Annotated in this window: 55 protein-coding genes (1 of these 55 only partly in view); 13 read left to right on the forward strand and 42 right to left on the reverse strand. The window is 68.2% G+C overall.

Going from position 1 to position 57,333, the window contains the following annotated elements; all coding sequences use genetic code 11:
* The first annotated feature begins 293 nt into the window (after positions 1-293).
* Entirely contained in the window at positions 294-635 is a 342-nt protein-coding gene (locus QK291_RS15185) for a YciI family protein (protein WP_282383390.1), read from the forward strand.
* A gap of 33 nt (positions 636-668) precedes the next feature.
* Here QK291_RS15185 and QK291_RS15190 read toward each other — a convergent pair whose 3' ends face one another.
* From QK291_RS15190 to pyrR, 13 genes are all read right to left on the reverse strand, one after another.
* Positions 669-2,834, reverse strand: coding sequence for a primosomal protein N' (locus QK291_RS15190; RefSeq protein ID WP_282383392.1), 2,166 nt, complete (start codon positions 2,832-2,834; stop codon positions 669-671).
* 187 nt (positions 2,835-3,021) lie between these two features.
* On the reverse strand, positions 3,022-4,257 hold the full coding sequence (metK, locus tag QK291_RS15195; protein WP_282383394.1) for a methionine adenosyltransferase: 1,236 nt from the start codon (positions 4,255-4,257) through the stop codon (positions 3,022-3,024).
* Between the two features lie 77 nt (positions 4,258-4,334).
* Positions 4,335-5,615, reverse strand: a complete 1,281-nt coding sequence (locus QK291_RS15200) for a bifunctional phosphopantothenoylcysteine decarboxylase/phosphopantothenate synthase (RefSeq protein WP_282383396.1) — start codon at positions 5,613-5,615, stop codon at positions 4,335-4,337.
* Positions 5,616-5,641: 26 nt separating this feature from the next.
* Positions 5,642-5,902: a DNA-directed RNA polymerase subunit omega gene (gene rpoZ / locus QK291_RS15205; protein WP_282383398.1), complete on the reverse strand. Its 261-nt coding sequence runs from the start codon at positions 5,900-5,902 to the stop codon at positions 5,642-5,644.
* A 39-nt stretch (positions 5,903-5,941) separates the two neighbouring features.
* Positions 5,942-6,514, reverse strand: a complete 573-nt coding sequence (gene gmk / locus QK291_RS15210; protein WP_282383401.1) for a guanylate kinase — start codon at positions 6,512-6,514, stop codon at positions 5,942-5,944.
* A gap of 23 nt (positions 6,515-6,537) precedes the next feature.
* Positions 6,538-6,873: an integration host factor, actinobacterial type gene (gene mihF, locus QK291_RS15215; RefSeq protein ID WP_282383404.1), complete on the reverse strand. Its 336-nt coding sequence runs from the start codon at positions 6,871-6,873 to the stop codon at positions 6,538-6,540.
* Positions 6,874-7,049: 176 nt separating this feature from the next.
* Positions 7,050-7,931, reverse strand: coding sequence for an orotidine-5'-phosphate decarboxylase (gene pyrF, locus QK291_RS15220; protein ID WP_282383407.1), 882 nt, complete (start codon positions 7,929-7,931; stop codon positions 7,050-7,052).
* A 4-nt stretch (positions 7,932-7,935) separates the two neighbouring features.
* A complete protein-coding gene (gene carB, locus QK291_RS15225; RefSeq protein ID WP_282383410.1) occupies positions 7,936-11,268 on the reverse strand; it encodes a carbamoyl-phosphate synthase large subunit in 3,333 nt (1,110 codons plus the stop codon).
* Positions 11,268-12,554: a glutamine-hydrolyzing carbamoyl-phosphate synthase small subunit gene (gene carA, locus QK291_RS15230; RefSeq protein ID WP_282383412.1), complete on the reverse strand. Its 1,287-nt coding sequence runs from the start codon at positions 12,552-12,554 to the stop codon at positions 11,268-11,270. The genes carB and carA overlap by 1 nt, the downstream gene beginning before the upstream one ends.
* Positions 12,535-13,053: a hypothetical protein gene (locus QK291_RS15235; RefSeq protein WP_282383416.1), complete on the reverse strand. Its 519-nt coding sequence runs from the start codon at positions 13,051-13,053 to the stop codon at positions 12,535-12,537. The genes carA and QK291_RS15235 overlap by 20 nt, the downstream gene beginning before the upstream one ends.
* Positions 13,053-14,429, reverse strand: coding sequence for a dihydroorotase (locus QK291_RS15240; protein WP_282383418.1), 1,377 nt, complete (start codon positions 14,427-14,429; stop codon positions 13,053-13,055). Before QK291_RS15240 ends, QK291_RS15235 begins: the two co-directional genes overlap by 1 nt.
* Positions 14,429-15,472 carry an aspartate carbamoyltransferase catalytic subunit gene (locus QK291_RS15245; RefSeq protein WP_282383420.1) on the reverse strand — a complete coding sequence of 348 codons (1,044 nt, stop codon included), beginning with the start codon at positions 15,470-15,472 and terminating at the stop codon, positions 14,429-14,431. The genes QK291_RS15240 and QK291_RS15245 overlap by 1 nt, the downstream gene beginning before the upstream one ends.
* Entirely contained in the window at positions 15,469-16,068 is a 600-nt protein-coding gene (gene pyrR / locus QK291_RS15250; RefSeq protein WP_282383422.1) for a bifunctional pyr operon transcriptional regulator/uracil phosphoribosyltransferase PyrR, read from the reverse strand. The genes QK291_RS15245 and pyrR overlap by 4 nt, the downstream gene beginning before the upstream one ends.
* 136 nt (positions 16,069-16,204) lie before the next feature.
* Here pyrR and QK291_RS15255 point away from each other — a divergent pair, with 136 nt between their 5' ends.
* Positions 16,205-17,473 carry a PrsW family intramembrane metalloprotease gene (locus QK291_RS15255; protein WP_282383424.1) on the forward strand — a complete coding sequence of 423 codons (1,269 nt, stop codon included), beginning with the start codon at positions 16,205-16,207 and terminating at the stop codon, positions 17,471-17,473.
* Between the two features lie 73 nt (positions 17,474-17,546).
* Here QK291_RS15255 and nusB read toward each other — a convergent pair whose 3' ends face one another.
* The 15 genes from nusB to QK291_RS15330 form a co-directional block, all read right to left on the reverse strand.
* Positions 17,547-17,957, reverse strand: a complete 411-nt coding sequence (nusB, locus tag QK291_RS15260) for a transcription antitermination factor NusB (RefSeq protein ID WP_282383426.1) — start codon at positions 17,955-17,957, stop codon at positions 17,547-17,549.
* A complete protein-coding gene (efp, locus tag QK291_RS15265) occupies positions 17,957-18,520 on the reverse strand; it encodes an elongation factor P (RefSeq protein ID WP_282383428.1) in 564 nt (187 codons plus the stop codon). The genes nusB and efp overlap by 1 nt, the downstream gene beginning before the upstream one ends.
* Positions 18,521-18,699: 179 nt before the next feature.
* On the reverse strand, positions 18,700-19,218 hold the full coding sequence (locus tag QK291_RS15270; protein WP_282383430.1) for a tetratricopeptide repeat protein: 519 nt from the start codon (positions 19,216-19,218) through the stop codon (positions 18,700-18,702).
* The gene (gene aroB, locus QK291_RS15275; protein ID WP_282383432.1) at positions 19,218-20,309 is read right to left on the reverse strand and encodes a 3-dehydroquinate synthase; all 1,092 of its coding nucleotides are present in this window, start codon (positions 20,307-20,309) and stop codon (positions 19,218-19,220) included. The genes QK291_RS15270 and aroB overlap by 1 nt, the downstream gene beginning before the upstream one ends.
* The gene (locus tag QK291_RS15280; RefSeq protein WP_282383435.1) at positions 20,306-20,911 is read right to left on the reverse strand and encodes a shikimate kinase; all 606 of its coding nucleotides are present in this window, start codon (positions 20,909-20,911) and stop codon (positions 20,306-20,308) included. Before QK291_RS15280 ends, aroB begins: the two co-directional genes overlap by 4 nt.
* Positions 20,911-22,110: a chorismate synthase gene (gene aroC, locus QK291_RS15285; protein WP_282383439.1), complete on the reverse strand. Its 1,200-nt coding sequence runs from the start codon at positions 22,108-22,110 to the stop codon at positions 20,911-20,913. Before aroC ends, QK291_RS15280 begins: the two co-directional genes overlap by 1 nt.
* A 26-nt stretch (positions 22,111-22,136) precedes the next feature.
* Entirely contained in the window at positions 22,137-23,060 is a 924-nt protein-coding gene (locus tag QK291_RS15290; RefSeq protein ID WP_282383442.1) for a shikimate dehydrogenase, read from the reverse strand.
* Positions 23,057-24,670: an endolytic transglycosylase MltG gene (gene mltG / locus QK291_RS15295; RefSeq protein ID WP_282383445.1), complete on the reverse strand. Its 1,614-nt coding sequence runs from the start codon at positions 24,668-24,670 to the stop codon at positions 23,057-23,059. Before mltG ends, QK291_RS15290 begins: the two co-directional genes overlap by 4 nt.
* Positions 24,651-25,265, reverse strand: a complete 615-nt coding sequence (gene ruvX / locus QK291_RS15300) for a Holliday junction resolvase RuvX (protein WP_282383447.1) — start codon at positions 25,263-25,265, stop codon at positions 24,651-24,653. The genes mltG and ruvX overlap by 20 nt, the downstream gene beginning before the upstream one ends.
* A 10-nt stretch (positions 25,266-25,275) precedes the next feature.
* The gene (alaS, locus tag QK291_RS15305; RefSeq protein ID WP_282383449.1) at positions 25,276-27,954 is read right to left on the reverse strand and encodes an alanine--tRNA ligase; all 2,679 of its coding nucleotides are present in this window, start codon (positions 27,952-27,954) and stop codon (positions 25,276-25,278) included.
* Positions 27,955-28,099: 145 nt separating this feature from the next.
* Positions 28,100-28,366, reverse strand: a complete 267-nt coding sequence (locus QK291_RS15310; RefSeq protein WP_282383452.1) for a DUF6167 family protein — start codon at positions 28,364-28,366, stop codon at positions 28,100-28,102.
* A 20-nt stretch (positions 28,367-28,386) separates the two neighbouring features.
* Positions 28,387-28,761, reverse strand: a complete 375-nt coding sequence (locus QK291_RS15315; protein ID WP_282383455.1) for a DUF948 domain-containing protein — start codon at positions 28,759-28,761, stop codon at positions 28,387-28,389.
* A 145-nt stretch (positions 28,762-28,906) separates the two neighbouring features.
* Entirely contained in the window at positions 28,907-29,533 is a 627-nt protein-coding gene (gene rpsD, locus QK291_RS15320; RefSeq protein ID WP_282383458.1) for a 30S ribosomal protein S4, read from the reverse strand.
* Positions 29,534-29,739: 206 nt separating this feature from the next.
* Positions 29,740-30,138, reverse strand: coding sequence for a cupin domain-containing protein (locus QK291_RS15325; RefSeq protein WP_282383461.1), 399 nt, complete (start codon positions 30,136-30,138; stop codon positions 29,740-29,742).
* Positions 30,139-30,350: 212 nt separating this feature from the next.
* Positions 30,351-31,835 (reverse strand): replication-associated recombination protein A, encoded by a 1,485-nt coding sequence (locus tag QK291_RS15330; RefSeq protein ID WP_282383464.1) that lies wholly within the window; start codon positions 31,833-31,835, stop codon positions 30,351-30,353.
* Positions 31,836-31,895: 60 nt separating this feature from the next.
* Between QK291_RS15330 and QK291_RS15335 the strand changes: the two genes are divergently transcribed.
* Complete coding sequence (locus QK291_RS15335) at positions 31,896-32,543, forward strand: acVLRF1 family peptidyl-tRNA hydrolase (RefSeq protein WP_282383467.1); 648 nt, start codon at positions 31,896-31,898, stop codon at positions 32,541-32,543.
* 76 nt (positions 32,544-32,619) lie between these two features.
* On the opposite strand, the gene QK291_RS15340 is transcribed toward QK291_RS15335, so the two are convergent.
* Positions 32,620-33,264 (reverse strand): hypothetical protein, encoded by a 645-nt coding sequence (locus QK291_RS15340; RefSeq protein WP_282383470.1) that lies wholly within the window; start codon positions 33,262-33,264, stop codon positions 32,620-32,622.
* Positions 33,265-33,837, reverse strand: a complete 573-nt coding sequence (locus tag QK291_RS15345; RefSeq protein ID WP_282383473.1) for a hypothetical protein — start codon at positions 33,835-33,837, stop codon at positions 33,265-33,267.
* Between the two features lie 217 nt (positions 33,838-34,054).
* On the opposite strand from QK291_RS15345, the gene QK291_RS15350 reads away from it, so the two are divergent.
* From QK291_RS15350 to QK291_RS15360, 4 genes are all read left to right on the forward strand, one after another.
* A complete protein-coding gene (locus QK291_RS15350; protein ID WP_282383475.1) occupies positions 34,055-34,798 on the forward strand; it encodes a phosphotransferase in 744 nt (247 codons plus the stop codon).
* 308 nt (positions 34,799-35,106) lie between these two features.
* Entirely contained in the window at positions 35,107-35,319 is a 213-nt protein-coding gene (locus QK291_RS19075; RefSeq protein ID WP_348994585.1) for a hypothetical protein, read from the forward strand.
* On the forward strand, positions 35,316-35,732 hold the full coding sequence (locus QK291_RS15355; protein WP_348994586.1) for a hypothetical protein: 417 nt from the start codon (positions 35,316-35,318) through the stop codon (positions 35,730-35,732). The genes QK291_RS19075 and QK291_RS15355 overlap by 4 nt, the downstream gene beginning before the upstream one ends.
* On the forward strand, positions 35,722-36,378 hold the full coding sequence (locus QK291_RS15360; protein ID WP_282383477.1) for a class I SAM-dependent methyltransferase: 657 nt from the start codon (positions 35,722-35,724) through the stop codon (positions 36,376-36,378). The genes QK291_RS15355 and QK291_RS15360 overlap by 11 nt, the downstream gene beginning before the upstream one ends.
* Before the next feature lie 81 nt (positions 36,379-36,459).
* Here the strand turns inward: QK291_RS15360 and QK291_RS15365 are convergent, their stop codons facing one another.
* Together QK291_RS15365 and aspS are read right to left on the reverse strand one after the other, a co-directional pair.
* Positions 36,460-37,239: a GNAT family N-acetyltransferase gene (locus QK291_RS15365; protein ID WP_282383479.1), complete on the reverse strand. Its 780-nt coding sequence runs from the start codon at positions 37,237-37,239 to the stop codon at positions 36,460-36,462.
* Between the two features lie 115 nt (positions 37,240-37,354).
* Entirely contained in the window at positions 37,355-39,136 is a 1,782-nt protein-coding gene (aspS, locus tag QK291_RS15370; RefSeq protein ID WP_282383481.1) for an aspartate--tRNA ligase, read from the reverse strand.
* Between the two features lie 107 nt (positions 39,137-39,243).
* Between aspS and QK291_RS15375 the strand changes: the two genes are divergently transcribed.
* The gene (locus QK291_RS15375; protein WP_282383483.1) at positions 39,244-40,542 is read left to right on the forward strand and encodes an APC family permease; all 1,299 of its coding nucleotides are present in this window, start codon (positions 39,244-39,246) and stop codon (positions 40,540-40,542) included.
* Here QK291_RS15375 and hisS read toward each other — a convergent pair.
* Positions 40,539-41,909, reverse strand: coding sequence for a histidine--tRNA ligase (hisS, locus tag QK291_RS15380; protein ID WP_282383484.1), 1,371 nt, complete (start codon positions 41,907-41,909; stop codon positions 40,539-40,541). The two genes, QK291_RS15375 and hisS, sit on opposite strands and share 4 nt — an antisense overlap.
* Positions 41,910-42,169: 260 nt before the next feature.
* Between hisS and QK291_RS15385 the strand changes: the two genes are divergently transcribed.
* From QK291_RS15385 to QK291_RS15395, 3 genes are all read left to right on the forward strand, one after another.
* Positions 42,170-42,970: a peptidylprolyl isomerase gene (locus tag QK291_RS15385; RefSeq protein ID WP_282383485.1), complete on the forward strand. Its 801-nt coding sequence runs from the start codon at positions 42,170-42,172 to the stop codon at positions 42,968-42,970.
* A 61-nt stretch (positions 42,971-43,031) separates the two neighbouring features.
* Positions 43,032-44,693 carry a DUF349 domain-containing protein gene (locus tag QK291_RS15390; protein WP_282383488.1) on the forward strand — a complete coding sequence of 554 codons (1,662 nt, stop codon included), beginning with the start codon at positions 43,032-43,034 and terminating at the stop codon, positions 44,691-44,693.
* A 117-nt stretch (positions 44,694-44,810) separates the two neighbouring features.
* Positions 44,811-45,461: a hypothetical protein gene (locus QK291_RS15395; RefSeq protein WP_282383493.1), complete on the forward strand. Its 651-nt coding sequence runs from the start codon at positions 44,811-44,813 to the stop codon at positions 45,459-45,461.
* A gap of 30 nt (positions 45,462-45,491) precedes the next feature.
* Here the strand turns inward: QK291_RS15395 and QK291_RS15400 are convergent, their stop codons facing one another.
* The 9 genes from QK291_RS15400 to pdxT form a co-directional block, all read right to left on the reverse strand.
* Positions 45,492-47,810: a bifunctional (p)ppGpp synthetase/guanosine-3',5'-bis(diphosphate) 3'-pyrophosphohydrolase gene (locus tag QK291_RS15400; RefSeq protein ID WP_282383496.1), complete on the reverse strand. Its 2,319-nt coding sequence runs from the start codon at positions 47,808-47,810 to the stop codon at positions 45,492-45,494.
* Positions 47,811-48,058: 248 nt separating this feature from the next.
* On the reverse strand, positions 48,059-49,081 hold the full coding sequence (secF, locus tag QK291_RS15405) for a protein translocase subunit SecF (RefSeq protein ID WP_282383499.1): 1,023 nt from the start codon (positions 49,079-49,081) through the stop codon (positions 48,059-48,061).
* Positions 49,082-50,848, reverse strand: coding sequence for a protein translocase subunit SecD (gene secD, locus QK291_RS15410; protein ID WP_282383502.1), 1,767 nt, complete (start codon positions 50,846-50,848; stop codon positions 49,082-49,084).
* 106 nt (positions 50,849-50,954) lie between these two features.
* Positions 50,955-51,362, reverse strand: a complete 408-nt coding sequence (gene yajC, locus QK291_RS15415; protein ID WP_282383583.1) for a preprotein translocase subunit YajC — start codon at positions 51,360-51,362, stop codon at positions 50,955-50,957.
* 236 nt (positions 51,363-51,598) lie between these two features.
* A complete protein-coding gene (ruvB, locus tag QK291_RS15420; protein WP_282383505.1) occupies positions 51,599-52,711 on the reverse strand; it encodes a Holliday junction branch migration DNA helicase RuvB in 1,113 nt (370 codons plus the stop codon).
* Complete coding sequence (ruvA, locus tag QK291_RS15425) at positions 52,704-53,351, reverse strand: Holliday junction branch migration protein RuvA (RefSeq protein ID WP_282383508.1); 648 nt, start codon at positions 53,349-53,351, stop codon at positions 52,704-52,706. Before ruvA ends, ruvB begins: the two co-directional genes overlap by 8 nt.
* A gap of 106 nt (positions 53,352-53,457) precedes the next feature.
* A complete protein-coding gene (gene ruvC / locus QK291_RS15430) occupies positions 53,458-54,045 on the reverse strand; it encodes a crossover junction endodeoxyribonuclease RuvC (RefSeq protein WP_282383511.1) in 588 nt (195 codons plus the stop codon).
* Entirely contained in the window at positions 54,042-54,797 is a 756-nt protein-coding gene (locus tag QK291_RS15435) for a YebC/PmpR family DNA-binding transcriptional regulator (protein WP_282383514.1), read from the reverse strand. The genes ruvC and QK291_RS15435 overlap by 4 nt, the downstream gene beginning before the upstream one ends.
* 3 nt (positions 54,798-54,800) lie before the next feature.
* Positions 54,801-55,502, reverse strand: a complete 702-nt coding sequence (gene pdxT, locus QK291_RS15440) for a pyridoxal 5'-phosphate synthase glutaminase subunit PdxT (protein WP_282383517.1) — start codon at positions 55,500-55,502, stop codon at positions 54,801-54,803.
* Between the two features lie 81 nt (positions 55,503-55,583).
* Here pdxT and QK291_RS15445 point away from each other — a divergent pair, with 81 nt between their 5' ends.
* Both QK291_RS15445 and QK291_RS15450 read left to right on the forward strand, forming a co-directional pair.
* Entirely contained in the window at positions 55,584-56,963 is a 1,380-nt protein-coding gene (locus tag QK291_RS15445) for a Mur ligase family protein (protein WP_282383519.1), read from the forward strand.
* Positions 56,960-57,333: the 5' end (the start) of a glutamine amidotransferase gene (locus QK291_RS15450; protein ID WP_282383521.1), read on the forward strand. Its footprint extends 442 nt past the window's final position; the window shows 374 of its 816 coding nt (coding positions 1-374); its start codon is at positions 56,960-56,962; its stop codon lies beyond the right edge, outside the window. The genes QK291_RS15445 and QK291_RS15450 overlap by 4 nt, the downstream gene beginning before the upstream one ends.

Below are 57,333 nucleotides of genomic sequence, written 5' to 3' on the forward strand. Positions count from 1 at the left end.
TTCCATACCCCCATGACATCACGAGCCACCGACATTAAATGATGAAGCCGAACGCAGTGCAGCGAGACGGCTTTAGGGACCAAGCCCGGATGAAACTCGTTCATGGAGTTCAGGCTCTGCGGACGCTTTGACCGTGCGCACAGACGGTACCGCTCTAGCAAGTTCTGCGGGTCGGGCGCGACGCTCTACCTTGACCACCCGTCGGGCTTCGGAGCCCTAATCGTTCCGGGCATCAGAGCGGTGCCGCAGAGACGAGCCGGCGGATGGTGCCCCCGGAGCAGAGGAGTCCTCGAATGACGAAGTACCTGATTTCGTTCCCCGGTGAGGCCATGGTTTTCCCCGAGGAGGACTTCGAGTCGGTGGTCGAAGCCTCGCATGCCGTCATCGACGAAGCCAAGGCGGCAGGCGTGTACGTCTTCGGCGGCGGCATCGATGAGCACGTGGGCCCGGTGCTTGTGGCCGGTGACGGCACCGTCACCGAGGGCACGTACCCGGGCCACCAGGTGCCCAACGGCGGCTACACCGTTCTCGAGCTGCCCTCCCGGGAGGCGGCAGTCGAATGGGCCGCCAAGATCGCCGCCGCCTGCCGCTGCTCGCAGGAGGTCCGGCAGTTCCAGTACGACCCGGCCAGCTGACGAGGGCAACCTCATTCAGAGTCGACCTAGAACCTAGAGCACGTCCACGCCGTCGAGCCGCAGCTGGACCGGGTCGTCGGTGCGTTTTGCGGCAGCGGCGACCTTGACCGCGCGAAGCACCCGGGTGACTTGTGCGGCCTGGGCGTAGGGGATGAACAGCAGCGTCCGCACGTCCTCGTCGGCGGCCACCCCGGCTTTTCCCTGGGATCCTGTCGGGCCGGGGGCGCCGGCCAGCACGAGGGGGGCCGGGCCGGCGGTCCGCAGCACGATCCCCTGCGGGCCCAGCTGCTGCTCGACGGCCTGCCCGAAGTGTCCGACGGCTGTCCTGCCGCCGGTGATGGACGCGACCCGGACAGCCGGCGGCAGCTGCAGTTCCTGGCGCAGGGACAGTTCCCGCTGGGCGTAGCCGGCAGGGTCCCAGCGCAGCAGGGCCCCGACGCCGGCTGCGTCGTCTGCGGTGATGACCACCAGGCCGCCGTCACCGGCAGGCCGGACCAGGGCCGCGGCGTTGAACCAGCGCCGGACGGCGTCCTCCCCGGCCCGCAGGTTCTCCCGCCGCAGCAGCGAGTCACCGTCCAGCAGCAACGCCGCCGCGTAACCGCCGGCCGCAACAGGCTCCGCGCCGACCGTGGCAACGACCAGGGCTTTCGAATCAGGAACCGTGGCCAGCACACGGTCCCCGGACGAGGTGATGACCGGCTTGCCCGGGAACGCACGGCCCAGTTCCTCGGCCGTGCGCAGCGCCCCGGTGGCGCCCCGCCGGAGCCGGACCCCGTTGCACGTCCCGCAGCGCCAGGCCGGTGCCGGCGTCGAACACCACCGGCACTGCGGCACGGCCGAGCTCCCGCTGGCCCCGGCGATGGCCAGCGGCCCGCTGCAGGCAGTGCAGCGCGCCGGTTCCCGGCAGTTGTCGCAGGCAAGCGACGGCGCGTAGCCCGCCCTGGCCACCTGGACCAGGACCGGGCCGCGTTCGAGCCCGTCCTTGGCGGCGCGCCAGGCGGCGCCGGGCAGCCGGGCAATCCTGGCCAGCGGATCGTGTTCGAGTTCGTAGCTGTCGGCGGTGTTCAGCACCCGCGGAACGGTCCGGCGGGCGACGGCGCGGTCCGCTTCCACCGGCCACGCCCACCCGGCTTCGACGAGGCGCTGCGTTTCGGTGCTCCGGGTGTGCCCGGCGAGCAGGCACGCGGCGCCCTCCTGCTCGGCGCGCAGCAGCAGGACCTCGCGGGAGTGGGCATAGGGTGAGCGCTGCTCGATGTGCAGGTCGTCGCCGTCATCCCAGCAGACCACAAGGCCAAGATTGTGGACCGGCGCGTAGGCGGCGGAACGGGTGCCGACGGCGACCCCGGCGGCGCCGCTGAGGATGCGCAGGAAACTGCGGTAGCGCGGGGTCTGGCCGTCGTCCGCGGTGAGCCGGGCGACGTCGCCGGCCGGCAGGAGCTGCAGGAGGGCAGCTTCCACCCGGTCCAGGTCCCGGTAGTCGGGCACAACAACGACGGCGCCGCGGCCGGACTGGCGGACGGCCGCCACGGCCTCGGCAATCAGGCGCGGCCAGCCCCCGGGACCGTAGCCCTGGAGCGCGCCGAGCACGGCCCGCGGCGACTCCCCGGCGTTGAGGTGCTGCAGGAAGGCCGGGCCGTTGCGGTACGGGGACCAGCTGGAGGCTTCCAGGCCGGCAGGGACGGCCGGCCCCGCCCCGTTGTCGGCCCCGTCCGCGAAGAGGGCCGGGTCCAGGACCCCCTCGGGGGCGAGGTCCTTCTCGAGTTTCGCCATCCGCGGCGGCACGGCGACACGGAGCACATCGCTGACGTTGCCGGCGTAACGCGCCGCGACCCGGTAAGCGAGATCCGCAACGGACGCCGTCAGCACCGGGACCGGAGAGGCGACTTTGTGCAGCGGGACGAGGGGGTGCCCGGCGTCGGATTCGCCCACCCGTTCGATCAGGTATCCGGCGAGTTCCTGGCCGTTGAACTTCACCTTCACCCGCACACCCGGCTGCGCCGCGGCGTCGAGCCCGGCGGGTACGCTGTAGTCGAAGGGCCGGTCAAGGTGCGGAAGGGACGACTCGAGCCGCACCCGGGCCACCGGGAGCAGGTCGGCGAGGGGCGGGCCGGGGGCCGCGGCCGCGGAGGCTGGAAAGCCCTGAAGCAGCGACTGCTGGAAGGGCTCGTCCGGCGCTGCAGCGCCATGGATCGGGCTCATCGCGGGTGTCCTCCCTTCAGCAATGGGTCGGTGCGGGCCCGCCCAGCGCCGGTTCAACAAAGAATAGCCAGGCCGCCGGGATCGGCGGCCTGGCTACAGCACATCACAGGGCAGTGACATTACGTCTGGATGGCCGTCCAAAGCAGCAGTCCGGGACAGCGACGCCAGACAGCGTCGGGGCGTCGTCTCAGGCGTTGAAGAAGGCCTTCAGCGCATCGACCCGGTCCAGCCGCTCCCAGGTGAAGTCGGGATCCTCGCGGCCGAAGTGGCCATGCGCGGCGGTCTTGGTGTAGATCGGGCGCTTAAGGTCCAGGGCATCGATGATGGCCCGGGGGCGCAGGTCGAAGATCTCGGCGATCGCGGCACTGATCCGGGCGGGATCCACGGTCTCGGTGCCGAAGGTCTCGACGTAGGTTCCCACCGGGCGGGCCTGCCCGATCGCGTAGGCGATCTGGATTTCGGCGCGCTTGGCGAGACCGGCAGCCACCACGTTCTTGGCCACCCAGCGCATCGCGTACGCCGCCGAGCGGTCCACCTTGGACGGGTCCTTGCCGGAGAACGCACCGCCGCCGTGGCGGGCCATGCCGCCGTAGGTGTCAACGATGATCTTGCGGCCGGTGAGGCCGGCGTCGCCGACCGGGCCGCCGATGACGAAGGCACCGGCCGGGTTCAGGATGTTCCTGGTGCGTGAGATGTCAAGGTTGGACAGCGCCATGACCGGGTCCACGACGTGGGCGGCGAGGTCGGCGCGGAGCTGGTCCAGGCTGGCGCCCTCTGCGTGCTGGCTGGAAATCACCACGGTCTCGACCGAGACGGGCCGGTCGCCTTCGTAGCCCACGGTGACCTGGGTCTTGCCGTCGGGGCGCAGGTAGGCGAGTTCGCCATTCTTGCGGACCTCGGTGAGCCGTTCGGAGAGGCGGTGCGCGAGCCAGATCGGAACCGGCATGTAGGAGGGGGTCTCGTCGCTGGCGTAGCCGAACATCAGGCCCTGGTCGCCGGCGCCCTGGAGGTCGTAGTCGTCCTCCTGGCGTCCCTCGCGGGCTTCGAGCGAATTGAAGACGCCGCCGGCGATGTCGTTGGACTGCTGCCCGATCGAGACGGACACGCCGCAGCGGGCGCCGTCGAACCCGTTGGCCGAGGAGTCGTAGCCGATGCCGAGAATGGTTTCCCGGACGATCTGCGGGATTTCGACGTAGGCGTCGGTGGTGACCTCGCCGGCGACGTGGACGAGCCCGGTGGTGGCCAGCGTCTCCACGGCTACCCGGGACTCGGGGTCCTTGGCCAGCAGGGCATCGAGGATCGCATCGCTGATCTGGTCGCAGATCTTGTCGGGATGGCCTTCGGTCACCGACTCGGACGTGAAGAGCCGGAGCGATGCGGGCGTGGACCCGTGAAAGTCAGGGATGTGCAGCGGTAAAGTCACTCAACTACCTTACTGGTTGGAAAACGGACGTCCGGCGTCGTGTGTCCCTGTGCTAAGGAGACGTTGCTTACGCCGGTTCAGGCAGGCGGGACCACCCGGCTCAGCTCGGCGCTGATGCGGTCGATCACGGCAGCCGCAACGTCGGACTTGGAACCCGACGCCTCTTGGGGTTCGGAGCCGGCACGGGAAAGGATGACTACGGAGTTGGTGTCCTCGCCGAAAACCTTGTCCTGTCCCACGTGGTTGACCACCAGCAGGTCGCAGGCCTTGCGGCGGAGCTTGGCGGCGGCGTAGTCCAGGACGTCGCCGTCCGCGTCGCCGGTCTCGGCCGCGAATCCGACGATCAGCTGGCGGCGGGAGGCAGCGTCCCGGGTCTCGACGAGCTCGCGCAGGATGTCCGGGTTCCGGACCAGCGAGATGACGGGGTCGGCGACGTCGTCGCGCTTCTTGATTTTCGTCCCGGAAACATCCGCCGGGCGGAAGTCCGCGACGGCGGCGGCCATAATAATGACGTCGGAGTCGGCGGCGGCGTGCAGGGCCGCCTTGCGGAGTTCCAGGGCCGTCTCGACGTTGACGACGTTCACGCCGGACGGCGGCGGGACGTCCATGTGGGCGGCCAGCAGCCGGACCTTGGCGCCGGCGTCGCGGGCGGCGGCGGCCAGCGCCACCCCCTGCTTTCCGGAGGAACGGTTGCCCAGGAACCGGACGGGGTCCAGGGGTTCGCGGGTGCCGCCGGCGCTGACCGTGACGGTGAGCCCGGCCAGCGGACCCGGCGCTGACGACAGGACGGCGTCCGACGCCGGCAGCGGCGCCGTCGCGGGCACCGGCGGCGCACCGGCGAGGGCCAGGGCAGCCTCGAAGATGGCCTCGGGCTCCGGGAGCCGGCCCGGTCCGGAGTCCGAACCGGTCAGCCGGCCGGAGGCGGGCTCCAGCACGGTGATACCCCGGCTGCGGAGCGTCTCGACATTGGCCTGGGTGGCGGGGTGCTGCCACATCTCGGTGTGCATGGCGGGGGCCATCAGCACCGGGCAGCCGCCGGCCATGAGGAGGGTGTTGCTCAGCAGGTCGTTGGCCTGGCCGGTGGCAGCACGTGCCAGCAGGTCGGCGGTGGCGGGGGCCACCACGATCAGTTCGGCTTCGTGGCCGAGGCGGACATGGTTGACCGTGTGCACCTCGTCGAAGACGCTGTTGCTGACCGGATGCCCGGACAGCGCCTCCCACGTGGCGACGCCGACAAAACGGGTCGCGGCCTCCGTGGGGATGACGGTGACGTCATGGCCGGCTTCAGTAAAAAGCCGGAGGAGTGACGCCACCTTGTAGGCGGCTATCCCTCCCCCGACTCCGAGGACTATGCGCACGTGAGACCCCGCCTGCGGCTGCGCAATTACTCTGAAGGTTCGATCGGCGTGGAAACGAGCTTGCCTTCGTTGATCTCGCGCAGCGCGATGGACAGCGACTTCTCGTTCAGCTTGGTGTCGACCAGCGGGCCGACGTACTCGAACAGGCCCTCGTGCAGCTGGGCGTAGTACGCGTTGATCTGGCGGGCGCGTTTGGCGCCGAAAATTACCAGTCCGTACTTCGAATCGGCGGCTTTCAGCAGCTCGTCGATCGGCGGGTTGATGATGCCTTCAAGGTTCGTGGACACGAATTCTCCAAATTCTAACGGGCCGATACGTCCCGGCGCCTAGCGTGGGTTCGGGGTCAGCCCCATGAGTGAAACAAGCTCGTCCGCTGCCCGTCGAACGTCATCATTGATGACGGTGTGGTCAAACTCCGGTTCAGCGGCAAGTTCTAGTTTAGCCGTTTCCAGCCTCTGCTGCTGCTCCTCCGCTGTTTCCGTGCCGCGGCCCACCAGGCGGCGGACCATTTCATCCCAGCTCGGGGGCGCCAGGAAGACAAACTGGGCCTTGGGCACCGCCTTCTTGACCTGCCGGGCGCCCTGCAGGTCGATTTCCAGGAGCACCGAACGGCCGTCGGCGATCGCGGCGTCCACCGTGCTGCGCAGGGTGCCGTAGCGGTTGCGTCCGTGGACCACGGCCCACTCCAGGAGTTCGCCGTCCTCGACAAGGGAATCGAATTCCTCGGCTGACTTGAAGAAGTAATGCACGCCGTCGACTTCGCCGGGCCGTGGGGGCCGTGTGGTCGCAGAGACGGAAAGCCAGACGCCAGGATAGTTGTCCCGGATGTAGGTGGACACGGTGCCTTTGCCAACAGCCGTCGGGCCGGCGAGGACTGTCAGTCCCGGTTTCTTGCTCACATATTCCTTCGGGCGGGGTTGGGTCAGCGCGGCGGACCGGGCTGTTTGTCGTCTATAAAATCTACCAGCGCCCGGCGCTGGTGGATTCCCAGGCCGCGGACCCGGCGCGACGCCGCGATGCCGAGCTGGTCCATGATGGCCGCTGCGCGCACCCTCCCGATGCCGGGAAGCGCCTCGAGCAGTTCCACGATCCTCATCCGCGCGATCGCGTCGTCGGTCTCCCCGGCGCTGAGCAGCTCCGCAATGGACAGCTCCCCGGTCTTGAGCCGGTCCTTGGCAGTGGCCCGGGTGGTCCTGGCCGCGGCGGCCTTGCCCAGGGCATCGGCACGCTCCTGCGGAGTGAGGGGTCGCAGACTCACTGAATGCCTCCCTGCATACTCGGCGGACCGCGCAAACGGCCCGGCCGGACGGGCCGAACAGCACCCGGGCCGGTGCCGCGGACTTGTCCTGAACCTACCGTCTTGGCGAGGCAGAAATCAATGGACAAGTTCAGCGTCGCCGCCTTGTGTCCGCCGGGTACTCTTCGCGACGCCCCCTACGCCGCCCGCAGCTCCTCAAGGGTCCGCTGGGCGGCATCGCGCAGGTCCTGGATCCGCGGACCGGCGCCGAGGATGTCACGGCTGGATGTTCCGAGCACCTGGCCATAGGCGCTCCCGAAGGTGCGGCGCAGATCCGCGGCCGTGGCGCCCTGCGCGCCGAGGCCCGGGGCGAGGATCGGGCCGCGCACCGCGGCGAGGTCCAGGTCCAGGTCCGTGAGCGCGGAGCCGACCGTCGCGCCGACGACGAGGCCGGTCGAGCCCAGCTGCGCGCTGTCTTGATCGACGCCGTACCGACGGTTCTCCGCGGCGGCGGCCCGCACGATCCGGCGGGCCACGGAGTCCGCCCCGCCGACGTGCTGCACGGACGCGCCCTCCGGGTTGGACGTCAGCGCCAGGACGAAGACGCCGCGGCCGGTCTGCGCCGCGAGGTCCAGGGCCGGGCGGAGCGATTCGAAGCCCAGGTAGGGGCTCAGCGTGACCGAGTCGGCGGCCAAGGCGGACCCGTCGCGCAGCCAGGCGTCGGCGTAGGCGGCCATGGTGGAGCCGATGTCGCCGCGCTTGGCGTCGGCAATGCTCAGGACCGAGGCGTCCGCTGCCGCGGCGAGGGTGCGTTCCAGCACGGCCATGCCCGCCGAACCATGCCGTTCGTACAGCGCCACCTGCGGCTTGACCGCGGCAGCGATAGACGCCACCGCCTCCAGGACGGTGAGCGAGAACCGCTCCAGCCCGGCGACGTCGTCGTTCAGTCCCCAGCCGCCCAGCAGCGCCGGGTGCGGGTCGATCCCGACACATAACGGACCGCGGTCCGCCATGGCCCGGCCCAGCCGGTAGCCGAAGGACTCCCGGCCGGCCGTGCCCGCGGTGGCGCCCCCAGCCATGCCGTCAGCCGGCATTCTGCGTAACCCGTTCCTGCGCGACCCGTTCGTGCGACGCGACGAGCGCAGCGGCGTGCTCCTGCAGGCTCGTGACCGACCACTCGTAGGTGCGCAGCGCCTCGATGGCCTGGACGGCAGCGTTGAACTCGGCGACCGTGGTGATGCACGGGATGCCGATCGAGGTAGCGGCGGCGCGCAGCTCGTAGCCGTCGCTGCGGGCCTCGCCGCCCGAGGGGGTGTTGAAGACCATGTCGATCTCCCCGGCGATGACCAGATCGGCGATGGTGCCCTCGCCCTCGGCGCTGGAGCCCTCGGCGACCTTCCGGACCGGGGTGGCCTGGATGCCGTTGCGGCGCAGCACGTCGGCGGTGCCGCCGGTTGAGACGATCTCGAAGCCGAGGTCGGAGAGCCGTTTGACCCCCATGATGACCGAGCGCTTGTCCCGGTTGGCCACGGACACGAAGATTTTGCCCTCGGTCGGCAGCGCGTTGTTGGCGGCGGCCTGGCTCTTGGCGAAGGCGGTGTCGAAGTGCTTGTCGATGCCCATGACCTCGCCCGTGGAGCGCATTTCCGGCCCGAGCAGCGAATCCACGACCTTGCCCTCCGGGGTGCGGAAGCGGCTGAACGGCAGCACGGCTTCCTTGACCGAGACCGGGGCGTCCAGCGGCAGCGTGGAGCCGTCGCCGGATTCCGGGAGCATCTTGTAGGCCGTGCGGAGCTGGTTGACGGTGACGCCGGTGCCGATCAGGGCAGCTGCCTTCGCCATCTGCACGCCGGTCGCCTTGGAGACGAACGGCACCGTGCGGGAGGCCCGCGGGTTGGCCTCCAGGACGTAGAGCACGTCGGAGGCCAGGGCGAACTGGATGTTGATCAGGCCGCGGACACCCACGCCCTCGGCGATCGCCAGCGTCGCGGCGCGGACCCGCTCCAGCACGTTGTTGCCCAGGGTGATGGGCGGCAGCACGCAGGCCGAGTCACCGGAGTGGATGCCGGCCTCCTCGATGTGCTCCATGATGCCGCCGAGGTACATCTCGGTGCCGTCGTAGAGGGCGTCCACGTCGATCTCGACGGCGTCCTCGAGGAACCGGTCGATCAGCACCGGGTGCTCGGTGGTGATCTCGGTGGCGTTGGCGATGTAGCGCGAGAGGTTGGGCTCGTCGTAGACGATCTCCATGCCGCGGCCGCCGAGCACGTAGGAGGGGCGGACCAGGACCGGGTAGCCGATCTCGTCGGCGATCTTCTTGGCGTCCTCGAAGGACACGGCGGTGCCGTTCTTCGGCGAGATGAGGCCTGCCTTGTCGAGCACCCGGGAGAAGGCGCCGCGGTGCTCGGCGAGGTCGATCGCTTCCGGGGAAGTGCCGAGGATCGGCACGCCGGCGTCGGCGAGCTGCTGGGCGAGCTTGAGTGGGGTCTGGCCGCCCAGCTGGACGAAGACGCCCATCACCCCGCCGGTGCGCTCCTCGGCCGCGATGACCTCGAGCACGTCCTCCAGGGTGAGCGGCTCGAAGTACAGCCGGGTGGAGACGTCGTAGTCCGTGGAGACGGTTTCCGGGTTGCAGTTAACCATCACGGTCTCGTAGCCTGCCTTGCGCAGCGCCATCGAGGCGTGCACGCAGGAGTAGTCGAACTCGATGCCCTGGCCGATCCGGTTCGGGCCGGACCCGAGGATGATGATGGACGGTTTGGCGTGCAGCGCGACCTCGTCCTCCTCGTCGTAGGAGGAGTAGTGGTACGGGGTGTACGCGGCGAACTCGGCGGCGCAGGTGTCCACGGTCTTGTAGACCGGGCGGATGCCGAGGGCCTGCCGGACGCCCCGGACGACGTCTTCGGAGTTGTGCGTCAGGGCGCCGATCTGTTCGTCCGAGAAGCCGTGGCGCTTGGCGCGTTTCAGCATCTTCGGGGTCAGCGCGGCGGCCTTGCGGATCTCGACGGAGATCTCGTTCAGCAGCTGGAGCTGGTCCAGGTACCAGGGGTCGATCTTGGTGGCCTCGAAGAGCTGCTCCACGGTGGCGCCGCCGAGCAGGGCCCGCTGGACCTGGTGCAGACGGTCCGTCGTGGGCCGCTTGGACTTCTCGATCAGCTCCGCGACCTCCCACTCCGGGACGTGGCTGAAGTCCAGCTGGGAGCCCTTCTGTTCCAGGGAGCGCAACGCCTTCTGCAGGGCCTCGGTGAAGTTCCGGCCCATGGCCATGGCCTCGCCCACCGACTTCATGGTGGTGGTCAGGGTGGGGTCCGCCGCCGGGAACTTCTCGAACGCGAAGCGCGGGACCTTCACGACGACGTAGTCCAGGGTCGGTTCGAAGGACGCCGGGGTCTTCTGGGTGATGTCGTTCGGGATCTCGTCGAGGGTGTAGCCGAGGGAGAGTTTGGTGGCGATCTTGGCGATCGCGAAGCCGGTGGCCTTGGAGGCCAGCGCGGAGGAGCGGGAGACGCGCGGGTTCATCTCGATCACGACGACGCGGCCGGTGTCGGGCTCGACGGCGAACTGGATGTTGCAGCCGCCGGTGTCGACGCCGACTTCGCGGATGACGGCGATGGAGATGTCGCGCAGGCGCTGGTACTCGCGGTCCGTCAGGGTCAGTGCCGGGGCCACGGTGATCGAGTCGCCGGTGTGCACGCCGACCGGGTCGAAGTTCTCGATGGAGCAGACGACCACGACGTTGTCGTTCTTGTCGCGCATCATCTCGAGCTCGTATTCCTTCCAGCCCAGGATGCTCTCCTCGAGCAGCACCTCGGACGTGGGGCTGTACTGCAGCCCCTGGCCGACGATCCGGCGGAGGTCGTTCTCGTCGTAGGCGAGGCCGGAGCCGAGGCCGCCCATGGTGAAGGAGGGCCGGACGACCATCGGGTAGCCGAGGTCCTCGGCGGCGACCAGGGCCTCGTCGATGGTGTGGATGATGTGGCTGCGGGCCGACTCGGCGCCGCATCGTGCCACGACGCCCTTGAACTTCTCGCGGTCCTCGCCAAGTTCGATCGCGGCGATGTTGGCGCCGATCAGCTCAACGTTGTACTTCTCCAGGACGCCGTTCTTGTCCAGGGCGATGGCGGTGTTCAGGGCGGTCTGGCCGCCCAGGGTGGGCAGGAGCGCGTCGGGGCGTTCCTTGGCGATGATCTTCTCGACCACCTCGGGGGTGATCGGCTCGATGTAGGTGGCGTCGGCGAACTCCGGGTCGGTCATGATGGTGGCCGGGTTGGAGTTTACGAGGATGACGCGGAGGCCTTCCTCCTTGAGGACGCGCAGTGCCTGGGTGCCGGAGTAGTCGAATTCGGCGGCCTGGCCGATCACGATCGGACCGGAACCGATGACCAGGACGCTCTTGAGGTCAGTTCTCTTGGGCATTACTTCGTATCCTCAGTCTTGGATTCGGGGGCAGTCTTTGTGTCTGTCTCTGTCTTTGAAGAAGCGTCCGCCATCAACTCGATGAAGCGGTCGAAGAGGTAGGCGGCGTCGTGCGGCCCGGAGGCGGCCTCGGGGTGGTACTGCACCGAGAACGCCGGGATGTCCAGGCAGGACAGGCCTTCGACGACGTCGTCGTTGAGGCTCACGTGGCTGACCTCGACGCGGCCGAAGCGTTCCTCGGGGGCCTGCGTCGCGCCGTCGAGCGGGGCGTCGACGGCGAAGCCGTGGTTCTGCGAGGTGATCTCGACCTTGCCGGTGCGGCGGTCCATCACCGGCTGGTTGATGCCCCGGTGGCCGTAGCGCAGTTTGTAGGTGCCGAAGCCCAGGGCCCGGCCCAGGATCTGGTTGCCGAAGCAGATGCCGAAGTAGGGGATCTTCTCGTCCAGGACCGAACGGAGCAGCTTGACCTGGTTGTCGGCGGTGGCGGGGTCGCCCGGGCCGTTGGACATAAAGAAGCCGTCCGGGTTGACCGCCTGGACGTCGGCCAGGGTGGCGGTGGCCGGCAGAACGTGCACCCGGACGCCGCGCTCGGCGAACCGGATGGGGGTCATCCGCTTGATGCCGAGGTCGATCGCGGCGATGCTGAAGCGCGGCTCGCCGTCCCAGCCCCAGTCCCTGGGCTCCACGGTGTAGGCCTGGTCCACACTGACTTCCTCGGCCAGGCGTGAGCCTTCCATCGGGGCACTCGCCAGGACGGTGTCCACGAGTTCCTGGTCCGTGGCGCGGACGGCGTCGCCGGAGAAGATCCCGGCGCGCATCGTCTTGTGTTCGCGCAGGTGGCGGGTGATCGCGCGGGTGTCCACGCCCTGGATCCCGACAATCCCCTGCTCGATGAGTTCATCGTCCAGGGATCGTTCGGAGCGCCAGTTGGAGGCCCGGCGGGCGGCGTCGCGGACGATGTAGCCGGCCACCCAGATCCGGCGGGACTCGGCGTCGTCCTTGTTCACCCCGGTGTTGCCGATGTGCGGGGCGGTCTGGACGACCAGCTGGCGGGCGTAGGAGGGGTCCGTGATGGTCTCCTGGTAGCCGGTCATGCCGGTCGCGAACACGGCCTCGCCGAGCGCGGTTCCGGTGGCGCCGTAGCTGGTGCCGCGGAAGATCCGGCCGTCCTCAAGGACGAGGGCCGCCGGGGTGGATGCTGCTGCTGTTGCTGCTGCTGTTGCTGAAACTTCTGTTGCTGAAACTTCGTAGGAGTCCGTCACGTCGTTACTTTCCACTATCGGCATCGGCCTGAGGGGCCGCGGGGATCAAATCTTGCAGGGCGTTGAGGAGGGTGGTCTTGTCTTCGGCGTGGCGGGTGCGGAAACCGGAATCCAGTTCACGACTGCCGAGCATCCAGCTGAGCACCAGCAGTCCGTCCTTTTCGACGAATTTGCCGGCCATGCCGCTTTCCTGCCGCACGCCGGTGAGGCTGGCGGCGGGGATGAAGACCGGGCCGGCGCCGGAGCGGTCAAAGAGCACTCCCTGCGGGTGGACGCTGAGTTCGGCGTTGGTGCGGATGCCCAGATTGTGCACCGCGATGCGGTCCAGCCAGTCGCCGGCGGTGGTGGAGGCCACGTACTGGCCGTCGGCGACCGCCAGGGCCGCGCCCAGTTCCGCCGGGATCTCCGGCAGCGGGTCGACGTCGGCCTGGCGGCGCAGCCGGTTCCGCCAGCCGACCGCCAGCAGGGCGAAGATGCCGGTCGCGAGGGCCAGCATGATCATGAAGAAGGGCAGCTTGTCCATCAGTTGCGGCCCGCCGCCGCGGCGCCGGGCAGCTCGGTGTTTTCCGGGAGCCACCGGTACGGGGTGTTGAGTTTGCCGTCGAGGACGGTGGGGTGGCCCTTGAAGAATGTCGCCACCACCTTGCCGGGAAGTTCCCGGCCGGCAAACGGAGAGTTACGGCCCATGGTTGCCATCTTAGAAGGGTCCACGGTCCAGCGCGCAGCCGGGTCCACGAGTGTGACGTTGGCGGGTTCGCCGGCGTCGAGCGGGCGGCCCTGGTCCTCCAGCCGGCCGATCGCGGCGGGCGCCGTGGAGGTGACCCGGGCGAAGTCCGCCCAGCCCATCAGCCCGGTTTCGATCATGGTGTGCTGCACCACGGACAGCGCGGTCTCCAGCCCGGTCATGCCCATGGCGGCCTGCGCCCACTCGCATTCCTTGTGCTCGCTCGGGTGCGGGGCGTGGTCGGTGCCCACGACGTCGATCGTGCCGTCGGCCAGCGCCGCGCGCAGGGCCTGGACGTCGGCGTCGGTGCGCAGCGGCGGGTTGACCTTGTAGACCGGGTCGTAGCTGCGGGCGAGCTCGTCCGTGAGCCAGAGGTGGTGCGGGGTGACCTCGGCCGTGACGTTGACGCCGCGGGACTTGGCCCAGCGGATGATCTCCACGGATCCGGCCGTGGAGACGTGGCAGACGTGCAGCCGGGAGCCCACGTGCTGGGCGAGCAGCACGTCGCGGGCGATGATGCTTTCCTCGGCGACGGCGGGCCAGCCGGTGAGGCCGAGGACGGCGGAGACCTCGCCCTCGTTCATCTGTGCGCCGGCGGTGAGCCGGGGTTCCTGCGCGTGCTGGGCCACGACGCCGTCGAAGGCCTTGACGTATTCCAGTGCGCGGCGCATCAGGACGGGATCGTGGACGCAGATCCCGTCGTCGGAGAAGACCCGGACGCGGGCCCTGGAGTCGGCCATCGCGCCGAGTTCGGCCAGCTGCTCCCCCGCGAGGCCGACGGTGACGGCGCCGACCGGGCGGACGTCCACCCAGCCGGCGGTGCGGCCAAGGGTGAGGACCTGCTCAACGACGCCGGCGGTGTCCGCCACCGGGGTGCTGTTCGCCATGGCATGCACGGCCGTGTAGCCGCCCAGTGCCGCGGCGCGGGTGCCGGTCTCGACCGTTTCGGCGTCTTCGCGGCCGGGTTCGCGCAGGTGGGTGTGGATGTCCACCATGCCGGGCAGGGCGACGAGCCCGGCGGCCTCGATGACGGTCGCGCCGTCGGCCGGCAGGTTCTGCCCTCGTTCGGCGATGATCCCGTCGCGGATGAGGAGATCTTCAGGGGCTCCGCCGAGGATGGCGGCGCCGCGGATCAGGTAGGCGCCGGTGCCTGCGTCCTGCTGCTGTGATGCCATTAGTGGCTCTCCTTGGTGACGAGGGCGGAGGTGTGCCCTGCGGGGGTGGAATGGGTGGAGTTCGCCTGGTGCGCCGGTTCGCGGGTGTCCCCGGAGAGAAGCAGGTACAGGGCGGCCATGCGGATGGACACGCCGTTGCGGACCTGGGCCAGAACCGTGGAGCGGGGCGAGTCGGCCGCGGCCGAGGAGATCTCCAGGCCGCGGTTCATCGGCCCGGGGTGCATGATGATGGTGTCCTTGAGGCCCAGGCTGTCCAGGGCCCGGAGCCGGGTGTCGTCGAAGCCCCAGCGGCGCGAGTATTCGCGGGTGGTCGGGAAGAAGGAGGCGTTCATCCGTTCCCCCTGCACGCGCAGCATCATCATCGCGTCGACGCCGCGGGCCAGAGTCTCGTCGAGGTCGTAGCTGACGCTGCACGGCCACTTGTCGACGCCGATCGGCAGCAGCGTCGGCGGGGCGACCAGGGTGACCTCGGCGCCGAGGGTGCGCAGCAGCCAGACGTTGGAGCGCGCCACCCGGGAGTGCAGCACGTCCCCGGCGATCGCGACCCGCATCCCGGAGAGGTCCGCGCCGGCGGACGGGGTGCCAGCCAGCCTGGACCAGTGCCGGCGCATGGTGAAGGCGTCCAGCAGCGCCTGGGTGGGGTGTTCATGGGTGCCGTCGCCGGCGTTGATGACGGCGGCGTCGATCCAGTCCGTGGCGGCGAGGCGGTGCGGCGCGCCGGAGGCCCAGTGCCGGATGACGACGGCGTCGGCCCCCATCGCTGAGAGCGTCTGGGCCGTGTCCTTGAGGGATTCGCCCTTGGAGACTGAGGAGCCCTTCGCCGCGAAGTTGATCACGTCGGCGGAGAGCCGTTTCGCGGCGGCCTCGAAGGAGATCCGGGTGCGCGTGGAGTCCTCGAAGAACAGGTTGACGACGGTGCGACCGCGCAGGGTGGGAAGTTTCTTGACCTCCCGCTCCCCCACGGCCGCCATTTCCTCGGCGGTGTCGAGGATGCGGATGGCGTTGGACCGGCTCAGGTCTTCGGTGGAGAGCAGGTGCCTCACGCGGTGGCCTCGATGACCACTTCGTTGACCGGAACGCCGTCGACCGTGTCCGTTTCCTCAAGCCGGACCCGGACCTTCTCGGAAGAGGACGTGGGGAGGTTCTTGCCGACGTGGTCCGCGCGGATGGGCAGTTCCCGGTGGCCGCGGTCGATCAGCACCGCGAGCCGGACGATGCGCGGGCGGCCGAGGTCGATGATCGCGTCGAGGGCGGCCCGGATGGTCCGGCCGGAGTACAGGACGTCGTCAATCAGCACCACGACCTTGTTGTCGATGCCGGTGCGGGGAAGCTGGGTGGGGTAGGGCGGGCGCATGCCCTGGTGCGAGAGATCGTCGCGGAACATGGTGACGTCCAGCTGGCCTACGATCGCGGCGGGGTCCACGGTGGGATCGGCGGCGGCAATCTTGGCGGCGAGCCGGACGGCGAGGGGGTAGCCGCGGCGCGGGATGCCCAGCAGGACCAGGTCCTGGGAGCCCTTGTTGGACTCAAGGATTTCATGGGCGATACGAGTGAGTGCACGGTCGATGTCCGCCTGGCTGAGTACCACTCGGGTGAGTACAACCTTGGCCGGAACCGGTGCTTCTGGAACAGAAGTCAACGCTCGTCTCCCCTTTCCCCGCCTCACGGGACGGAATTAAAAAAGGACTATTTGCGCTTCCAAATTACCACAGCGGGGTTGGCGCCCCGGCGCCGCCGGTCTGCGTTTAGGCTCACACGGACATAGGCTCGGGTGCATGACGACGAACGATCCGCGGCCGGGCCCTGACCACCCCGGCTACTCCCCCGGCGGCCGGCGGCCGCTTCCCCAGCAGGCCAACCCGACGTGGCTGGGGCACGTCCGGCCGCAGTACTACCAGCAGGCGCCGGCAAACGGCCGCGGGCGGGTCCAGCCGGTCCTCCCGCCTGCCCTGCCGCCGGTCCGGGGCGGGCGCCGCTCCGCCGGCGCGGTGGGGCTTGTGCTGGCCGGTGGGTTCCTGGCGTTCATCAGCCTGTTCCTGGTCCTGCCGTTCCTGCTGGGCAGCACCGGTATCTCCGGCTTCGTCATCGGCTTTATCGCCTCGCTGATTCCGCTGGGGACCGTGCTGCTGACAGTCCGCTTCATCGACCGCTGGGAGCCGGAGCCCAAGTCGCTGCTGCTGTTCGCCTTCGTCTGGGGGGCCGTGGTTTCGATTGCCGTGACGATGCTGATCCAGCCCTATTTCTCGCTTGTGGCGGGGCCGGCCTCGGGCCTGGACTACACGACCTTCGCCGTGACCGTCCAGGCGCCGGTGGTGGAGGAATTCGCCAAGTCTCTGGGACTGCTGTTGCTGCTGTTCTTTGCCCGGAAACATTTCGACGGCCCGGTCGACGGCGTGGTGTTCGCCTTCACGATCGCGGCCGGTTTCGCGTTCACCGAGAACATCCTCTACTTCGGCCGCGCGATCGCCGCATCCAGCGACCCCGGCACGGACCTCGCGGTGGTGTTTTTCCTCCGCGGCGTCATGTCACCGTTCGCGCACGCCATTTTCACCGGAACCACCGGCCTGATCATGGGCTTCGCGGCACGCCGCTGGCACAACGGGCTGTCCGTGCTCGCGTTCGCCGTCGGGCTCGTGCCCGCGATGCTGCTGCACGGCGCCTGGAACAGCATGGGCGAGAACTTCCTGGCCCAGTACCTGCTGGTGCAGGTCCCGATCTTCCTGCTGGCGGTCCTGGTCATCGTGCTGCTGCGGGTCGCGGAGCGCCGGCTCACCCGCCAGCGGCTCAAGGAATACGCGGCGGCGGGCTGGTTCACCGCTGCCGAGGTGGAGATGCTGGCCACCCCCGGCGGGCGGCGTTCCGCGCTGCGCTGGGCCAAATCCGTCGGCCGGGGCCCGCAGATGGCGGCGCTGCTCCGTGCCGGGACCCAGCTTGCCTTCACCCGGCAGCGGATCCTCAGCGGCCGGGACGTGCCGGCGCACCAGCTCGATGAGCGGCACCAGCTCGCCGAGATCACTGAGCTCCGGGCCGCCGTCGTCGGCTGAGGCGGACAGCAAGAACCCCGCCCGGGTGGCCCGGGCGGGGTTCTTGGTAGAGCGTGCCTAATTGCCTTACGACTCAGGCGAGCAGCGAAGGCTTCAGCTGCTGCAGCCGGCCCAGCAGGCCGTTGATGAACGACGGCGACTCGTCCGTGGAGAGGGTCTTGGCCAGTGCCACGGCCTCGCTCACGGCAACGCCGTCGGGAACGTCGTCGTTGTAGAGCAGCTCCCAGGTGCCGATCCGGAGGATTGTGCGGTCCACCGAGGGCATCCGCTCCAGGGTCCAGCCCTGCGAATAGGTTTCCAGGAATTCGTCGATCGCGCCCTGGTGGGAGACTACGCCTTCAACGATTTCAAGGGTGTACGGGTTGACGATCTGGTCCGTCTGCTCCCGGCGGGATTTCAGTACATCGAACGCAGAGACGGAACGCTGTTCCGCCTCGAAGAGAACATCCAGGGCCCGGTTACGGGCCTTACCGCGTGCACTCACTAGTCGTTGACCCGCCCGAGGTAGCTGCCGTCGCGGGTGTCAACCTTGACCCTGGTGTTGTTCTCAACGAACAGCGGCACCTGGATCTCATAGCCGGTTTCGAGCGTGGCGGGCTTGGTGCCGGCCGAGGAGCGGTCGCCCTGCAGGCCCGGCTCCGTGTAGGTGATCTCGAGTACCACGCTCGGGGGCAGCTCGATGTAAAGCGGGTTGCCCTCGTGGATGGCGATGTTCACCATCTGGTTCTCCAGCATGAAGTTGGTGGCGTCACCGACCGTTGCGCCGGAAACCGTGAGCTGGTCGAAGTCGGCCGTGTCCATGAACACGAAGTCCGCGCCGTCCTGGTACAGGTACTGGTAGTCGCGGCGGTCAACCGTGGCGGTCTCGATCTTGAGTCCGGCGTTGAAGGTCTTGTCGACGACCTTGCCGGACATCACGTTACGCATCTTGGTGCGCACGAACGCGCCACCCTTGCCGGGCTTGACGTGCTGGAACTCAATGATGTTCCAGAGCTGGCCCTCAAGCTTCAGGACGGTTCCGTTCTTGATGTCGTTAGTGGTTGCCACTGTATCCTCTGGTTTCTTATCTGACTGCTTCTAGCTGCCAGCCGGTTATGCCAGGCAAGCATGCCGATTGGCCCGCCAGCGCGTATTTATCAAAAATCCAAGAACCATTCTACCGGTTCTGCGGGTCCGCTGCCGGACGCCCCCTGCAGGACTTGCGCGGAGGTCCCGGCTGCGCCGTCTCAGGAATCGCGGTCCAGCACATCCCGGGCGCGCTGGACAGCCACGGTGGACGCGTAGATCAGGGCCGCGTCGGCGGACCCCGCAACACGAAGGTCCAGCGCCTCGGTGAAGGATTCGACGGCGGCGGCGATGTTGCCGCTGGCAAAGTAGGACCGTCCGAGGTGCTCGCGGATGACCGCCTCATCCGGCGTGCCGCGGGTCTCTGCAAGCAGCTGGCGGAACAGTTCCACGGCCCGGTCCAGCCGGTTGGAGACCCGCAGGACGTCGGCTTCGAAGATGCGCAGGCGCAGCGAGGAGGGGTCGCTGTACCGGGCCTCGGCGAGCAGTTCGGCGGCGTCGGCGGGGTGCCCTTTGACTAACAGCACGAAGATCCGGTCGCCGGGGTCCGTCGAGGCTGCCAGCTCTTCGGCGACCGCGTCCTCGTTGACGATCTGCGGCACCAGGCTGTCGGGATTGATCCTGATCCCGGGGAACCCGGCATCCGGCCAGTCGCTGGTGCCGCCGGGGAGGAATCCCATCAGGAGGCGATCTCCTGGTAGGCGGCGAACAGCAGGGAGGTGTCCGGGACGTCGAGGATGCCGGGGCGGGCCACGCCGTCGAGCACCACAAAGCGCAGCAGGTCGCCGCGGGACTTTTTGTCCCGCCGCATGCCGTCGAGCAGCGCCTGCCAGCGGTCGCGCCGGTAGGTGATGGGCAGCCCCAGGCTCTCCAGGATGCTGCGGTGCCGGTCGGCGTCGGCGTCGCTGAGGCGGCCGACGCTGCGGGCCAGCTCGGCGGCGAACATCATGCCGACGGAGACGGCGGCGCCGTGGCGCCAGGAGTAGCGCTCGACCAGTTCGATCGCGTGGCCCAGGGTGTGGCCGTAGTTGAGGATTTCTCGCTGGCCGGTTTCCTTGAGGTCGTCGGACACGACCCTGGCCTTCACCGTGATCGCGCGTTCGATGAGTTCCCGTACGGCGTCCGAGCGCGGGTCGGAGACGGCGGCCGGGTCCTTTTCGATCAGCTCGAGGATGGCCGGATCCGCGATGAAGCCGCACTTGATGACCTCGGCCATGCCGGAGATCATCTCGTTCTTGGGCAGGGTGTCCAGGGTGTCGAGGTCCGCGAGGACACCGGCCGGCGGGTGGAAGGCCCCGACGAGGTTTTTGCCTTCGGCGGTGTTGATGCCGGTCTTGCCGCCCACGGAGGCGTCCACCATGCCGAGCAGGCTGGTGGGCATGTGGATGACCTTGACCCCGCGCAGCCAGGTCGCGGCCACGAACCCGGCCAGGTCGGTTACGGCTCCGCCGCCGACGGCGACGACGGCGTCCGAGCGGGTGAAGTCATTCTGCCCCAGCACCTGCCAGCAGAAGGAGGCCACCTCGATGTGCTTGCCTTCTTCGGCGTCGGGGATCTCGGCGGTCAGCGCCGTGAAGCCGGCCGAAGCTAGTTCTTCCCTGACGGTGTCGCCGGTAAGGCGCAGCGCCCGCGGGTGGATGACCAGGACACGCTTGACCCGCTCCCCCAGCAGCCCGGGCAGACTGGCCAGCAGGCCGCGGCCCACCACGACGTCGTAGTTCTCCCCGGGCGTCTGCCCGGTGACCTTGATGACGGTTGATTCGGTGATCACTTTTCAACTTCCTTTGTCGCCGCTGGCGGGGGTACGGCCGCGGTTCCTGCGGCCTCATCCCCGTGCAGCGCATCTTCCAGCCGGTGTGCGATGTCCGGAACGGATCCGTTCCGGACATCGATGACCAGGTCGGCCAGCCGCTCGTAGACCGGCCGCCGGGTGGCGAACAGGCTCTTCCATCGTTCCATGGCGTCTCCGGCCAGCAGCGGCCGGCCGGAATTCCTGGCTATGCGTTCCGCCACGGTGTCCGCATCGCATTCGAGGTAGACCACGGTGCAGTGCTCCAGCAGCTGCTGCGTGCCGGAGTCCAGCACGGCGCCGCCGCCCAGTGAGATGACCGTACTGCCGCCCCGGGCGTCCTCGATGGCGCGGGCGACAGCCCTGGCTTCCAGCTCACGGAAGGCGTGCTCGCCGCGGCTGGCAAAGATTTCCGCGATGGATCCGTGGTTGGCCACCACCACGACGTCGGTGTCCACGAACCGGGCGCCCAGCTGCTGGGCAAGCTGCCGTCCGATGGCGGATTTTCCGACCGCCATCGGCCCGATCAACGCAATGGGCCGGGCCGCCGCCAGGGCCGGCACTGCCGGTGTTTCGGCGGGCACTAGTGGCCGATCGAGTCCAGGGACGCCGGAATGTTGTCCAGATAACCCTTGATGTTGCGGGCGGTTTCCTGCACGGAATCGCCGCCGAACTTTTCCGTAACCGCCTCGGCCAGCACCAGCGCCACCATGGCCTCGGCGACGACCCCGGCCGCGGGGACCGCGCAGACGTCGGAGCGCTGGTGGTGGGCCTTGGCGGCCTCACCGGTGCTGACATCGACGGTCTTGAGGGCGCGCGGCACGGTGGCGATGGGCTTCATCGCGGCGCGGACGCGGAGCACGTCGCCGATGCTCATGCCGCCTTCGATGCCGCCGGCGCGGTTGGACGTGCGGATGATCCGGCCGGCGGCGTCCTTGACGATCTCGTCGTGGGCGGCCGAGCCGCGGCGGGACGCGGTGAGGAAGCCGTCGCCGACCTCGACGCCCTTGATGGCCTGGATGCCCATCAGGGCAGCCGCCAGCCGTGAATCGAGGCGGCGGTCCCAGTGGACGTAGCTGCCCAGTCCCGGCGGGAGTCCGTAGGCGAGGACCTCAACGACGCCGCCGAGGGTCTCACCTTCCTTGTGCGCGATGTCGACCTCGGCGACCATGGCGTCGGAGGTCTCGCGGTCAAAGCAGCGCAGCGGGTCGGCGTCGAGGGCCAGGACGTTGTCCGGGACCGGCAGCGGCCGGCCTTCGGGGACTGAAGTAGTGGCGATCGCTACTGTGTGGGAGACGAGCTCGATGCCGAGCTGCCTGAGGAACGCTGAGGCGACGGTGCCGAGGGCGACGCGGGTGGCGGTTTCGCGGGCGCTGGCGCGCTCCAGCACCGGACGTGCCTCGTCGAAACCGTATTTCTGCATGCCGGTGAAGTCTGCGTGGCCGGGCCGGGGGCGGGTCAGCGGGGCGTTGCGGGCCTGGTCGGCGAGGATCTCGGGGTCCACGGGGTCGGCAGACATGATCTGCTCCCACTTGGGCCACTCGGTGTTGCCGACCTGGATGGCGACGGGGCCACCCTGGGTGATGCCGTGGCGGACGCCGCCGAGGATGGTGACCACATCCTGCTCGAACTTCATCCGCGCGCCGCGTCCGTAGCCGAGCCGGCGGCGGGCCAGCGAATCGGCGATCTGGGCGCTGGTGAGTTCAACACCGGCGGGCACGCCTTCAATAATTCCGACCAGAGCCGGGCCATGGGATTCACCGGCAGTCAACCAACGCAACATAAAATCCATCCTGCCATGTAAGGCGGTTAGAACACCCGTCGGGGCGCCCCGACTGCGTCACACATCACATCTATGACCTCAGCCGGCACGGCCTCCCCCAGGCCGGTGAAGTGGCGGACCTGCTCCACAGCCTGGTAGATGAGCATCTCGAGTCCGGGGACCACGGTGCCGCCGGCTTCCTGCCAGGCGGAGGCGATCCGGCTCGGCCAGGGATCGTAGGCGACGTCCAGCAGCACCCCGGGCCTGACCCCTGCAGCATCGCTCGACGGCCCGCCGGCGCGCTGCGCGAAGAGCTGCCCGAGTTCCTCCGCGAGCGGATCCGCGGCCCGGGGCGGCAACGTGGAGATGACGACGCCGGCCCCGGCGACGGCGGCAGCAGCCCCGGCCAGGGGAAGGACCCGGATGGGAAGGCCGATCGCGGCGGCGGCGGCCCGCGCCTCAGCGGCGCGGGTGACATCGCGGACGAAGATGTCCGCGTCCGGCGCGCCCAGTTCCTGCAGCGCCGCAATGGCAGCGGCAGAGGTGCCGCCACCGCCCAGCACGACGGCGGTCGGCGCGGACGCGGCCCCGGCATGGCGGAGCGCGTTGACGATTCCGGCGACGTCGGTGTTGTAGCCGACCAGGCGGGTGGCGCCGGCGCTGTCTCCCGGCGCCGGACGCTCGAAGACGACCGTGTTAACGACGCCGAGGTCGCGGGCCACGCCGCGGACCTCATCCACCTCGCGGACCATGCAGGACTTCAGCGGCATCGTGACCGACAGCCCCCGCCAGGCCTTCCCCTGCCGCACGTCTTCCCGGACACGGGCCATAAAGGCAGGCAGCGCGTCCTCGGTCACGTCAATGGCCGAATAGTCCAGCTCCACACCCAGACGGGCGTACGCAGCCCGGTGCAGCGCAGGGGACTTGGAATGGCTGATCGGGTGCCCGAGCACGGCGGCCCGGAGCGTCATACGCAACGTCCGGGGTTGTCCTCACACCAGGCGTTGTACTTGGCCACGTAGGTGTTGTGCTCCGCCAGCGTCTTGGAGAACAAGGTTTCCTTGGTGTCCAGGTTGATTGTCACCCAGTAGAGGTAGTCGTTTGTCTTGGGCTTGGCAGCCGCGTCAATCGCGGTCTTGCCCGGCGATCCAATCGGTCCAACGGGCAGGCCCTGGTTGGCGTAGGTGTTGTACGGGTTGGACTTGTCGGCCTTCTGGTCCTCGTCGATGTGGAAGCTCTTGATGCCGAGCCCGTAGGTCACCGTGGCGTCGGACTGGATGAGCCCGTTCGTCTCGAGGTTGCCCGGCTTAAGGCGGTTGTAGATCGCGCCCGCCACGTCGCCGTACTCCGCCTGGCCGCCTTCGGCCTGCACGATGCTCGCGACCGTGACGACGTCGTACTGCTTCGCCGGATCGGTGACGCCCTGGGAGGTCAGCTCGTCCAGGGTGGTGGTGACGAGCTTCTGCAGCACCTCCTTGGCCGGGGTGCCGAGCGGGAACCGGTATTCGCCGGGAGCGAGGAAGCCTTCGAGGTTCGTGGCCTTGGCGGGCACGCCGAACTGGGTGGGCGAGTCGCTGAGCTCCTTGAGCTGGGCGACCGGCACACCAGTGCCAGCGGAGATGGCCTCCAGCGATTCGCCGATTCTGAGCCCGGCGCTCAGCGCGAAGTACATGACTTTGCCCTGGTCCTTGTTCAGCAGCACGGCCACGGCGTCGGAGTTCTTCATTTCGTTGCGCATCGTGAAGTCCCCGGGGGCCAGTGCCCCTCCGGAGGCCACGAATTCCCGCAGGAACGTGTCGGCGTCCGCCACCACCTTCTTGGCCTCTAGCTCGGTCGCCACGGACCTCGGTCCGGCGCCCGGCGGCACGGAGATAAGGACCTCGCCGGTGCCGGGACCCGGGTAGTCGGCCGCCGTGTCCCCGCCGAGGAGGGGCTTGAGGAACTGCGCGCCGACGGCGACGGCCACAATGAAGACCGACAAAGACAGCAGCAGCGCCAGGAAACGCCGCCGGCGGCCGACCTTCTTGGACGGACCCTTGGACGTGGGGATGGCGGCACCTCCGGCCAACACAACATGGCCGCCTTCCTCGTGGTATTCAGCAGGACGGCCGTCGGCCTGGTAATGCACGGCATCCTCACCGGCAACACCACCGGCGTACTCGTGAACGGGTTCGTAGTATTCGGGCTCGTCGTGGACGGAGCCCTGGTGCGCGGCGTCTTCGTGCACGGGCGCTGCCAGGACAGGCTCGTCAAGCACCGCGTCGTCGTGCACGGGCGCTGCCGGGACAGGCTCTTCATGCACGGTGGGGGCTGCCGCGGGCCGGTCCGGCGCATCGGCGCCATGGATCGGCGGAGTCTGGACTGCGTCATCAGCGTGAACATCTGCGTCGTCGGCGCCGGGCCCGGCGCCGGGCGCGGCAGGCGTGATGTCCTCGCCGGTCTCGAAGGCCTGCGGCGGGATAACGTCCTGGCCCTCGGTCCCCTGGACCTTCTGTTGGGTCCTGAGCTCTTTACGGGTCAGCGGTCGGCCGGCGCCGCCGAGAACTTCGCCGGAGGAGTCGTCACTGTTGACCGGGCTCACTGTGGCCTTCCATTTTAGGCAGAATGCGTTGGGCAGAATGCGTGTCTACTGCCGGGCAGGCCTGAGCGCCATCCCCGGTCGGCCCCGGCGTGGACTCCGCGTAAACGCGGACTCCGACCTCCGTCCCCCTGGCCTTTTGCATATCAAGTGCATGTTGCAGGATACCTGCCGCCGCAACCTGATCAACTACTCTACGGTGATTTCGGCTGCTCATGCCAGCTTCGTGCAGGCTCCGGTGGGCCGACACTGTGCTCAGTCGCTCGTCAACCAGCCGGACCGGAACAGAAGACCCGCACTCCCCCAGTTTACCCGCCAGTAGTTTTGCATAGTCCGTGGCCATCCGGGCCGAGGCATGTTCCTCGCCCTTCATCGTCCGCGGCAGGCCGACAAAAATCTCCACGGCGCCAAGTTCCGCGGCCAGGGCCGCAAGGATCCGCACGTCGGTGTTCTTTTTCACATTCCGTTCCAGGGTGCGCAGGGGGGTGGCCAGGATGCCGTCACGGTCGCAGATGGCCACGCCGACCCTGACGGTGCCGACGTCTACCCCGAGCTTGACGCCCAGGGGGTAGTCGCCGGGCACGGCTGCTTCGTTCACGGATCGTCCGTTATCGCCGGGTAATGGCGTCCACGACGGCCGTGAGTGCGGCGCCGACCTTGCCGGCGTCCGTGCCGCCGCCCTGGGCGACGTCGTCCTTGCCGCCTCCGCCGCCGCCGAGGATGCCGGCGGCGAGGCGCACCAGCGCGCCTGCCTTGACGCCGGCTGCCCTGGCGGCTTCGTTGGTGGCGATAAGGATCACGGGGCGGTCATTGCTGACGCCGGCGACGGCGACGGCGGCCGGCTCGGAGCCGAGACGGGTCCGCAGGTCCAGCGCCAGGCCGCGGAGGTCATCCGCGCCGCTGACCTGGCCGGCGTCGTGCGCAATGACCTTGATGCCGGCGGCGTCCTTGGCAGTACCCACGAGCTGCGCGGCTGCTGCCGTGAGCTGTTCCTTGCGCAGGCGTTCGAGTTCCTTCTCGGCGGTTTTGAGTTTGGTCAGCGTGGTGGCGATCCGGTCCGCGAGCAACCCGGAGGGAACCTTGAGCAGTTCGGTCAGTTCGGTCACCAGGGCGCGTTCAGCGGCAAGGTGCCGGAAGGCGTCCATGCCGACAAAGGCCTCGACGCGGCGGTTTCCCGATCCGACGGACTGTTCCCCGAGCAGGGAGAGGCTGCCGATCAGCGAGGTGTTCTCAACGTGCGTGCCGCCGCAGAGCTCACGGGACCAGGCGCCGTCGATCTCCACGACGCGGACCTCGTTGCCGTAGTTCTCGCCGAAGAGCGCCATGGCGCCGAGGGCCTTGGCCTCGGCGAGGCCCATGATCCTGGTCTCCACCCGGTGGTTGTTGCGGATGGCGATGTTGGAGACTTCCTCGATTTCCGAGCGGGTGGCCGGGCTCAGGCCTTCACCCCAGGCGAAGTCGAAGCGCAGGTAGCCCGCCTTGTTGAAGGAGCCGCGCTGCAGCGCTTCCGGGCCGAGGATCTGGTGCAGGGCCGCGTGCACGATGTGCGTGCCGGTGTGGGCCTGTTCGCCGGCGTGCCGGCGTTCCCGGTCCACGGCCGCCTGGACGAGCGATTCGGCGCCGATTTCGCCCTCCCGGACGATGGCCTTGTGCACGCTCAGGCCCTTGATGGGGCGCTGGACGTCCAGGACCTCGACGACGAAGCCGTCGCCGGTGATCAGTCCGGTGTCCGCGGCCTGGCCGCCGGCCTCGGCGTAGAACGGGGTCTCGGCCAGGACGAGCTCGATTTCGTCGCCCGTAGAGGCCTGGGAGACCTTGCGTCCGGCGGCGAGGATGCCGCGGACCTTGGACTCGCCCGTGAGCTCGGTGTAGCCGGTGAAGACGGTCTCACCGGCGGACAGCAGCTCCTGGAAGGCGCTGAGGTCCGCGTGGGAGCCCTTCTTGCCCTTGGCGTCGGCCTGGGCGCGCTGGCGCTGTTCGAGCATGAGCTTGCGGAACTCCGGCTCGTCGACCTTCAGTCCGGCCTCATCGGCCATTTCGAGGGTGAGGTCGATCGGGAAGCCGTAGGTGTCGTGCAGAGCGAACGCGTCGGCGCCGGAGAGCGGCCGGCCGGCGGCCTGGGACTCCTTGACGGCGTCCTCGAGGCGGGCCGTGCCGGAGGCGATGGTGCGCAGGAACGCCTTCTCCTCGGCGTAGGCGATCCGGCTGATCCGGCTGAAGTCCGTCTCCACGATCGGGTAGACGCCCTTCATGGCATCACGGGAGGCGGGCAGCAGTTCAGGAAGGCAGGCCCTTTCGACGCCGAGCAGGCGCATGGAGCGCACTGCGCGCCGGATCAGGCGGCGCAGCACGTAGCCGCGGCCCTCGTTGGAGGGGGTCACGCCGTCGGCGATCAGCATGAGGGAGGAACGGATGTGGTCCGCGACGACGCGCATCCGGACGTCGTCGGTGTGGTGCGGGTCCTCCGGGGACTCGGCCGAGGTGTATTCCCGGCCCGAGAGCGCCGCGGCCCGGTCAATGACGGGGCGGAGCTGGTCGGTCTCGTACATGTTCTCGACGTCCTGGAGGATCATCGCGAGACGTTCCATGCCCAGGCCGGTGTCGATGTTCTTCTTGGGCAGTTCGCCCGTGATGTCGAAGTCGACCTTCGAGCGCACATTGTCGATCTGGTACTGCATGAACACGAGGTTCCAGATTTCCACGTAGCGGTTCTCGTCCGCGATCGGACCGCCCTCGACGCCGTAGGCGGGGCCGCGGTCATAGTAGATCTCCGAGCACGGGCCTGCCGGGCCGGGCTGGCCAGTGGACCAGTAATTGTCGGCCTTGCCCATCCGCTGGATCCGCTCGGCGGGCATTCCCGTGTTGTTCAGCCAGAGCTGCTCGGCCTCGTCGTCCTCTTCGTAGACGGTGACCCAGAGGCGCTCGGGCGGCAGGCCGTAGCCGCCGTCGTCAACGCCTGTGGTGAGCAGTTCCCAGGCGAACTTGATGGCGTCTTCCTTGAAGTAGTCGCCGAAGGAGAAGTTGCCGCACATCTGGAAGAAGGTGCCGTGGCGGGCGGTCTTGCCGACTTCCTCGATGTCGCCGGTGCGGATGCACTTCTGCACGCTGGTGGCACGCTTGTACGGGGCTTCCTCCCGGGCGGTCAGGTACGGGATGAACGGGACCATGCCGGCGACCGTGAACAGCAGGGAAGGGTCGCTGGAGACCAGGGACGCGGAGGGAACCGCCGTGTGGCCCTTGCTGACAAAAAAGTCGATCCAGCGCTTGGTGATCTCCTGCGACTTCATGAGCTGATTACTTACCCTTCAATATTCACTGCGTCTGTTGTTGCGTCTGCGGTTGCGCGTGCGGTCCGCGGGAACGGTCTGGTCCTGGCCTTAGGCCGTGCCGGCGGTCCTCGTGCGGGTGCCGCCCTTAATAATTCTCTCCCGGCTAGCGCCGGACTGCATCCCGGCTGGCTGTGCCGTGGCCGATGGCCTTCTCCAGGCCGGCATCGATGCCGAGGGCAGAGCGGAGTTCTGTCTCGCGCTCGTTCATGCCTTCGCGCACGGCGTCGGCGAAGTCGTAGATGCCGTCGGCGAGCCGGCCCACTGCCCGGTTGAGGCCCTCAGGGCCCAGGTTTGACTGCGCCTCGGTGATCTTGCGGAACGCGATGACGCCGATGGCGACGCCGATTCCCATCCAGATGATTCTGTTCATGTCAGGTTCTCCAGCGGGGATTAGCGGCTGCGGCGGCCGGTGGCGGGCTTTTTACGGGCAGAGAAGGCCGCCCGCACGCCGTAGCTGAAGGAGGCGACCTTGATCAGGGGCGAACCCACGGTGGCGGCCATGAGCGAGGACAGCGCCGAGATGTTCGCCGAGGCGTCGGAGACGTTGTTCGCGATCCCGTCGACCTTCTTCAGTTGCTCGTTGGTGGTGGAGACGGTTGCCGTGACTTCGTCCATGAGCGGGGTCGCGCCGTCGCTGATCGAACGGATCGAGGTCCGCACTTCGTCGAACACACCCCCGAGCTTCAGAATCGGCACGGCGAGCAGCAGGACCAGCAGTGCAAACACTCCGGCCGCGATCAGGCCGGCAATATCGCCACCAGTCATAGTCGTTCATCTCCTTGTTGCGTTGTGTCGCTGCGGGCGTCTCCGGCTGACACAGCCGGCAACCGCAGAAGTCCCCCAAGTACCTTACATACAAAGAAGCCCGCGGCGCTTGCCACGGGCTTCTTTGTAAGGTGTCGCGTTGGATCTAGCGTGCGTAGAATTCCACGACGAGCTGCTCTTCGCAGGTCACGGGGACCTCGGAGCGCTTGGGGCGACGGACCAGGCGGGCCTGCAGGGCGTCGAGCTTGACGTCCAGGTAGGCCGGGACGATCGGCAGGACGTCGCGGTGGGCGCCGGCTGCTGCGACCTGGAACGGAGGCATGGTTTCGCTGCGGCTGTGAACGTGGACCAGCTGGCCCTCAGAGACGCGGAACGACGGGCGGTCAACGCGGATGCCGTCGACCAGGATGTGGCGGTGGACAACCAGCTGGCGGGCCTGGGCGATGGTGCGGGCGAAGCCGGCACGCAGCACGAGGGCGTCGAGACGCATTTCGAGCAGTTCGATCAGGTTTTCACCGGTCAGGCCCTTGGTGCGGCGTGCCTCTTCGAAGGCACGGGTCATCTGGGCTTCGCGGATGCCGTACTGGGCGCGCAGACGCTGCTTTTCGCGCAGACGTACGGCGTAGTCGGAGTCCTGCTTCTTGCGGGCACGGCCATGCTCACCGGGGCCGTACGGGCGGCGCTCCATGTACTTGGCGGCCTTGGGGGTCAGAGCAATGCCGAGGGCACGCGAAAGGCGTGCGGTACGGCGAGCACGAGTGTTGTTAGCCACTTGTGTCCTTCCAATATCTGCGGTGTGAGTGTGTTACTGGCCTCCACGATGGAGAGCATCGGCCAACCGCTGCCTTTTGCTACTGGGCACAGGGCAAACCCCTCAGATGGGCATCGCAACAGCGTGCAATGCTGAAATCACGTGAATTGTGCGTCCGTGCCTTGCCAGACAACGAACAACCCTACCATGTCGGGGTCGGCGGACCGTCAGGTCCTGGCATGCACGCCCCGCCCGCTGCGACGCCCGAACGATGCCGCCCCCAGGAATTCGACCGCCACGAACGGGGCGGACCCGGCAACCCATTCGTCATGGCCGGGCGGAATTGCGTAGGTGTCGTTGGCGCGGATGGTGGAGCGCAGCCCGTCAGCGGATTCCACTTCCATCTCCCCCGAGATGCAGAACCCCAGATGGTGGTGTTCGCAGAGGTCGGTCTGTTCCAGGGGTCTGATGGACTGGGACCACCGCCAGCCCGGGCCGAGGATCAGCCGCGCCACCGAGTAGTCGTTGACGGTGACGAGGTCGAATTCGGCGTTGTCCGGGCACCGTTTCTTGTCCGGCAGATCAAAGGACTTAACGGCCAGGGCGGTGACGAAATTGACGGGCATGGGGGGCACGACCTTGTGATTTGGGCGACGGAGCCTTGCATGAAGGCAGGCTATTGAGGTGCCGGCGGCCAACCTGGGGTCCGGGAAGCGAAGAGCCGGCAATATGTGCTGCTGTCCCCACCAGGCACGCACGCTCAGCAGGTCCTTGCTGACTTAAGTCCACGTTAGACCTCGGCGCCGGGAAGTCAACGCCCACTTTCCCGGCCCGCGGGTCACTTGCCCCGGATGATCCTGCGCAGCCGCTCCAGCCGGGTGGAGATGTCCCGTTCGGCGCCGTTGGCGGTCGGCTCGTAGTAGTTGCGCCCCACGAGGTCATCCGGCGGGTACTGCTGCGTGGCCACCGAGTGGGGCGCGTCATGGGCGTACTTATAGCCCTGCCCGTGGCCCAGCTGTTTGGATCCCGGATAGTGGGCATCGCGCAGGTGGGCGGGGATGCCGTTGCCCAGCCCGGCGCGGACATCGGCGATGGCCTGGTTGATCCCCATGTAGGCGGCGTTGGATTTGGGTGCCGTGGCGAGGTGGACGACGGCCTCGGCCAGGATGATGCGGCCCTCGGGCATGCCGATCAGCTGGACGGCCTGGGCGGCGGCGACGGCGGTCTGCAGCGCCGTCGGGTCGGCCATGCCCACGTCCTCGGCCGCGGAGATGACGATGCGGCGGGCCACGAATTTCGGGTCCTCCCCCGCTTCGAGCATCCGGGCGAGGTAGTGCAGGGCGGCGTCGACGTCGGATCCCCGGATGGATTTGATGAAGGCGCTGGCGACGTCGTAGTGCTGGTCGCCGGCGCGGTCATAACGCACGGACGCGACGTCGAGGGCACGCTCCGTGTGCCTGAGTTCGATCTTCATCGGAGCTTCCCCGGCGGCTCCGGCGGCGGCCCCGGCCACGACGGTGCCTGATCCGACTGCGCCGGGTGTGCCTGCTTTGACTGGGTCGGTGTCGTCCGCGTCCCCGAAGGCGACCCCGGCCGCCGCTTCGAGCGCGGTCAGCGCCCGGCGGGCGTCCCCGCCGGAGAGCCGGACCAGGTGTGCCAGGGCCTCACCGCTGAGTTCCACCTTGCCGCCGAGCCCGCGGGCGTCGGCGGCGGCCCGCAGCAGCAGTGCCTCGACGTCGGCGTCGGTGAGCGGTTTGAGGGTCAGCAGCAGGGACCGCGAGAGCAGCGGCGAGACGACGGAGAACGAGGGGTTTTCGGTGGTCGCGGCGACCAGGACCACCCAGCGGTTCTCGACGCCGGGCAGCAGCGCGTCCTGCTGGGCCTTGTTGAAGCGGTGGATCTCGTCCAGGAACAGCACGGTCGTGGTCTTGAAGAGGTCGCGGGCGGTGAGGGCTTCGTCCATGACACGGCGGACGTCCTTGACGCCGGCGGTGATGGCGGAGAGCTCGACGAATTTCCGGCCGGGGCCCTTGGCAATGACGTGGGCTAGCGTGGTCTTGCCGGTGCCGGGAGGCCCCCAGAGAATCAGCGAGCTGGGACCCGCGGGGCCGGTGGCGTCCGTTCCGGCGGCGAGCTGGCGCAGCGGCGAGCCCTGTCCGAGGAGGTGCTGCTGGCCCACCACGTCATCGAGGGTCCGCGGCCGCATCCGGACGGCGAGCGGGCTGCGCGGCGAGGAGGCGCGGGCCGCCCCCGCTTCCTCGGCGTCGCCGTCATCCTCGATAGCGCCGCCGCTGTCCCGTCCTGCGCCAAAGAGATCATCCACATAGATAGGCTACTTCTAGTTCCCGCCCGCCCCGACACCCTCACAACGGAGACCCCCGTCATGACAAGCACCGAGACCCGTGTGGCGTTCGTCTCCGGCGCCCGGCTGCCGGGCTGGGTGGAGCGCTTCGCCGCGAGCCACGGCCCCCTCAGCGAGGCCGAGCTCGACGGCGGGCTGCAGTTGAGTGCCGCGGACGGGGCCGCGGCCCTCCTGCAGGCGCCGTGGCCGGTGGACGGCCGTCCGGGGCGAGGCAGCGACGCCGCCGCCCGCCTCGCCTCGCTGGCGTCCCAGCCGCGGAGCCTCGGCGCCGTGCTGGTCCGGCGCGGAGGTTACTCCGTGGCGGTGGTCAGCGGCGGGGCCGTGCTCGCGTCCAAGACCGGCACCCGGCACGTCCAGTCCCGGACCGCTGCCGGAGGCTGGTCCCAGCAGCGTTTTGCCCGGCGGCGGGCGAACCAGGCCGACGCCCTGGTGGAGGCCGTGGCGGACCATGCCGCCCGGATCTTCGCGGACCACCGGATCGAGTACCTGGCGCCCGGCGGCGACCGGACCCTGGCCGAACAGGTCCTCGCCGAACCGGTGCTGAAGCAGTACGCCGCCCGGCCGAGGCTCGCATTCCTGGACGTCCCGGACCCGCGCGCCGCGGTCCTGAAGCAGGCCGCGGCGGACCTGTGCGCGGTGCGCGTCCTGGTGACGGATCCGCCGTCGTAGCAGCGGCCGCCATGCCATCCGCGCAGTCAGCTGACGGGCGACGGCGACCGTTCTGCCTTGGCGTGCCGCCCGGTCCTCATCGGTGCCTTTCGTCGAGCTGGTTGGGAATTACGACGTCGGCCGGGTTGTCGCTCGATCCGCGCACAAACAGGCGCGGCGCCCCCAGGGCTGGAGCCTGCAGCCACATCGGCACCCGCGCGATCCAGCCGATGATCCAGAACCCTGCGCCGGCCAGGACCATCAGCGCGAGGCCGCCCCCGAACGCCCAGGGGGCCCACACCGGACCAAGCAACTCCCGGCCCTGGTCAGTGCCGCCGGCGACGAACGCGAAGAGACCCACGATGAGGAAGAAGCCGAGGAAACCTCCGCCGGCCGTTATCGCGTCGCCGCCAAGAATGCCTGACAGCAGCAGCGGGAGCACGGTTCCGATGCCGAGGAGCCAGACAGCCAGAATAACGAGAGTCTCTTCTGCGTCACCCCCGACATTGACGCCGATCGGTCCTATGATGAGCCCGGCGCCGATGAATACGAACATGAAAACAACGAGGGCGGTGCTGGTCCTGGTGATGAAGCGATCGCTGAAGCGGAATGTACCGTCCGGGCGGGGGGTCTGCGCGTGGGCGTGTCGCGTCGGGGCCCGGAACGTCGGCTGCGCCGATGCGTTCTTCTTTCGTGTTTTTCGCCGAGCCGTCTTCCTGTTGCCCACGATCAGCACCCCCAATTATCGATCAAATGGATAAATCGAGTCTACGGTGCCCACAGTGAGCAGGCCGCTATCCCGGAGGGCGCCGTCGTGGCTCGGGCGCCGTTGTGGCAGATATCTCACCGGCGCCCGTTCGTCCAGCTCGTTGGGACGCACGATGTCGGCGGGGTTCTCGCTCGATCCGCGCACGACCACGCGCGGCGAGCCCAGGACGGGGGCCTGTAACCACATCGGCACCCGCGCGATCCAGCCGACGATCCAGAAGCTCCCGACCGCGAGGGCCATCAGGGCTGTGCCGCCCCAGAACGCCCACGGAGTCCAGGTCCGACCGAGCATCTCCTGGCCCAGTTCAGTGCCGCCGGCGACCGCGGCCAGCATGCCCAGGATGAGGAAGAAGCCGATGAATCCGCCCCCGGCCCGGATTGCCTCGCCGCCGAGAACCGCCGCCAGCAGGCTGACGAGGACGGTGGTGGCCATTTTGATGAAGCGGTCGCTGAACCGGAACGTTCCGTCCGGCCGACAGGCCGGGGCGGGGGCCGCCTGTCGCGTCGGCGCCCACGGCTCCGGCTGTGTCGCTGTTTTCTTCTTCACAGTTCCTCTTACCCATGCAATCGACCCACCGAAAATTCGATCAAATGGATAAATCGAGTATCCGGCGTCAGCGGGCAGCCAGCCGCCGGACTAGCTTTTCGTCGGCGTCGAACGAAGGCGCGACGCCCAAAGGACGCAACGTAGTCGGATCCGGCCCGATATGCCGCCGCCCAGCATCGGCCGTACCTGACTGCGCGTTGCGTACTAGATTGGTCCGATGACGGATGAAGTGGTTCTCGCCGGCGGTAACTCGACCCTTGTAACGAGAGTCGGCCAGACCGTGCGGCGGACGACTGGGCCGTGGACGCCCGCCGTTCATGCGTTTCTCGATGCCGTCCGGTCCGCGGGCGTCAAGGAGGTCCCCGAACCCCTGGGCCTGGACGAACATGGCCGGGAGGTCCTCACCTTCGTTCCGGGAGACGCTGCGCACTACCCGCTGCCGCAGTGGGTCTGGTCCGCGTCGATCCTGCACGACGCGGGGGCTTTGCTGCGACGTATCCACGACGCCAGCATTGGCCTTGCCGGGGCGGACCTCCGGTGGCAATTGCCGACCCACCATCCGGCGGAAGTCGTGTGCCATAACGACACCGCGCCGTACAACATGGTCTTCCGGGACGGACAGCTGGCGGCCCTCATCGACTTTGATACCGCCTCGCCCGGACCTAGAGTCTGGGACTTCGCCTATCTGGCATACCGCCTGGTTCCCTTGGGCGAAAACGGCGGAGACACTGCCCCCGCCGCCAGCGAGAGACACTCCCGACTTGATGACTTGATCGGGGCCTATGGTCTCCCCTTTGAGCACCGTGACGTCTATGAAACCCTCCGGGCCAGGCTGGACGAACTAGCCGACTTCACGGACAGGCGCGCTGCCGTCACGGGTCGAACGGACTTCCTCGACCATTCCGCCATGTATCGTCGCGATCGCGACGCAATTTCCGCGTTTGTCATCCAGGCTGGCTAGCCAGGGTACCTGGCCGGAAGGCCCCTGTGGATGGAAGCGCGGCACCGTCACCGGTGCGGTGTCGGCAATGTGGGGGTACTGGCGTCTCAGTCCCCTGAGCAGAAATTCGAGTGATGAGGCCCCGTCAAGCTCTCCATAGTTGTCGCCGAACATGAAAAGTGCAGGTCCTATTGCTGCGGGGTCATGGTAACTAATGGTTGCTGTCTTCAGCCCGGATCGGATGGGCTCGAAGTAGGCCGTGTCCATCGCAGGCGCTCCCGCCCGAGTCGTGGAGCGCGGCGCGGGACCCGTCTGCCTAAGCTTTACCCATGCGTTCTTACCAGGACCGGCTTCCGCATCCCCCGAAGCGGGTGCTCGTGGCCGGGGTATCTGGAGTGGGCAAGACAACGCTTGGCGGGCGAATCGCCGCCCTCACGGGAGGTCCGCACACAGAGATTGACGCGCTCTTCCACGGGCCCGCCTGGACCCCGCGGCCGGAGTTTCTCGCAGACGTCCGCTCGCTGATCAGGACCGATGCGTGACCACCGAGTGGCAGTACGACACCGCGCGGCCGCTGCTCGCAGGGAGCGCAGATTTGCTGGTCTGGCTCGACTTTCCCTTTGTGCGCGTCACGCTCCCCCGGCTCGTCCGGCGCACCATCCGCCGCCGATGGAGCCGGGAAGAGTTGTGGAACGGCAACACCGAAGCCCCGCTGTGGACAGTTCTCACCGAGCGTGAGCACATCGTGCGCTGGGCCATCCGGTCCAGGCGGAACTACACAGCGGCAGTGCCCCTCCTCATCCATGAATACCCGGACCTCATCGTTGTGCGGCTGCGTTCGCAACAGGAAGCTGATGGATGGCTGTCCGGGCCGTTGGCCGCCGCGGTCGGCGCGTCCGGCGCGGTCGCACCCGACGAACAAAGGAAGCCGTTACCCTGTCCAGATGACTGCTGATATTCGCCTTGACAGCGTCCGGTCGACGTATGACGCGGTGGCGGAGAGCTACGCGGGCCAGCTGCCCGACGCCAGCTTCGAGGCGCCGACGGACCGCGGCATGATCGAAGCCTTCGTCAGACATGTCACCCAGACACCGGCCCGTCCGGTAGTCGACGCCGGCTGCGGAACGGGCCGCATGACCCGGTTGCTGGCGTCGCTGGGTGTGGCCATTTCAGGGATTGATCTGTCCGCCGGAATGATTGCCGTCGCCCGCAGAACCTCGCCGGAGCTCGCCTTTGAGGTGGCCGATCTGTCGGAACTTCCGTACACGGACAGGCAGCTGGGCGGCGTCTTTGCCTGGTACTCGATCATCCATACGCCGCCCGGGGATCTCCCCCGGATTCTCGCCGAGTTCTTCCGCGTTCTGGCGCCGGGGGGCCATGCACTGCTCGGTTTCCAGGTCGGTGGGGGCCACCGGCATCTCTCCCGGGCCTACGGGCACGACGTGTCGCTGGAGGCCCACTTCTTCACACCGGAGCTCGTCGCCGGCCACTTGACCGGCGCAGGCTTCACCGTGATCGCTCAGATGACACGCCAGGCACGTGCGCATGAAAAGACCCCGCAGGCGGTCCTTCTCGCCCGCCGGCCGGCCACGGAGGCATAGCCCCGCCGGCAATTCCGGGCGTCATCGCCATGCCGCCTTTGCCGGCCCGGCGTCGGCCCTGCTGTTCGTCGCCGCCTGTTGTCAGCAGCCGGTCAGGTGCCGCTTGGGCCGTTCCTGCCGGTAGAGGTACCGGCCAGCGGCCTGGAATCCGGCGCGGGCATAGAGTTCCCGGGCGCCGGCATTGGCGGCCATCACCAGCAGCCAGTAGCTGCCGAGGCCCCGGGCGTCCCCTTCGCGCAGCAGGGCCTGCAGGATCCGGGCGGCGTGGCCGTTCCGCCGGGCGTCCGGGCGGGTCGCCATGCAGTACAGCCCGCCGGTCCCGCCATGAGGAAGAGCAAGGCGCCCGACGGCGGCGGGACGGCCGTCGTCGTCCCGCACGAGGGCGTACAGCGAGGGGCAGCGTTCAAGGATCCCTCGGGCGGCGGCGAGGGCAGCGTCGTCGCCGCGGCCGTCCACGCTCCACCAGAGCCGCAGCCACTCCGGAGAGGGCCCGGCCGAAATTTCGACGCCGCTGTCGGTGCCCGGGGATTCAGTGCCGCCGACCCGGACCAGCACCAGGGTCTCGGACTGCCGGGTGAACCTCTCCTCATCCAGTACGGCGTTGAGCGGCGCGGAGCACGGGTCCTCGAAGACCTGGAAGATCAGCGGCAGCCGGCGGTTGCGGTACCAGAGGCGCGCCTCCCGGAGCGCGGCCAGCAGTCTGTGGGGGTCCGCCCCGGGCTCGCGGGGCCAGACGGAGTTGGCCCGCTGCGTCACGCCGGAGGCGGCGCGGAGCATCCAGCCGCCGGATTCCTCCCGCTCGGCGGCCGGCCACGCGGCGTCCATCAGCTCCTCGAGCCTGGTCATCGGTTCCTGCCCCATCGGGCCCCTTTCCGTCCAGCGCACATCGTCCGGTACGTCCCGGGAGGAGTTCCGGGACATCAACAGCAAAGGCTCCCCGGTTGCCCGGAGAGCCTCTGCTGCTGATCACATCAGGCTACTTGGTGCCGTCCGCCTTCTTGGCCTCCGGCTTGAAGTCCACGCCGGCTTCCTTGCGCTGCTGCGCGGTGATCGGCGCCGGCGCCTGGGTCAGCGGGTCGAAGCCGCCGCCGGACTTCGGGAACGCGATGACGTCGCGGATGGACTCCACGCCGGCCAGCAGTGCGACGACACGGTCCCAGCCGAACGCGATGCCGCCGTGGGGAGGCGCGCCGAACTTGAAGCCCTCGAGCAGGAACCCGAACTTGGTCTGCGCGTCCGCCTTGTCCAGGCCCATCAGCTCGAAGACCCGTTCCTGGATGTCGCTCTGGTGGATACGGATGGAGCCGCCGCCGATTTCGTTGCCGTTGCAGACGATGTCATAGGCGTAGGACAGCGCGGATTCGGGATCCTTGTCGAAGCTGTCCATGAACTCCGGCTTGGGCGAGGTGAACGCGTGGTGCACGGCGGTCCACTGCCCGGCGCCGACGGCGACGTCGCCGGACGCGACGGCCGCTGCAGCCGGTTCGAACATCGGGGCGTCGACCACCCAGCAGAAGGCCCAGTCGCTCGGGTTGATAAGGCCGGTGCGGTGGCCGATCTCCACGCGGGCCGCGCCCAGCAGCGCGCGGGACGGCGACTTCTCGCCGGCGGCGAAGAAGATGCAGTCCCCCGGCTTCGCGCCAACGGCCTCGGCCAGTCCGGCGCGCTCGGTGTCGGTCAGGTTCTTGGCCACGGGGCCGGCGAGTTCGCCGTCTTCCTTGTACAGGACGTAGGCCAGGCCCTTCGCGCCGCGCTGCTTGGCCCATTCCTGCCAGGCATCGAGCGCGCGGCGGGCCTGGGAGGCTCCGCCCGGCATCACGACGGCGCCGACGTAGGGTGCCTTGAACACGCCGAAGTTGGTGTCTTTGAAGAACTCGGTCAGCTCGGTGAGTTCCAGGCCGAAGCGCAGGTCCGGCTTGTCCGAGCCGTAGCGGGCCATCGCGTCGTGGTAGGTGATGCGCTGGATCGGCGTCGGAATTTCGACGTCGATCAGCTTCCACAGTGCCTTCACGATGTTCTCGCCGATCCGGATGATGTCGTCCTGCTCGACGAAGCTGGCTTCGATGTCGAGCTGGGTGAACTCCGGCTGGCGGTCCGCGCGGAAGTCCTCATCGCGGTAGCAGCGGGCGATCTGGTAGTACTTCTCGAAACCGCCGACCTGCAGGAGCTGCTTGAACAGCTGCGGGGACTGCGGCAGCGCGTACCAGGAACCCGGCGCCAGGCGCGCGGGGACCACGAAGTCGCGGGCGCCTTCCGGGGTCGAGCGCGTCAGCGTCGGGGTTTCGATCTCGACGTAGCCGTCCTGGTGGAGCAGTTCCCGGGCGACACGGTTGGCCTCGGAGCGCAGGCGCATGTTGCGGGCGGGGCCGGGGCGGCGCAGGTCCAGGTAGCGGTGCTTGAGGCGGGCTTCCTCGCCGACTTCGACGTGCTCGTCGATCTGGAACGGCAGCGGCTCGGAGGTGTTGAGGATGGTGACCCTCTCGGCCATGACCTCGATCTCGCCGGTGGCCAGCGCCGGGTTCTCGTTGCCCTCCGGGCGCCGGGAGACGGTGCCGGTCACCTGCAGCACGTACTCGTTGCGCAGCCCGTGGAAGACTTCCTCTTCACGGACGACCACCTGGGACACCCCCGTGGCGTCGCGCAGGTCAACGAAGGCGACACCACCGTGGTCACGACGCCGGCCGACCCAGCCGGCGAGGGTTACGGTTTGTCCAATGTGCTCGGAGCGTAGGGATCCGAGGTCATGTGTGCGCAGCACAGCACGCCTTTCTGAAGAAGACAGAGGGAAATCAAAACTCATGTTCAATAGGATCGCTACTGGAACGATCCCGTTCGAGTTTACCCGCTGGAAAGGCCCCTCCCGCCATGGCAAGCCGCCGTCAGAACACAGCCTCCCCTGACCCGCGCACCCCCGGGCAGCTGCAGCGCCGCCTGGGCGTCCTGGATTCGACGGCGATCGGGCTCGGCTCCATGCTGGGCGCCGGGGTGTTTGTGGTCTTCGCGCCTGCCGCTGCCCTGGCCGGTCCCCTGCTGGCCGTCGCTGTGGCCCTGGCCGGTCTGATCGCGTACTGCAACGCGGTGGCCTCGGCCCAGCTGGCCGCCCAGTATCCTTCCAGCGGCGGCACCTACATCTACGGGCGGACGCGGCTGGGCGAATGGCCGGGCTTCATCGCCGGCTGGGGCTTCGTAACCGGAAAAACCGCCTCCTGCGCGGCGATGGCCCTCACGTTCGGCCACTATGCGGCCCCGGACTTCGCCACGCCGCTGGCGGTGTCCGCCGTTGTGGTCCTGACCGGCGTGAACCTGCTCGGGATCACCCGGACGGCCCTGCTGACCCGGATCCTGCTGGCCGTGGTGCTCGCCACTCTTGCGTTCGTGGCGGCGGCGTCGATGCTGGGACCGCATCCTGCATCCGACGGTGCAGCCGCCAGCGCCGCGGCGGCGGGCGGCTGGGGTGTGCTCCCGGCGGCGGGACTGATGTTCTTCGCCTTTGCCGGGTACGCCCGGATCGCGACGCTGGGCGAGGAGGTCAAGGACCCGACCCGCACCATTCCGCGGGCCATTCTCGCGGCCCTGGCCGCGGCGTTCGTCATCTATCTCGGGATGGCGCTGCTGCTGCAGTGGCATCTGCCGGCGGAACAGCTGGCCGGTTCGACGGCGCCGCTGCTCGACGCCGTCACCAGTTCGGCGCTCAGCGCCGGCGCCCCGTTCGTGCAGGCGGGCGCGGCCGCCGCGTGCCTCGGCGCGCTGCTGGCACTGATCACGGGGGTGGGCCGGACTGCGATGGCGATGGCGCGGGAACGTGACCTGCCGTCCCCGCTCGCCCGGGTCGGCGGAGCGAACACGGTTCCGTTCCTCGCCGAACTGACCGTCGCGGCCGCCGTCATTTTACTGCTGCTGAGCACCAACGTGCTGACCGTCGTGGGCTTCTCCAGCTTCGGCGTGCTGGTCTACTACTCGGTGACGAATGCCGCGGCCTTCACGCTGTCCGCGCGGCCCTGGCATGCGCCGCGCTGGCTGAACGTCCTGGGGTTCCTCGGCTGCCTGGTCCTGGCCGTGACCCTGCCGCCCGCCTCGGTGCTGGGCATGGCCGCAGTGCTGGCGGTCGGTGTGGCCGGGCGCTTCCTGGTGCTGCGGCTGCGGCGCCGGAAAGCCGCCGCCTAGGCTTTCAGGACCCGGACGTGCAGGTCCTCCGCGGCGGGCGCCCAGGTGGCCGGATCGGCGTCGACCTGCTCGCCGGAGCGGATGTCCTTGACCTGGTGTTTGCCGTCGTCGTCGGTGAACCAGACGAAGGGGATGCCGCGGCGGTCCGCGAATTTGATCTGCTTGCCGAACTTCTCGGCCTTGGCCGCCACCTCGGTGGCGATCCCGCGGCTGCGCAGTTCCGCGGCGACGTCCTGCGCGGCGCCCCAGCTGTCGTCGCTGCTCAGCGCCACCAGCACGGCGGTCGGCACGGAGCGTGTTGCTTTGGCGAGCTCCTGGCTGAGGATCCGGGAGACCAGCCGGGTCACGCCGATGGAGAGCCCGACGCCGGGGAACTTGCGGTTCCCCTTGCTGGCGAGGGCGTCGTAGCGCCCGCCGGAGCAGATCGAGCCGAGCTGTTCGTGGCCCACCAGGACGGTTTCGACCACGGTGCCGGTGTAGTAGTCCAGGCCGCGGGCGATGCTGAGGTCGGCGACGACCTTGCCGGGCGCCCGCTGGACGGCTGCGGCGATGACCTGCTCCAGTTCGGTCAGGCCCTCCTCGAGCAGGTCGTTGCTGACCCCGAGGGCGCGGACCTGCTCCACGAAGGAGGTGTCCCCGGTGCGGATCGAGGCCAGTTTCAGGGCGGCCTGGGCCTGCTCGTCGCTGGCTCCGAGCTCGGTTTTGAGCAGCTCAGCCACCTTGGCGGGGCCGATCTTTTCGAGCTTGTCGATGCTGCGCAGCACGCCGGCGGTGTCGGTGAGTCCAATGCCGTTGTAGAAGCCCTCGGCCAGCTTGCGGTTGTTGATCCGGAGCAGGAAAGCCGGGATCGGCAGGGCGCTCAGGGCCTCGGCGATGACCAGCGCAATCTCGACGTCGTAACGGAACGGCAGCTCGCCGTCGCCCACAATGTCGATGTCGGCCTGGGTGAACTCGCGGGCGCGGCCTTCCTGCGGACGCTCCCCGCGCCAGACCTTCTGGATCTGGTAGCGGCGGAACGGGAAAGCAAGGTAGCCGGCGTTCTCCACGACGTACCGGGCAAAGGGCACGGTGAGGTCGAAGTGCAGCGCCAGGGCGTGCGGATCGCCCCGGTGCGACTTGGCGGCATCCGTGTTTGTCGCGGCTGCGCCTTCGCCGTCGTCGTCCTGGAGCCGGCTCAGCCCGTAGACCTCTTTGTCGATCTCACCCTTGCGCAGCAGCTGCCCGACCGTCTCCACCGCGCGGGTTTCAATGGAGGAAAAGCCATGGAGTTCGAAGACCCGGCGCAGCGTGTCCAGCACATGCAGCTCCACCAGCCGCTCCTCGGGAAGCCACTCGGGGAATCCGGACAGGGAGGCGGTGCGTGCCATGGTGGATTTTTCTCCTCAGGTAAAACCGGCCGGAGTCTCCTGCGCCGCGCTGCGGCCGAAACGGGCCGCCCGAAACGGGGATCAGATGGATGGCAGACAGGCCGGTCATGCATAAACTGTGTGCGGCAGTCAGTTTATGCGTTCCGCGCCCGCAACTTCTAATGCGGCCGGCCACGCCCCGGCTGCCGGCAGCATTACTGCTGAACACACGACGGCGCCCACGCGCCGCCGTCGATTCGGCCCTACACCCAGGAGGACCTTTGGCGGCCAGTTCACGGAGCGCCCGCGAAGCCAAGCGGCGCGTCCAGCAAATGGAGGCGAAGCGCGGGCTGCGCAAGGAGCAGGACAAGCGCCGCAGGCGCGACAACTTCCTCGCCGTTGCCGCCGGAACGGCCGCGGTCGTCGTTGCCATGGTGCTGCAGCTGACGGTCTTCTCCTCCAATCCCACCGAGGACGAATACGCCGCCGCCCAGGCAGGGCTGACCACCCCGCCGGCTACGCCGTCGCCCTCCCCCAGCAACGCCGACAACATCCCGAAGCCTGAAACGGCCGCCGGCCAGACCTTCACCGGCGAACTCAAGCTCAACAGCGGGACGCTCGGCGTCGAACTGGACGGCACCAACGCACCCCAGGCGGCCGCCGTCTTCAAGTCCCTCGCGGACCAGAACTTTTACGCCGGGCTCAGCTGCCACCGCCTCACCACCGCCGAGACGTTCGGCGTGCTGCAGTGCGGCTCCAAGGCCGGCGACGGCAGCAGCGACCCGGGCTTCACCTGGGGCCCGTTGGAGAACACCCCGGCGGACGATACCTACCCGGCCGGAACCATCGCCGTGGCCCGCAGCGGCGGGAACGCCTACGGCAACGGCACCCAGTTCTTCATTGTGTACAAGGACACCGTCATCCCGGCGGACGCCGCGGGCGGTTACACCGTGGTGGGGAAGGTGACCTCGGGACTGGACGCGGTGACCAATATTGCGGCCGCCGGACTAAAACCGGGTGATAACGCCACAGACGGCGCCCCTGCGGAACCAGTCACGATAGACTCGTTCTCTCTGAAGTAACCAGCCGTTGCCCTTGCGGCCACGGCCCCAGCATTTCCCTCCAAGCGAAAGACTTCTAGCGGTGACAGACAGTCAGAAATCCGACGAAACAGTGTCAGCAGCAGCTGCCAACGAGACCGAAACTGAGGCTGCGTTCGTAGAGCAGAGCGCAGAACACAGCCCAGAAGAGGGCGCAGCACAGGCGACAGACACTCCCACCAGCACGAAGCCGGAGACGGCGAACGCGCCCGGGGCGGCGGCCGCTAAAACAGAGACCGAGGCCGCACCTGAGGCTGCTTCGGCCCCGGCCGGGGACGTTGGACCCCAGGCTCCGGCTGCGGAAGCCGCCCCTGCGGCTCCCGAGGCACCCGCCGCTGCAGCGGCCGTCGCGCGTCCGGCGCCGTCACCGGCCGCCTTCGCCGCCCGGCCGAAGTCCAAGGCCTCCCCGGCAGCTCCGGCGGCAGCACCGGTCGCTGTGTCCTCTGCCGCCTCGCTGGCCGAAGCCGCACGCTGGGGCCGCGTCGAGGGCGACGGCCACGTGTTCCTGACCGTCGACGGCGAGGAACATCCCGTTGGCCAGTACCCCGGTGTCAGCGCTGACGAGGCCCTGGGCTATTTCGCCCGGAAGTACGACGACGTCGTGGCGCAGATTGTCCTGCTGGAACAGCGAGTGAGCTCCAAGGCCCCCGCCACGGACATGCAGAAGACCGTCACCCACCTCCGGGAGCAGCTCGCCGAACGCAACATGGTGGGCGACCTTCGCTCCGCAGAAGCCCGGCTCGACACCCTGGCGACGCAGATCTCGGAGCTCGAAAAGACCGAGAAGGCCGAACATGACGCCGTCCGTGCCGCCGAACTGGCCGCGCGCGAGGCGATTGTGGCCGAGGCCGAAGAGATCGCGGGCCACGACCCGGCCCAGATCCAGTGGAAGACCTCCAGCGCCCGGATGAACGAACTGTTCGAGAGCTGGAAGACCGCACAGAAGAGCGGCGTCCGGCTCGGGCGCAGCAACGAGGATGCGCTCTGGAAGCGTTTCCGTGCCGCCCGGACCGTCTTTGACAGGCACCGCCGCGCGTACTTCTCCCAGCTGGACAGCACCAACTCGGCAGCCAAGGCCGCCAAGGAAAAGCTGATCACCGAGGCCGAGGCCCTCTCGACCTCCACCGACTGGGGCTTTGCGGCCGGTGAATACCGCCGTCTGATGGATGAGTGGAAGGCGTCACCGCGCGCCAGCCGCAAGGACGACGACGCCCTCTGGGCCCGATTCCGGGCCGCGCAGGACGTCTTCTTCACCAACCGCCAGGCAGCCAATGACGAGATCGACCAGGAATACGGCGCCAATCTGGTGGTCAAGGAAGCCCTGCTCGCGGAAGCCAATGAGCTGCTTCCCATCAAGGACCTCGCCGCCACGAAGAAGGCGCTCCAGTCCATCCGGGACCGCTGGGAAGAGGCCGGCAAGGTTCCCCGCGCCGACATGGCGCGCGTCGAGGCCGGACTGCGGAAGGTCGAAGACGCCGTCCGCAACGCCGAGGACGAGAACTGGAAGCGCTCCAACCCCGAGACGAAGGCCCGCACCAACAGCGCGCTGACGCAGCTTGAGTCGGCCATCGCAGGACTCAGGGACGACCTCGCCAAGGCCGAGAAGGCCGGCGACGAGCGCAAGATCAAGGCGGCCAAGGAAGCCCTCGAGGCCCGGGAGGCCTGGCTGGAACAGCTCGAGAAGTCCGCGAGCGAGCTCTCCTAGCAGCAGGAGCCACAGTGCCCGGCTTTTCGAAGCAGGTCCAAGCAGGCCCCGCACCGGTTATCCACATGACCGGGTCGGGGCCTGTTTGCTGTGCCGGGAAGCCGACACGATGGCTGAATGGTCATTCTTCACGGCCCGCCCCCGCACCAGCCAGTCCCGCACCAGCCAGTCCCGCACCAGCCAGCCGCGCACGAGCCAGCCCCGTCTGAGCTGTACTCCCCAGGGGCACTGTTCTCCTGGCCCGAGCTCCAGGCGATGGCGGCCGACGGCTTGCTGACGCAGCTGTACCAGCGCGCCTACCTTGCGCCGGGCACCCGGCCCACCACGCAGCTCCGGGCCCGTGCGGCGTCCGTTCTCGTCAGTCCGGCCATCCGCCAGCGGGTCGTCGCTGGGAGGATGACGGCGGCCTGGATCTATGGCTGCGCCGCTGAACCGGACCGGCTCGCCATGCTGGTGGACGCCAGCCGGCGGATTTCCAGCCTGCGGTCCACCCGGGGCTGCACCTTCCATGAGGTGCGCCTGGGCCCGTTCGACGTCGTGAGCCTGGGCGGGCTGATGGTCTCCAGCCCGCTGCGGACCTCGGTGGACATCGCCCTGCATGTGGACCCCGGGCGGGCGGTGCCGGCCCTGCGGGCGCTCCTGGGCAAGCCCGAGCTGGGCCTGAGGCTGCGGCTGCTCGTGCACGCCATTGAGTCCACCCCCCGCATGCCTTACAGGAAGGCGGCCCTGGCAAAGCTCGAACAGCTCCGGGCCGGCCCGGCCCCGTAGCGCCGGACACCCGGCCCGTTCGACCGCCCCTTAGCTGCGCCGGCGGTTGCCAGTGGTCCGGTAGACGTCGAACACGCCGTCGATGCGGCGTACGGCGCTCAACACGTGGGTCAGGTACTTCGGGTCGCCCATCTCGAAGGCGAACTTCGAGATGGCCACCCGGTCCGTGGACGTGTGCACGCTGGCCGCCAGGATGTTGACGTGGTTTTCCGACAGGATCCTGGTCACATCCGAGAGCAGCGACTTGCGGTCGAGGGCTTCAACCTGGATTTCGACCAGGAAGACGCTTGACTGCGTGGGGGCCCACTCGACCTCCACGATCCGGTCGGGTTGCTCGAGCAGTCCGCTGACGTTCGTGCAGTCCGTCCTGTGCACGGAGACGCCGGAGCCGCGGGTGACGAAGCCCAGGATCGGGTCCGGCGGCACCGGGGTGCAGCACCGGGCGAGTTTGACCCACACGTCGTCCACGCCGCGCACCACAACGCCCGAATCGGAGTACCGGGTCTTGGTGACCTGGGTGGGAATGGAAATCTCGGTGAGGTCGTCCTCGGGGGTGTCGTTGCCGCTGAGGCTCTCCACCAGGCGTTCCATGACGGACTGGGCGGAGGTGTGCCCGTCGCCCACCCCGGCGTAGAGCCCGGAGATGTCGACGTATTTGAAGTCCTCCGCGACGGCGGCGAGGGCGTCGTGCGTCATCAGTCGCTGCAACGGGAGGTTCTGCTTGCGCATCGCCTTGGTCAGCAGTTCCTTGCCGCGGTCGATCGACTCTTCGCGGCGTTCCTTGCTGAACCACTGCCTGATCTTGTTGCGGGCCCGGGCGCTTTTGACGAAGTGCTGCCAGTCCTGGCTGGGACCCGCGCCTTCAGCCTTGGAGGTGAATATTTCCACCCAGTCGCCGTGGTTGAGTTCGCTGTTGAGCGGGACGAGCTTGCCGTTGACGCGGGCGCCGATGGTCCGGTGTCCCACCTCGGTGTGGACTGCGTAGGCGAAGTCCACGGGTGTGGAGCCGGCGGGCAGTGCCATGACCTCGCCCTTGGGGGTGAAGACGAAGACTTCCCGGGCGTTGATTTCAAAGCGCAGGGAGTCCAGGAATTCGCCGGGGTCGGAGGTTTCCTGCTGCCAGTCCACCAGCGAGCGGAGCCAGCCCATGTCGCCGTCACGCGGGCTTCCGGGTCCCGCCGCCGCCCGGTTCGGCTGGTCCTTGTACTTCCAGTGCGCAGCGACTCCGTATTCGGCGCGGCGGTGCATCTCGTGGGTGCGGATCTGGATTTCCACGGGCTTGCCGCCGGGGCCGATCACCGTGGTGTGCAGCGACTGGTACATGTTGAATTTGGGCATCGCGATGTAGTCCTTGAACCGCCCGGGGAGGGGGTTCCAGCGCGAGTGCATGGCGCCCAGGGCCGCGTAACAGTCCCGGACGGAGTCGACCAGGACCCGGACGCCCATCAGGTCGTTGATGTCGTCGAAGTCCTTGTCCCGGACGATCATCTTCTGGTAGATCGAGTAGTAGTGCTTCGGCCGGCCCGTGATGGTGGCCTTGATCTTGGCCTCGCGCAGGTCCTCGGTGATCTGGTTCCGGATGACGGAGAGGTTCTTTTCCCGTTCGGGGGTCCGGTCCCCCACCATACGCACGATTTCCTCGTAGACCTTCGGGTAGAGGGCCGCAAAGGAGAGGTCTTCCAGTTCCCACTTGATCGTGTTCATGCCGAGCCGGTGCGCCAGCGGGGCGAAGATTTCCAGGGTCTCCCGGGCCTTGCGTGCCGAGGACTCGGCTGAGACGAAGCGCCAGGTCCGGGCGTTGTGCAGCCGGTCAGCCAGCTTGATCATCAGGACACGGATGTCCTTGGCCATGGCCACGACCATCTTGCGCACGGTCTCGGACTGCGCGGCCTCCCCGAAGCTGACCTTGTCCAGCTTGGTGACACCGTCCACCAGCATGGCGACCTCCGGCCCGAACTCGGCCTTCAGGTCCTCCAGGGTGTATGAGGTGTCCTCGACGGTATCGTGCAGGAGCGCCGCTGCCAGCGTGGTTCCGCTGAGCCCGAGCTCGGCCAGGATGGTGGCGACCGCGACGGGATGCGTGATGTAGGGATCGCCGCTCTTGCGCTTCTGGCCCCGGTGGCAGCTTTCGGCCACGACGAAGGCGCGCTGGATGAGGTCGAAGTCCTCTTTCGGGTTGTTGGCCCGCACCGCGCGCAGCAGTGGCTCGAGGATGGGCGAATATGCGGGGGCGCCGCGCCCGGTCAGGCGGGCGAGGCGGGAGCGGGTGCGCTCGCGCCGGCCGGGGAAGGTGGGGCGCGCCCCCGAGCTGTCCACCGGGACCAGCGGATCGGCGCGTCCGGGAGCCACCACACCAGTCTGGGAACCCTGGCCTGGAGCCTTATCCGTCGGCGCTGATGGCACCGGCGTCGAACGTTCTTCCAATGGAGCACCTCTCCGAACCCGTTAATTCTTCCAGTGTATTCCCGCAGCAGGATACTTCGATAACCGGCGGCAGTACGCCGACGGGCCGGAGAGCGTCACGAATGACGTTCTCCGGCCCGTTGGGGACCACGGGGAAGACCCCGGTGGTGACCTGTCCGGCGGGACCGTGGCGGCTATGCCGTGGCCGGCTCCGCCGGGGAGCCGGCAGTGGCGGCAGCATGGGCGCGGCGATTGTGCACACGCTCGGCCTGTTTGACCAGCTCCGGTTCGCCCCGGCGCAGCCAGGCGTAAAGCGGCGCGGCGATGAAAATTGTGGCCGCCGTGCCGACCAGGATCCCGACGAAGAGGGCCAGCGAGAGATCCCGCAGCGTCCCGGCGCCCAGCAGTCCGGCACCGATGAACAGAATGGCGCCGACCGGGAGGATTGCCACCATCATGGTGTTGATCGACCGGACCAGGGTCTGGTTGACGGCCAGGTTGACTTCCTCGCCAAACGTCCGCCGGGTGGAGGCCTGGAGGTCCGCGGTGTTCTCACGGATCTTGTCGAAGACCACCACTGTGTCGTACAGCGAGTAGCTCAGCACCGTCAGGAAACCGATGATGGCAGACGGCGTGACTTCAAAGTCGCTGAGGGCGTAGACCCCGGCGGTGACGAACATCGTCACGAGCATGCCCACGATCGCTGAGAGCGACATTTTCCAGGTCCGGAAGTACAGCGCCATCAGCACGGCGGCGAGCCCCACGAAGATCGCCAGGCCCAGCAGGGCCTGCTTGGTGACGTCAGCACCCCAGGTGGGGCCGATAAAGGTCGAGGTCACCTCGTTGTCCGTCACGCCGTAGGCCGAGGTGAGGCCCGCCTTGATCTGGAGCGTCTCATCTTCGGTGAGCTTGTCGGTCTGGATCCGCATCGTGTTGCCGGCGACGTTCGCCACCCGCGGGACGGCGCCGGGGACAACGTCCTCAACAGCCTTCTCGCCGACGGCAGCGTCGGTGGTCTTTACGTTGGAGACGGTGAATTCGGAGCCGCCGCGGAATTCGATGCCGAGGTTGAAGCCCCCCTTGACGACCGGCAGGAGGATCGACAGCGCCACGAGGACGGCCGCGATCAGGAACCAGATCTTCTTGGATTCCACGAAGTCGTACGAGCGTTTGCCCGTGTAGAGCTCATTACCGAAATTGGCGAAGCTGGTGGCCATTTAGTTGCCCTCCTTGGACGCGCTCTTGGAGGAGCCAGCAAGCTGTTCCTGTCGTTCCGCGAGGCGTCGTTCTGCAATGGTCATCCGGCGTTCGGCCTCGGCCTTGGCGCCGGTGTTCTTGGCGCGGAGCGCGGCAACAGCAGCCGGCTTGTCCGCGGGAGTGCGGAACCGGCCCGCGCCCCGGTACAGGGGAACGGCGCCGAGGCTCTTCGGGTCCAGTCCGGAGAGCGGGTGTCCTTCACCGAAGAACTTGGTGCGGGCCAGCAGCTGCAGCGTCGGGTGGGTGAACATAAAGACCACGATGAGGTCGGCGATGGCTGTCAGCCCGAGCGTGAACGCGAAGCCGCGGACGTTGCCCACTGCCACGAAGTACAGCACCAGGGCGGCCAGCAGGTTGACGGCCTTGGACGCCAGGACGGTGCGCTTGGCACGCTTCCAGCCGTTCTCGACCGCGGAGACGAGGCCGCGGCCCTCCCGGAGCTCATCGCGGATGCGTTCAAAGTAGACGATGAATGAGTCCGCGGTCTGCCCGATGGCCACGATGATGCCTGCGACGCCGGCAAGGGACAGCCGGTAGTTCTCGGTCCAGCCCAGGATCCCGATGGCCAGGTACGTCAGAGCGCCGGCCATCACCAGCGAGGCGACGGTGACCAGGCCCAGTGCCCGGTACTGGATCAGCGAGTAGACCACCACCAGCAGCAGGCCGATCAGGCCGGCGAGCATACCCATCCGGAGCTGCTCGCCACCGAGGGTTGCCGAAATCTGTTGTTCGCTCTGGATCTCGAAGCTGATCGGCAGTGCGCCGAAGCGGAGCTGGTCGGAGAGGGCCTTCGCGGACTCCTCGGTGAAGCCGCCGGTGATCTGCGGGCGGCCGTCGGTAATGACGGCGAGGGACCGCGGAGCGGAGATGACCTGGTCGTCGAGGACGATCGCGAACTGGGACTTCGGATCCGAGCCGCTCTGGCCGCCGCCGGCGGTGTAGAACTGGTACAGCCGGTCGGTGACTTCCTTGAACTTGGCGGTGCCTTCTTCGTTGAACTGGATGTTGACAGCCCACTCGTTGGTCACGGCTCCCTGGGCACCGCGCTGCAGCTGGAAGGAGGAACCTGCGATGTCGGCGCCCTTGACCTCGACCGGGCCCAGGATGTACTTGATCGCCGGCGAGTTGGCGGAGGCCGGTTCGCAGGTGACCAGCGGCTTGGCCGGGTCGGAGCGCTCCTGCTTGTCCTGTGCCGGGTTGTCACAGTCGAGCGTCTCGAACTTCTTGTAAATTTCTGGGGTGATCCAGTTCACGTCGCTGCCGTTGGCGGGCTCGGCGGTGGGCTTGGGCAGCTTGTCGTCCGGGGTCAGTGACTCCGCGGGGACGGCTGCGCCCGGACCTGCCTGCAGGACGGGCCGGAAGTTCATGTCGGCGGACGCCTGGATCAGCGCGCGGGTTTCCTTGGACGGTGTGCCCGGCAGGCTGACGACGACGTTGCGTCCGGACTGCGTGCTGATTTCAGCTTCCGCGACGCCCGAGCCGTCCACGCGCTGGCGGATGATCGCCACGGCCTGGTTGAGTTGGTCTTCGGTGATGTCCGAACCGCCCTCAACCTTGGGCGCCAGGATCATCTGGGTGCCGCCTTCAAGGTCCAGGGCGAGCTTGGGAGCCCAGCTCGCCTGGCCGGCCATGGTGCCGCCTGCCAGGATGGCGGTCAGGACGGCGAGGATAACACCGAGCCAGACCAGCACCCTGAGGGCTGTGTTTTTGGGGCCAGTTCGTGCCATTGTCGATCTTTCTTTTATTTACGGAGGTAACCGCCAGGCGGCCCGGTCGGGCCGCTCCGGCGGTGGCCCGCAGCCGTTACTTCGCGGGATAGCTCAAACAGGCAGACTAGCTGTCTTTCCTGCCTTCGTCGTTGAGGCGGCGCTGGGTTTCTTCCGGCGTCTCGTTGCGCGGGGCATCGTTGACGGGGGCGGCGCTCTCGGCCTTGTCGATGGTCAGCGAGGAGGCGTCGTCCGGAACGACCGTGGGCTCCCCGGCGGCGACTACCGGCTCGACGATCTTGGTGACGGCCTGGCGGTGGACCGTGGCGGTGTTGCCCGGGGAGAGTTCCAGCAGGACCTTGTTCTCTTCATCGTCGATCTCGACGATGCGGCCGTACAGGCCGAAGCTGGTCATGACCTCGACGCCCGGGGCGAACTTCGACTGGAGCTGCGCCTGCTGCTGCTGGGTCTTCTTGTTGCGGCGGAACATCATGAAGACGAAGACGCCGAGCATGGCGAACAACAGGATGGTCATGATGTCGATGCCGCCGCCGGCCTGCGGCTGGGTCTGGGCAGAAATAAGTCCGAACACAGGGATTGTTCCGTTCTGTACTTGCGTAGCTGGTTTTCCAGCAACGTCCGCTTCGCTCCGGGCTGGCTGGGTGTCTCGCCGAGCCGACGGCGGCCAGGTGCTGGCCGCGCGCGCAGAAACAAAGACCCGAACGTGCCGAGCGTCTTTCCAGTCTAAAGGGAAAAGGTTACGAGGCGGTGCTATTGACTATTACGGATCCATTCCGGATCGGCGTCCTGGCCCTGTCCGCCCTGGAGCCCGGGGCTGTCGTCCTCGGCCGGAAAGAGCTCGAGCGGGTTCTGGGCGAAGATTCCGGGCGGCACCGCGAAGCCGAGGTGCGTCCACGCCGGGGCGAGCGCGATGCGCCCCCGCGGGGTCCGTCCCAGCAGACCCTCGCGGACGAGGTACGGCTCGGCGACGGTTTCCACCGTTTCGGTCTCTTCGCCCACTGCGATGGCCAAGGTGGACAGGCCCACTGGACCTCCGCCGAATTTGGTGATGAGCGCCTCCAGGACGGCACGGTCGAGCCGGTCCAGTCCGCGTTTGTCGACCTCATACATGTCCAGGGCCGCGGAGGCGGCACGGGCATCGATCTGCTCGATGCCGTGGACCAGCGCCCAGTCGCGGACCCGGCGCAGGAGCCTGTTGGCGATGCGGGGCGTGCCGCGGGAGCGGCCGGCGATTTCGCTGAAGCCGGCGGAGTTAACCTTGAGGTCCAGGAGCCCGGCGGAGCGCCGGAGGACGAGTTCGAGTTCGGCCACGGAGTAGAACTCGAGATGGCCGGTGAAGCCGAAGCGGTCCCGGAGCGGTCCGGGCAGCAGGCCGGCGCGGGTGGTGGCGCCCACCAGGGTGAAGGGCGGCAGTTCCAGCGGGATGGCAGTGGCCCCGGCACCCTTGCCGACGACGATGTCGACCCGGAAATCTTCCATTGCCATGTAGAGCATTTCCTCGGCCGGCCGGGACATCCGGTGGATCTCGTCGAGGAAGAGCACTTCACCTTCGGAAAGCGAGGACAGGATGGCGGCCAGATCGCCGGCGTGCTGGATGGCAGGACCGCTGCTGATCCGCAGCGGGGCGTTCATCTCGGCCGCGATGATCATGGACAGCGTGGTTTTGCCCAGCCCGGGAGGTCCCGAGAGCAGGACATGGTCGGCGCTGCGGCCGCGCATGCGCGAGGCCTCAAGGACGAGGGAGAGCTGCCGGCGGACCCGGTGCTGGCCGACGAAGTCGTGCAGGTTCTTGGGCCTGAGGGCGGCTTCGATGACCCGCTCCTCCGGCTCCTCTCCCCCGGCGACAACCGACGGCTCAGCCACGGGCGCCTACCCTGTTCCCGGCGCGGGCGCCGTCCTGGCCCAGCCAGCGGAGGGTGGCCCGCAGGATCTCGGCCACGTTGCCCTTCTCGGCCAGTTCGGGCGAATCAGCCAGGGATTTGTCAATGCTCGACGTGGCGTCCTTCTCGGACCAGCCCAGGCTCGTCATCGCGGCGACGACCTGCGGCTTCCAGACCGCTTCGGAGGAGGCCGCCGGAGCCGGGGCACCGGCAGCGGTACCGAGCGGCACGAGCTTACCGGCCAGCTCCAGCACGATCCGGCCGGCGACCTTGGGGCCGATGCCGGGCACCTTGGTGAATGCCTTCCCGTCGCCGGAGTGCGCGGCGACGCGGATCGCCTCGGGCTCATGCACGGCCAGGACCGCCAGCGCCAGCCGGGGCCCGACGCCGCTGACGCTGAGCAGGATGTCGAAGACTTCGCGTTCGTCGTCGCTGCCGAAGCCGAACAGGGTGAGGGAATCCTCGCGGACGATCAGGGAGGTGAAGAGCTTCCCCTCCTCGCCGGTGCGGAGCCTGCTGAGGGTCTGCGGGGTGGCGTTGACGCTCATGCCGGCGCCGTTGAGGTCGATCACGGCGGAGGACAGGCCGACGTGCGCTACGGTTCCGCGGAGAAAACTGATCAAAGCCGGGCTCCTGAAAATTCAGCTGAAATAGAGAACCGGGAACACCCGGCTATCCGAACATATCTACGAATACCCTATCAAGTGCTGCGACCGGTCAGTCGGACATTCAGCGTGCACGGCGCGCTTTGGCCTCCGCGTCCGCCCAGGCCCGCTGGGCCGGGGTCAGTGAGAGGCTGCCCGGTCCCGTCGCGGCTGCGCCCGTGTTGGAAATACCGCTCCCGGCCCGCCAGGCGTGGGTGATGGCCAGCGCGAGGGCGTCGGCGGCGTCGGCCGGCCGGGGCGGGGCGTCGAGCCGGAGGATCTTGGTCACCAGTTTGGTGACCGCATCCTTGTTGGAGGTGCCGCTGCCGGTGACCGCGGCCTTGACCTCGGACGGGGTGTGCAGGGCCACCGGGATGCCGCGGCGCGCGGCGGCGGCGATCACCACGCCGGAGGCCTGGGCTACCCCCATCACGGTGCTGACGTTCAGCTGGGAGAAGACGCGTTCGACGGCGAGGACGTGCGGTTCGTACCGGTCGAGCCACTCGTCGATGGAGGTGGCAATGACCAGCAGGCGCTGGTCAAGGCTTTCCTCCGGGGAGGTTCCGACGACGCCGAAGGCCACCATGGTGGCGCGGCGGTTCTTTTCGACGTCCACGACGCCGATCCCGCAGCGGGTGAGGCCCGGATCGACGCCGAGGACGCGGAGGGTCACTCGGCTTCCAGTGCGGCCTGCACTTCGTCGCTGAGGTCGGCGTTGCTGTAGACGTTCTGGACGTCGTCGAGTTCCTCAAGGGCGTCGACGAGCTTCAGGAACTTCTTGGCGGCGTCGAGATCCAGCGGGACCTGCATGGACGGGACAAACTCTGCCTCGTCGGTGTCGTACTCCATCCCGGCTTCCTTGAGGGCATCGCGGATGGCCTGGAGGTCGGTGGGCTCGGAGTGGATCTCGAAGCTGTCGCCGTTGTCCTTGACTTCCTCGGCGCCGGCGTCGAGGACGGCCATCAGGACGTCGTCCTCGGTCAGTCCGTTCTTCGGCAGCGAGACTACGCCCTTGCGGGAGAAGAGGTAGCTGACCGAACCGGGGTCGGCGATGGTGCCGCCGTTGCGGGAGATGGCGAGCCGGACCTCGGAGGCAGCACGGTTTTTGTTGTCAGTGAGGCATTCGATCAGCAGCGCGGAGCCCTGCGGTCCGCGGCATTCGTACATGATCTCGGTGTAGTCCACGACCTCGCCGGTGAGGCCGGCGCCGCGCTTGATGGCGCGGTCGATGTTGTCAGCCGGGACCGAGGTTTTCTTGGCCTTGGTGACCGCAAGTTCCAGACCCGGGTTGCCGGCGAGGTCCGGGCCGCCCATGCGTGCGGCAACTTCGATGTTCTTGATCAGCTTGGCGAACGACTTGGCCCGGCGGCTGTCGAGGATGGCCTTTTTGTGCTTGGTCGTCGCCCATTTGGAGTGGCCTGACATGCTTTACGCTTCTCCTCTGATCATTCGAATAAACAGTTCGTGCACACGCTTCTCCCCCGTCACTTCCGGGTGGAAGGAGGTGGCCAGCAGCTTGCCGGCACGCACTGCAACAATTCTAGCCGTCCCGGCCAGCGCCTCCGGGTGGGAGGCCTTGGAAGGCTCCACGGTCGCGAGCACCTCCACGCCGGCGCCGACGCGCTCCACCCAGGGCCCGCGGATGAAGACCGCGTGGACCGGGGCGACGCCGGCGGCGGTGGCGCTGAAGTCGAGGCCCTTGAAGTCGAGGTCCGTCTCGAAGGATTCGCGCTGCCGGCCGAAGGCGTTCCGGCGCACCGTGATGTCCAGCCCGCCGAAGGTCTGCTGGGGGCTGCCGGCGAGGTCCCTGGCGGGGTCGGCGATCTCCTCCGCGAGGAGGATCATCCCGGCGCACGAGCCGTAGACCGGCAGCCCGTCCCGGATGCGTTGGCGCAGCGGGTCGCGGAGCCCGAAGGCGCGGGAAAGCTTGTCGATCGTGGTCGATTCGCCGCCGGGAATGATGAGGCCGTCGAGTCCATCGAGTTCGGACGGCCGGCGCACGCCGACGCCCGCGGCGCCGGCCGATTCGACCGCCTGCAGGTGTTCGCGGAAGTCGCCCTGAAGTGCAAGGACGCCAATCCGCAGCCCTGTTCCCCCCAGGGAAGCGGGCGCAGAAATGGGGTTGGTCATCGGACCAGCATAGTGTCCCGGACACGTCGCCTGCCGCCTCCCGGCGGGCTTCTATGCTGCCGCTGGGATATATTACAAAGCATGTTTTACTTCAGCGTTCCGCTCGGCAAGCTCGTCCGCCGGGTCTCCCGGCTTAGGGGCGGAGGCTCTGCCCTTCCCGGGCTTGTGGTCGAGAAAATCGACCCCGGCTTCATGCGCAGGACCCTGTCCACGCTGCCGCACGGCGTCGCCGTCGTCAGCGGCACGAACGGCAAGACGACCACCACGAAGATGGTGGTGGAACTGCTGGAGAGCCAGGGCCTGAAGGTCTTCACCAACCGCACGGGCAGCAACTTCACCCGCGGGGTGGCCGCTGCGCTGCTGGGCGAGGTGGACTGGCGGGGACGGCTGCAGGCGGACGTCGCGGTGCTGGAACTGGACGAGGCCCATGCGGTGCACTTCGTCAACCAGGTGCCGCCGCGTTACTGCCTGCTGCTCAACGTCCTGCGGGACCAGCTGGACCGCTTCGGCGAGATCGACAAGACGGCGCAGCTGCTGCAGCACATCGCCTCCAAGACCACCGGCACGGTCGTGCTGAACCGGGAGGACCCGCGGGTCGCGCGAATCGCGGAAGCGCTCCCCGCGGCCGCGCACACCACGGGCACCGTCACATCGGGCACGGCAACAACAGGCATGCACACCACGGGCACCGCCGGCGGTCCCGAGGTCCTCTACTTCGGCCTCGATGATTCGCTGCTGAGCACCTTCCCGAACGACGATGAGATGCGCGCCGCCCCCGGCAGCCCGGTGCCGCCGGCCCCCGCGAAGCCGCACGCCGACGTCGTGCTTCGCCGGGTGGGTGCGGCGGACGCGGATTTTGAGTACGACGGCGTCACGGCCACCACCGCGATGAAGCTCCGCGGCGTTTACAACATCTTCAACGCCGCGGCCGCGCTGACCCTTGCCCGGGCCATTGCGGTGGGTGACTCAGTCCATGGAGAAACGGCCGCCGCGGACAACGAGGGCCTGCTTAAGGCGCTGTCCCAGGTGGCGCCGGCGTTCGGGCGCGGTGAGAGCCTCGTCGTCGACGGACTGCCGCTGGACCTGGTCCTCGTCAAGAACCCCAGCGGCTTCCGGCTCGGGCTGAAGTCCTTCCCGGCCGCGGGGTACGCCACGATGATCGCGATCAACGACAACTATGCCGACGGCCGGGACATGTCCTGGCTCTGGGACGTCGAATTCGACACCCTCCGGGAGGGCGGTGTGGACCAGGTGAGCGGCTCCCGCGCCTATGACATGGCGCTTCGCCTGCAGTACGACGACGTCGCGATCGGCGCGGTGAACACCGAGATAGTGCCCGCACTGGCGGCCTTCATCAGCGGCGCCAGGGACAAACCGAAGCGGGTCTTCTGCACCTATACAGCGATGCTGGCAATCCGCCGCGAGCTGGCCAAAATCACCACAGTGGAGGTGGTCTCATGACCCCCCAGCCCCCCGCCACCGAATCAAGCCCGGCCAGCGGATCCAGGTTCTCGTTCGGGCACGAACTGCCGCCCGAGGAATCCCCGGTTCCCAGCAAGGGCACCATCCGGGTCCTGCAGCTGTACCCGCGGGACATGAACATTTACGGCGACTGGGGCAACGCCCTGGTGCTGGCCCAGCGGCTGCGCTGGCACGGATACACCCCGGAGCTGCTCGAGTACAACGTCGGGGACGAATTCCCGTCGGACATTGACCTGATCGTCGGCGGCGGCGGGCAGGACAGCGGCCAGCTCGTCATCCAGGACGACCTGCTCTCACGCGAGACAGTCCTGAAGGAGCTGGCCAAGGACGGCACCCCGATGCTGGTGAT

Source organism: Arthrobacter sp. AL12 (genome assembly GCF_029960645.1).
In the GTDB taxonomy this organism is placed as follows: domain Bacteria; phylum Actinomycetota; class Actinomycetes; order Actinomycetales; family Micrococcaceae; genus Arthrobacter.

Excerpts from the sequence above, each read along its gene's own strand:
- QK291_RS15360 (WP_282383477.1), top strand. The coding sequence starts at position 35,722 with ATGACTGCTGATATTCGCCTTGACAGCGTCCGGTCGACGTATGACGCG.
- carA (WP_282383412.1), bottom strand. The coding sequence starts at position 12,554 with ATGCCGATAGTGGAAAGTAACGACGTGACGGACTCCTACGAAGTTTCA.
- QK291_RS15315 (WP_282383455.1), bottom strand. The coding sequence starts at position 28,761 with ATGACTGGTGGCGATATTGCCGGCCTGATCGCGGCCGGAGTGTTTGCA.
- QK291_RS15255 (WP_282383424.1), top strand. The coding sequence starts at position 16,205 with ATGACGACGAACGATCCGCGGCCGGGCCCTGACCACCCCGGCTACTCC.
- QK291_RS15445 (WP_282383519.1), top strand. The coding sequence starts at position 55,584 with ATGTTTTACTTCAGCGTTCCGCTCGGCAAGCTCGTCCGCCGGGTCTCC.
- QK291_RS15240 (WP_282383418.1), bottom strand. The coding sequence starts at position 14,429 with ATGGCATCACAGCAGCAGGACGCAGGCACCGGCGCCTACCTGATCCGC.
- carB (WP_282383410.1), bottom strand. The coding sequence starts at position 11,268 with ATGCCCAAGAGAACTGACCTCAAGAGCGTCCTGGTCATCGGTTCCGGT.
- QK291_RS15435 (WP_282383514.1), bottom strand. The coding sequence starts at position 54,797 with ATGTCAGGCCACTCCAAATGGGCGACGACCAAGCACAAAAAGGCCATC.
- hisS (WP_282383484.1), bottom strand. The coding sequence starts at position 41,909 with ATGGCACGCACCGCCTCCCTGTCCGGATTCCCCGAGTGGCTTCCCGAG.
- QK291_RS15335 (WP_282383467.1), top strand. The coding sequence starts at position 31,896 with ATGACAAGCACCGAGACCCGTGTGGCGTTCGTCTCCGGCGCCCGGCTG.
- QK291_RS15395 (WP_282383493.1), top strand. The coding sequence starts at position 44,811 with ATGGTCATTCTTCACGGCCCGCCCCCGCACCAGCCAGTCCCGCACCAG.
- QK291_RS15325 (WP_282383461.1), bottom strand. The coding sequence starts at position 30,138 with ATGCCCGTCAATTTCGTCACCGCCCTGGCCGTTAAGTCCTTTGATCTG.
- QK291_RS15310 (WP_282383452.1), bottom strand. The coding sequence starts at position 28,366 with ATGAACAGAATCATCTGGATGGGAATCGGCGTCGCCATCGGCGTCATC.
- QK291_RS15350 (WP_282383475.1), top strand. The coding sequence starts at position 34,055 with ATGACGGATGAAGTGGTTCTCGCCGGCGGTAACTCGACCCTTGTAACG.
- yajC (WP_282383583.1), bottom strand. The coding sequence starts at position 51,362 with ATGACCATCCTGTTGTTCGCCATGCTCGGCGTCTTCGTCTTCATGATG.
- secD (WP_282383502.1), bottom strand. The coding sequence starts at position 50,848 with ATGGCACGAACTGGCCCCAAAAACACAGCCCTCAGGGTGCTGGTCTGG.
- aroC (WP_282383439.1), bottom strand. The coding sequence starts at position 22,110 with ATGTTGCGTTGGTTGACTGCCGGTGAATCCCATGGCCCGGCTCTGGTC.
- QK291_RS15365 (WP_282383479.1), bottom strand. The coding sequence starts at position 37,239 with ATGGGGCAGGAACCGATGACCAGGCTCGAGGAGCTGATGGACGCCGCG.
- alaS (WP_282383449.1), bottom strand. The coding sequence starts at position 27,954 with ATGAAGTCGCAGGAGATCACCAAGCGCTGGATCGACTTTTTTGTCAGC.
- pyrF (WP_282383407.1), bottom strand. The coding sequence starts at position 7,931 with ATGGCTGGGGGCGCCACCGCGGGCACGGCCGGCCGGGAGTCCTTCGGC.
- QK291_RS15270 (WP_282383430.1), bottom strand. The coding sequence starts at position 19,218 with ATGGGATTCCTCCCCGGCGGCACCAGCGACTGGCCGGATGCCGGGTTC.
- QK291_RS15190 (WP_282383392.1), bottom strand. The coding sequence starts at position 2,834 with ATGAGCCCGATCCATGGCGCTGCAGCGCCGGACGAGCCCTTCCAGCAG.
- QK291_RS15235 (WP_282383416.1), bottom strand. The coding sequence starts at position 13,053 with ATGGACAAGCTGCCCTTCTTCATGATCATGCTGGCCCTCGCGACCGGC.
- QK291_RS15185 (WP_282383390.1), top strand. The coding sequence starts at position 294 with ATGACGAAGTACCTGATTTCGTTCCCCGGTGAGGCCATGGTTTTCCCC.
- QK291_RS15290 (WP_282383442.1), bottom strand. The coding sequence starts at position 23,060 with ATGACGCTCCGGGCCGCCGTGCTCGGGCACCCGATCAGCCATTCCAAG.
- QK291_RS15375 (WP_282383483.1), top strand. The coding sequence starts at position 39,244 with ATGGCAAGCCGCCGTCAGAACACAGCCTCCCCTGACCCGCGCACCCCC.
- pdxT (WP_282383517.1), bottom strand. The coding sequence starts at position 55,502 with ATGACCAACCCCATTTCTGCGCCCGCTTCCCTGGGGGGAACAGGGCTG.
- QK291_RS19075 (WP_348994585.1), top strand. The coding sequence starts at position 35,107 with ATGCGTTCTTACCAGGACCGGCTTCCGCATCCCCCGAAGCGGGTGCTC.
- secF (WP_282383499.1), bottom strand. The coding sequence starts at position 49,081 with ATGGCCACCAGCTTCGCCAATTTCGGTAATGAGCTCTACACGGGCAAA.